35 protein-coding genes (2 of these 35 only partly in view) are annotated in these 57,671 nt (G+C 63.4%); 15 read left to right on the forward strand and 20 right to left on the reverse strand.

Going from position 1 to position 57,671, the window contains the following annotated elements; all coding sequences use genetic code 11:
* The 11 genes from QMK52_RS23565 to QMK52_RS23615 all read right to left on the reverse strand — a co-directional run.
* Positions 1-827: the 5' portion of an alcohol dehydrogenase catalytic domain-containing protein gene (locus tag QMK52_RS23565; RefSeq protein WP_320403505.1), read on the reverse strand. 265 nt of this gene lie to the left of the window's left edge; the window shows 827 of its 1,092 coding nt (coding positions 1-827); the start codon lies at positions 825-827; its stop codon lies beyond the left edge, outside the window.
* 27 nt (positions 828-854) lie between these two features.
* Positions 855-1,847, reverse strand: a complete 993-nt coding sequence (locus QMK52_RS23570) for an ABC transporter permease (RefSeq protein ID WP_078821149.1) — start codon at positions 1,845-1,847, stop codon at positions 855-857.
* On the reverse strand, positions 1,813-3,321 hold the full coding sequence (locus QMK52_RS23575) for a sugar ABC transporter ATP-binding protein (protein ID WP_320403506.1): 1,509 nt from the start codon (positions 3,319-3,321) through the stop codon (positions 1,813-1,815). The genes QMK52_RS23570 and QMK52_RS23575 overlap by 35 nt, the downstream gene beginning before the upstream one ends.
* Before the next feature lie 63 nt (positions 3,322-3,384).
* Entirely contained in the window at positions 3,385-4,305 is a 921-nt protein-coding gene (locus tag QMK52_RS23580; RefSeq protein WP_320403507.1) for a substrate-binding domain-containing protein, read from the reverse strand.
* A gap of 266 nt (positions 4,306-4,571) precedes the next feature.
* The gene (gene araH, locus QMK52_RS23585; protein WP_005787495.1) at positions 4,572-5,540 is read right to left on the reverse strand and encodes an L-arabinose ABC transporter permease AraH; all 969 of its coding nucleotides are present in this window, start codon (positions 5,538-5,540) and stop codon (positions 4,572-4,574) included.
* A gap of 9 nt (positions 5,541-5,549) precedes the next feature.
* Positions 5,550-7,052 (reverse strand): L-arabinose ABC transporter ATP-binding protein AraG, encoded by a 1,503-nt coding sequence (gene araG, locus QMK52_RS23590; RefSeq protein ID WP_320403508.1) that lies wholly within the window; start codon positions 7,050-7,052, stop codon positions 5,550-5,552.
* Positions 7,049-8,035: a substrate-binding domain-containing protein gene (locus QMK52_RS23595; RefSeq protein ID WP_320403509.1), complete on the reverse strand. Its 987-nt coding sequence runs from the start codon at positions 8,033-8,035 to the stop codon at positions 7,049-7,051. The genes araG and QMK52_RS23595 overlap by 4 nt, the downstream gene beginning before the upstream one ends.
* Before the next feature lie 37 nt (positions 8,036-8,072).
* Positions 8,073-8,936, reverse strand: a complete 864-nt coding sequence (locus QMK52_RS23600; RefSeq protein WP_078821053.1) for an SMP-30/gluconolactonase/LRE family protein — start codon at positions 8,934-8,936, stop codon at positions 8,073-8,075.
* Between the two features lie 16 nt (positions 8,937-8,952).
* Positions 8,953-10,533: an aldehyde dehydrogenase (NADP(+)) gene (locus QMK52_RS23605; RefSeq protein ID WP_320403510.1), complete on the reverse strand. Its 1,581-nt coding sequence runs from the start codon at positions 10,531-10,533 to the stop codon at positions 8,953-8,955.
* Positions 10,534-10,543: 10 nt separating this feature from the next.
* Complete coding sequence (araD1, locus tag QMK52_RS23610; RefSeq protein ID WP_320403511.1) at positions 10,544-11,536, reverse strand: AraD1 family protein; 993 nt, start codon at positions 11,534-11,536, stop codon at positions 10,544-10,546.
* A 16-nt stretch (positions 11,537-11,552) separates the two neighbouring features.
* The gene (locus QMK52_RS23615; protein WP_194440496.1) at positions 11,553-12,875 is read right to left on the reverse strand and encodes an MFS transporter; all 1,323 of its coding nucleotides are present in this window, start codon (positions 12,873-12,875) and stop codon (positions 11,553-11,555) included.
* A 191-nt stretch (positions 12,876-13,066) separates the two neighbouring features.
* Here QMK52_RS23615 and QMK52_RS23620 point away from each other — a divergent pair, with 191 nt between their 5' ends.
* Positions 13,067-14,803 carry an IlvD/Edd family dehydratase gene (locus QMK52_RS23620; RefSeq protein WP_005787482.1) on the forward strand — a complete coding sequence of 579 codons (1,737 nt, stop codon included), beginning with the start codon at positions 13,067-13,069 and terminating at the stop codon, positions 14,801-14,803.
* A gap of 48 nt (positions 14,804-14,851) precedes the next feature.
* Positions 14,852-15,574, forward strand: coding sequence for a FadR/GntR family transcriptional regulator (locus tag QMK52_RS23625; protein WP_005787481.1), 723 nt, complete (start codon positions 14,852-14,854; stop codon positions 15,572-15,574).
* A 16-nt stretch (positions 15,575-15,590) separates the two neighbouring features.
* Here QMK52_RS23625 and QMK52_RS23630 read toward each other — a convergent pair whose 3' ends face one another.
* The 3 genes from QMK52_RS23630 to QMK52_RS23640 form a co-directional block, all read right to left on the reverse strand.
* Positions 15,591-16,241, reverse strand: a complete 651-nt coding sequence (locus tag QMK52_RS23630; protein ID WP_194440495.1) for a hypothetical protein — start codon at positions 16,239-16,241, stop codon at positions 15,591-15,593.
* Between the two features lie 189 nt (positions 16,242-16,430).
* Positions 16,431-18,566: a TonB-dependent receptor gene (locus QMK52_RS23635; protein ID WP_320403512.1), complete on the reverse strand. Its 2,136-nt coding sequence runs from the start codon at positions 18,564-18,566 to the stop codon at positions 16,431-16,433.
* A 204-nt stretch (positions 18,567-18,770) separates the two neighbouring features.
* Positions 18,771-19,862: an NADH:flavin oxidoreductase/NADH oxidase gene (locus QMK52_RS23640; protein ID WP_005787474.1), complete on the reverse strand. Its 1,092-nt coding sequence runs from the start codon at positions 19,860-19,862 to the stop codon at positions 18,771-18,773.
* Between the two features lie 91 nt (positions 19,863-19,953).
* Between QMK52_RS23640 and QMK52_RS23645 the strand changes: the two genes are divergently transcribed.
* On the forward strand, positions 19,954-20,253 hold the full coding sequence (locus QMK52_RS23645; protein WP_005787473.1) for an ArsR/SmtB family transcription factor: 300 nt from the start codon (positions 19,954-19,956) through the stop codon (positions 20,251-20,253).
* 15 nt (positions 20,254-20,268) lie between these two features.
* Here the strand turns inward: QMK52_RS23645 and QMK52_RS23650 are convergent, their stop codons facing one another.
* The gene (locus tag QMK52_RS23650; RefSeq protein ID WP_194440491.1) at positions 20,269-21,297 is read right to left on the reverse strand and encodes a GGDEF domain-containing protein; all 1,029 of its coding nucleotides are present in this window, start codon (positions 21,295-21,297) and stop codon (positions 20,269-20,271) included.
* Positions 21,298-21,299: 2 nt separating this feature from the next.
* Entirely contained in the window at positions 21,300-22,151 is an 852-nt protein-coding gene (locus tag QMK52_RS23655) for a hypothetical protein (protein ID WP_228309729.1), read from the reverse strand.
* 331 nt (positions 22,152-22,482) lie between these two features.
* Between QMK52_RS23655 and QMK52_RS23660 the strand changes: the two genes are divergently transcribed.
* The 3 genes from QMK52_RS23660 to QMK52_RS23670 all read left to right on the forward strand — a co-directional run bounded on the left by QMK52_RS23660 (position 22,483) and on the right by QMK52_RS23670 (position 27,179).
* Complete coding sequence (locus QMK52_RS23660; RefSeq protein WP_005787467.1) at positions 22,483-23,358, forward strand: bestrophin family protein; 876 nt, start codon at positions 22,483-22,485, stop codon at positions 23,356-23,358.
* Positions 23,359-23,472: 114 nt separating this feature from the next.
* Entirely contained in the window at positions 23,473-25,881 is a 2,409-nt protein-coding gene (locus tag QMK52_RS23665; RefSeq protein WP_320403513.1) for a glucose/quinate/shikimate family membrane-bound PQQ-dependent dehydrogenase, read from the forward strand.
* Between the two features lie 53 nt (positions 25,882-25,934).
* Entirely contained in the window at positions 25,935-27,179 is a 1,245-nt protein-coding gene (locus tag QMK52_RS23670; RefSeq protein ID WP_005787463.1) for a carbohydrate porin, read from the forward strand.
* Here the strand turns inward: QMK52_RS23670 and QMK52_RS23675 are convergent, their stop codons facing one another.
* A complete protein-coding gene (locus QMK52_RS23675) occupies positions 27,180-28,163 on the reverse strand; it encodes a helix-turn-helix domain-containing protein (protein WP_157264151.1) in 984 nt (327 codons plus the stop codon). It lies immediately after the preceding gene.
* A gap of 229 nt (positions 28,164-28,392) precedes the next feature.
* On the opposite strand from QMK52_RS23675, the gene QMK52_RS23680 reads away from it, so the two are divergent.
* On the forward strand, positions 28,393-30,450 hold the full coding sequence (locus tag QMK52_RS23680) for a TonB-dependent receptor (RefSeq protein ID WP_232289420.1): 2,058 nt from the start codon (positions 28,393-28,395) through the stop codon (positions 30,448-30,450).
* Positions 30,451-30,989: 539 nt separating this feature from the next.
* Here QMK52_RS23680 and QMK52_RS23685 read toward each other — a convergent pair.
* The 3 genes from QMK52_RS23685 to QMK52_RS23695 are packed head-to-tail and all read right to left on the reverse strand — an operon-like array spanning position 30,990 to position 37,114.
* Entirely contained in the window at positions 30,990-33,137 is a 2,148-nt protein-coding gene (locus QMK52_RS23685) for a TonB-dependent receptor (RefSeq protein ID WP_320403514.1), read from the reverse strand.
* 33 nt (positions 33,138-33,170) lie between these two features.
* Entirely contained in the window at positions 33,171-36,233 is a 3,063-nt protein-coding gene (locus QMK52_RS23690; RefSeq protein WP_320403515.1) for a hypothetical protein, read from the reverse strand.
* A complete protein-coding gene (locus tag QMK52_RS23695) occupies positions 36,230-37,114 on the reverse strand; it encodes an ABC transporter ATP-binding protein (protein ID WP_320403516.1) in 885 nt (294 codons plus the stop codon). Before QMK52_RS23695 ends, QMK52_RS23690 begins: the two co-directional genes overlap by 4 nt.
* 300 nt (positions 37,115-37,414) lie before the next feature.
* Between QMK52_RS23695 and QMK52_RS23700 the strand changes: the two genes are divergently transcribed.
* The 8 genes in view from QMK52_RS23700 to QMK52_RS23735 are tightly spaced (at most 38 nt apart) and all read left to right on the forward strand, a layout consistent with a single transcriptional unit that may run on beyond the window.
* Positions 37,415-43,825, forward strand: a complete 6,411-nt coding sequence (locus QMK52_RS23700) for a non-ribosomal peptide synthetase (RefSeq protein WP_320403517.1) — start codon at positions 37,415-37,417, stop codon at positions 43,823-43,825.
* Between the two features lie 38 nt (positions 43,826-43,863).
* Entirely contained in the window at positions 43,864-49,317 is a 5,454-nt protein-coding gene (locus QMK52_RS23705; protein ID WP_320403518.1) for a non-ribosomal peptide synthetase, read from the forward strand.
* Positions 49,314-51,053, forward strand: coding sequence for an ABC transporter ATP-binding protein (locus tag QMK52_RS23710; protein WP_320403519.1), 1,740 nt, complete (start codon positions 49,314-49,316; stop codon positions 51,051-51,053). Before QMK52_RS23705 ends, QMK52_RS23710 begins: the two co-directional genes overlap by 4 nt.
* Positions 51,050-52,795 (forward strand): ABC transporter ATP-binding protein, encoded by a 1,746-nt coding sequence (locus QMK52_RS23715; RefSeq protein ID WP_320403520.1) that lies wholly within the window; start codon positions 51,050-51,052, stop codon positions 52,793-52,795. Before QMK52_RS23710 ends, QMK52_RS23715 begins: the two co-directional genes overlap by 4 nt.
* The gene (locus QMK52_RS23720) at positions 52,789-53,892 is read left to right on the forward strand and encodes a saccharopine dehydrogenase NADP-binding domain-containing protein (protein ID WP_320403521.1); all 1,104 of its coding nucleotides are present in this window, start codon (positions 52,789-52,791) and stop codon (positions 53,890-53,892) included. Before QMK52_RS23715 ends, QMK52_RS23720 begins: the two co-directional genes overlap by 7 nt.
* Positions 53,889-54,917: a class I SAM-dependent methyltransferase gene (locus QMK52_RS23725; protein WP_320403522.1), complete on the forward strand. Its 1,029-nt coding sequence runs from the start codon at positions 53,889-53,891 to the stop codon at positions 54,915-54,917. The genes QMK52_RS23720 and QMK52_RS23725 overlap by 4 nt, the downstream gene beginning before the upstream one ends.
* 2 nt (positions 54,918-54,919) lie before the next feature.
* Positions 54,920-56,596 (forward strand): class I SAM-dependent methyltransferase, encoded by a 1,677-nt coding sequence (locus QMK52_RS23730; RefSeq protein WP_320403523.1) that lies wholly within the window; start codon positions 54,920-54,922, stop codon positions 56,594-56,596.
* Positions 56,593-57,671, forward strand: partial view of a cytochrome P450 gene (locus tag QMK52_RS23735; protein WP_320403524.1) — the 5' portion only. The gene runs 100 nt beyond the window's last position; the window shows 1,079 of its 1,179 coding nt (coding positions 1-1,079); it begins with the start codon at positions 56,593-56,595; its stop codon lies off the right edge, out of view. The genes QMK52_RS23730 and QMK52_RS23735 overlap by 4 nt, the downstream gene beginning before the upstream one ends.

Here is a 57,671-nt window from a genome sequence, read left to right on the forward strand (position 1 = left end):
AACCGCCCAAGCTTGCGGATCAGGTCCAGGCCCTGGGTGACGCCGGCCGGTACCCCCGTGGTCTCGATGTAGACATCGCAACCATAGTTGTCGGTGAGGCCATTGATGATCTCGCGGGCGTTGTCACGGGCGGGATTGATCACCACATCGGCACCGAATTTTTTCGCCAGTTCCAGGCGCGCGTCGACCATGTCGATCACCACCAGCTTTTTCGGGGTTTTCAACGCGGCAACCTGGACCATGCACAGGCCAAGGGTGCCCGCACCGGCAATCACCACCACGTCATCGAGCTGGATATCGCCGCGGTTAACGGTGTGGATCGAGCAGGCCATGGGCTCCACCAGCGCCGAATCCTCCAGGGACACCGCCTCAGGGATCTTGTGCACGATGGCAGTCTTGGGAATACGCATGTACTGGGCCATGCCGCCTTCGGCCACTTCACGCTGGAAGCCGAAAATGTTGTGCACTTCGCACATCCAGTATTTGCCCGACTTGCAGAAACGGCACTTGCCGCACGGCACGATCTGTTCGGCGATGACCTTGTCGCCGACCTTGACCTCGAAGTGTTCCTCGGCGCCCTCGCCCGCCTCCACTACGTAGCCAAAAAATTCATGTCCCGGCACCACCGGCGCCTTGACCCAGGGGTTGTCACCGCCCCAGAACATCGCCGCGCCGGAGTGGCACTTGCAGTCACTGGCGCAGATACCGCAGGCAGCGATGCGGATCACCAGCTCATTGGCGCGGGCCTGGGGTTTGCCGATGCGTTCCAGGCGGTAGTCTTTCGGGCCGTGGCAGACGACGGCTTGCATGTGGGTGTGCTTGTCCATGGTGTTCGATCCTGTGTAGTGAGGTATTTATCGATGGCGCTGACGGCTGATAAAGATCGCCAGCAAAATGATCCCGCCCTTGATCACGCTCTGCACGTAAGGCGATACGCCAAGCATGTTCAAGCCGTTGTTCAACACGCCCAGCAGCATGGCGCCGAGCAAGGTGCCGACGATCACCCCGCGCCCGCCGGCGATCGATGCACCGCCGAGTACCACGGCGGCAATCGCATCGAGCTCGAACGACACACCAGCATTGGGCTGGCCGCTCATTAGCCGCGAGGTGAGCACCAGCCCGGCTATCGCCGCCGTCAGGCCACTGATGCCGTACACCAGCAGCTTGAAGCGCGCCGCACGCACCCCGGACAAACGCACCGCTTCTTCATTGCCGCCGATGGCGTAGATGTAGCGGCCTATACGCGTGTGTTGCAGCAGCACATAGGCGGCCAGGTAAGTGAGCAACATGATCAGGATCGGCACCTGCATACCGAACACGCTGCCGCGCCCGAAAAAGGCGAACCACTCCGGCAGCCCGGAAATCGGGTAGCCGTCGGTGTACATCAGCCCGAACCCACGGGCGATGCCCATGGTCGCCAGCGTGACGATGATCGGTGGCATGTGCAGGTAAGCCACGAACAGCCCGTTGCCTATGCCGAACGCCACGCCTACCAGCAACCCGGCGCCAATCGCCAGGCCGGGCGGCACACCGGCCACCATCAAACCGGCCGTGAGCGTGCCGGATAACGCCATCACCGGCCCCACCGACAAATCGATGCCACCGGTAAGAATCACGCAGGTCATGCCCACCGCGATGATCGCGTTGATCGATACCTGGCGAGCGATATTGGACAGGTTGCTGGCGGTGAGGAAGGTGTCGCTGGCAAGGATCATCACCAGGGTCACCACCACCAGCCCGACGAAGGGATAGAACGCCGGCGAGCGCAGCAGCCGTGCCACATTCAGGCGCAAGCGGCCGGTGTTTGCGGTGTTAATGGACGTATTCACTTGAGCCCCCTGTTGCATGGCGCATGACCTCTTGAGGATTGACGGCGGACGCTTCCAGGACCTTGACGATCGCGCCCTTGTGGAACACGGCGACGCGGTCGCACATGCCGATGACTTCGGGCAATTCGGAGGAAATCATGATGATTGCGTAGCCTTGTTCGGTGAGGCTGCGCATCAGCGCGTAGATCTGCGCCTTGGCGCCGACATCGATGCCGCGGGTGGGCTCGTCGAATACCAGCACCTCGCAGTGGTGGTTGATCCAGCGCGCGATTACGACTTTTTGCTGATTGCCGCCGCTGAGGTTAAGCACGCGACTTTCACCGCTGGGCGCCTTGATCGACAGCTGGCGCATCAGCGCTTCGACGCTGGCGCACTCCTTGGCCTTGTCGATCAAACCCGAGGCGTTCTGATATTTGGGCAGGTTGTTCAGGGAGATGTTTTCGCGAATGCTGAAATCGGTGATCAGCCCCTCGCTCTTGCGACTTTCCGGCAGCAGGCCGATGCCGTGCGCCAAGGCTTGGGCCGGGTCATCGAGGCTGATTTTTTCGCCGCGCAACCACACCTCTTTGCTCACCGACGGCAACGCGCCCATCATGCCCAGGGCCAGTTCGGTACGGCCCGAGCCCACCAGCCCGGCAAAGCCCAGGATTTCGCCCTTGTGCAGTTGGAAGCTGTTGTGTGGGCCATTGCGCACCAGCTGGATGTCTTTGACCTCCAGCAACAGCGGGCCGCGCTCGGCACTGGGCTTGGGCGGGAAACTGCACTCCAGGCGGCGCCCCACCATCATCTCCACCAGGCGGTCGATATCGCTGTCGGCCACGTCGGTGACGCCCACATTGCCGCCGTCGCGCAGCACGCTGATGCGGTCACAGACCTGGAAGATCTCTTCCAGGTGATGCGAGATAAAAATCACCGCCACGCCCTGGCGCTTGAGTTCTCGCATGATCTCGAACAGCAGCTCGGCTTCGCTGGGCGTCAGCGTCGCGGTGGGTTCATCGAGTACCAGCAGGCGTGCGTCCAGGGCCAGGGCCTTGGCGATCTCGACGAACTGCTGCTCGGCCACGCTCAGGTGCTTGACCGCGCAATGCAGGTCGATACTCACCCCCAAACGCTGAAACAACGCCTGCGCCGCCTCGGTCATTTCACGTTTGCGCAACAGGCCGAAGCGGTTGCTCAACTCATGGCCGAGGAAGATGTTTTCCACCGCCGTGAGGTAGGGAATCAGGCTGAACTCCTGGAACACGATGCCGATACCGGCGGCGATGGCATCACGGTAAGTCGCGAACTGCTGCGCCTGGCCGTCGATGAGGATCTGCCCTTCGTCCTGATGCTCGACGCCGCCGAGGATCTTCATCAGGGTGGATTTGCCCGCGCCATTTTCCCCCAGCAAGGCATGGATTTCGCCACGCTCCACTTGCAGGTTGATGGACTTGAGGGCCTGTACCCCCGGGTAACGCTTACAGATGTTTTCCAGCTTCAGAAGACTGCTCATACCGCCGACCTCGTATTCAGAAGGAAGACCTGAGCCCCACGGACCGCGTGGGGCCTGGGGGGTTTACCAACTGAAATCCCTGGCCTTGGCCTGGTCGATCAAGGTGATGTCCACCGGCACGCTGGCCGGGACTTGAGAGCCCCACTTTTTGGCCAGGGCAATGCCCAGGGCGAGGCGGATCTGGTCGCGGGGGTATTGGGCCGAGGTGGCGATGAAATGGCTGCCGGGTTTCTGGATCGCCTTGATCGCTTCCGGCGCGCCGTCGACGCTCACCAGTTTCACGTCCATGCCGCTGGCTTCGATGGCCGAGAGCGCACCGAGGGAGCCGTTGTCATTCACGCTGAAAATACCCTTGAGGGTCGGCTGGGCCTGCAGCATGTTTTCGGTCACGGTCAGCGCCTGGTCACGCTCCTGCTTGCCGTTCTGGATGCTGACGATCTTGATGTCCGGGTGCTTGGCCACCGCCTCTTTGCAACCGCGCACACGTTCGAGAATCGGCACCACGGCGATGCCGTCGAGGATGGCGATATTGCCTTTGCCACCGATGGTCTTCGCCAGGTATTCACACGCCTGGAAGCCCGCGTCGAAGTTCTTCGAGCCCACGAACGAATCCAGCGGGCCGTCCGCCTGGGCATCCACTGCTACCACCACGACACCTGCGGCGTGGGCCGACTTGACGGCGGACTGCACGCCGACCGAATCGGTAGGGTTGATCAGCAGGATATCGATGCCTTTTTGCAGCATGTCTTCAACATCACTGACCTGCTTGGACACGTCGTGGCGGGCGTCGGTGATGATCAGCTTGGCACCGATGGTCGCGCCGGCTTCTTCCAGAGCGTTTTTCATGGTGACGAAATAGGGGTTGTTGATTTCCTGGAAGGAGGCGCCGATACGAATGGGCGCGGGCGGCGTGGCGGCAAAGGCTTGAGCACCGAAATTGATGCCGAAAGCCAGTAAACACAGGGTTTTTGGGAGCATTTTCATGGCGTGAGTCTCTGTTTTGTTTTTATTGTTAGAGCAAATGTTATCGTTAACATTTTGCCAGAAGCTAACAATTAAACAGAGGTGACGCAAGCCCCCGTTGGTCGCTTGAAGCGTTGCAATGGATTTGTTCAGGCAGGGGCAAGCTTGATTTTTGTAACGGCCTTGGCACCCACCCGTCTGGATGGGTCGTGCTCGGTGAACATGTGGGAGGGGCAAGTCGAATCGTTGCACCGCCCCTTCCATATTTGATCTCCCGAAGGCTTGAATCAACGTTGTTTCATACGGTCAATAACAACGGCCAAAAGCAGGATCGAACCGCGAATCACGTACTGGTAAAACGTGTCGATGTTCTTCAGGTTCATCGCATTCTCAATGATCGCCAGGATCAGCACCCCGGCAATTACATGGCGGATCATGCCGATGCCGCCGCTCAGCGATACCCCGCCCAGCACGCAGGCCGAAATCACTGTGAGCTCGAAGCCCTGGCCGATCATCGGCTGGCCCGAGGTCATGCGTGACGCCAGGATCACCCCGGCCAGGGCGCCGATCAGGCCGTGCACGGCGAAGATCAATATCTTGGTGCGATCAACGTTCACCCCCGCCAACAACGCCGCTTCCGGGTTGCCGCCGATGGCCATGGTGTTGCGCCCGTAAGTGGTGTAGTTGAGCAGCCAACCAAAGAACAGAAAGCACACGATGGTGATCAGGATCGGCACCGGCACACCGAACAACTGGCCGTTGCCGAACACAAAGAACTGTTCCTGCGACACACCCACCGCTTTGCCGTCGGCGAAGATGTACGCCAGGCCGCGCACGATCTGCATGGTCGCCAGGGTGGTGATCAAGGCATTGACGCGCAGCTTGGCGATCACGATGCCGTTGATCAGCCCCACCATCAGGCCCATCAACAATGCAGCGCCGATGCCCAGCATCACGCTGTCGGTATCGCGCATCACAATCGCCGCCACCACACCGGCACAGGCGATCACCGACCCCACTGACAAGTCGAAATGCCCCGACGCCAGGCAGAACAGCATGGTGCACGCTGCAATGCCCACAGTGGATATCGCCAGGCCCAGCCCGCGCATATTCAGCGGCGAGAGGAAGTTATCGATCAGCAGCGCGCACAGCACGAAGATGCCCACCGCCGCCAACAGCATCGCCCAGTTGTCGAGCAATGCGCGCATATCGAGGGGTTTGCGTGCCGAGGGCAGCGCGTTGTTTTGAATGGTCATGGTCTTCTCTCAGTTCGCCAGGCCGCGCGGCAAGGCCAGCTGCAGCAGGTTGGATTCAGTCGCGTGCTCGCGCAGTTGTTCGCCGCGCATGGCGCCTTCGCACAGCACCAGGATGCGGTCGGAAATGCCCATCACCTCCATCAGGTCGCTGGACACCACGATTACCGCAATGCCGCTGGCCGCCAGGTTATGGATGATCTGGTAAATCTCCGACTTGGCGCCGATGTCGATACCGCGGGTAGGCTCGTCCAGCAGCAGGACCTTCATCGGCATCGACAGCCAGCGACCGAGAATGGCTTTCTGCTGATTGCCGCCGGAGAGGTACAGGATCTTCTGCGCCGCGTTCGGGGTTTTGACCCGCATCGCCTGGATCTGCCGGTCGGCGTTAGCTTTCTCCCAGCCTTCGCGCAACAGCCAGCCAAAGGTGGAATGCGCATCCCGGGCACTGATGTTGATGTTTTCGGCGACGCTGCCCAGCGGGATGATGCCTTCCTTTTTGCGATCCTCCGGGCACAGCAAGATACCGGCGGCGATGGCGTCGCGGGGTGAGCGCAATTGCAGGGTTTGCCCGCACAGCTGCAGGCTGCCGGCGCTGGTGCGCTCCAGCCCACTGAGCAGGCGAAACAGCTCGGTGCGCCCTGCCCCCACCAGCCCGAACAGCCCAAGGACCTCGCCCTTGCGCACCGCAAAGCTGATCGGCTCGCGCAGGCCCGGGCCGAGCAGGCCGTCTACCTTGAGCGCCACTTCGCCGTGCTCGCGTGGGCGGTAGTCGTAGATGTCCTGGATATCGCGACCGACCATGCAGGTCACCAACTGGTCGTGGGTCAGCGTGCTCATGTCTTCGAACGTGCGCACGTAGCGACCGTCCTTGAACACCGTCACCGCATCGCAGATACGGAACACTTCTTCCATGCGGTGCGACACGTAGAGCACCACTTTGCCCTCGTCGCGCAGGCGCGCAATGATTGCCATCAGCCGGTCGATTTCCCGCGCCGACAAACTGCTGGTCGGCTCATCGAAGGCGATCACGTTGGCACCGCGGGACAACGCCTTGGCGATTTCCACCAGTTGGCGCTGGCCCAGGGACAGGCGCCCGAGCTTCTCGTCGGGGTCGATCTCATCGGCCAGGCCCTTGAGACATGCCAGCGCCTGCTGGCGCAGCAAACCGCGATTGACCACACCGAAACGCGTCGGCAAGTGCCCGAGGAACAGGTTCTCGGCCACACTCATTTCCGGCACCAGATGCAGTTCCTGGTGGATCACCGCGACACCGTTGGCGATGCTGTCGGCAGCGTTCTTGAACGCCATGACCTGCGCGCCGATCTGCACGCTGCCGCTGCTGGGAATGTAGGCGCCGCCGAGGATTTTCAGCAGGGTCGACTTGCCCGCACCGTTCTCGCCCATCAGGGCATGCACCTGCCCGGGGTGGGCGGTGAAGCTGATGCCGTCCAGCGCCTTGACCCCAGGAAAGGTTTTGCCGATCGCGTCAAAACGCAGGGCCGCAGCGGTCATTTCCACAACCCGATTTTGGTCAACTCTTCCTGGAAGTTCTCGCGGGTGATCAGGGTAACTTCATCCATGGCGGTGTACTTCGCAGGTTCCTTGCCGGTGGTGACCCATTCGTACATCGCCAGCGCGGTGTTATAGCCTTCGATATGCGGGCTCGGCAGCATGGAACCGAAGAAGCCGCTGTCGGCTTTCTTCAATTCGCCAATGGCGTCGGTGCCATTGATGCCGATGCCGATCACGTTGGCCGCCTTGAAGCCGGCACTTTCGGTGGCGCGCACGCCGCCCAGTACCGTGTTGTCGTTCATGCCGCCGATGATCAGGTTCTTCGCGCCGCTCGGCAGCTTGACCAAGGCCGAGTTGGTGGCGTCCATGCTGCCGGGTACGTCGAGGGTTTTAAGCGCGGCGGTGAGGATGTGATCCTTGGGAATACCGGCTTCTTCCAGGGATTTGATCGAGCCGTCGGTGCGCTTCTTGCCGGTGTCGAGTTCGTTGAAGGTGTTGATCACCGCATAGGTGTCCTTCCAGTCCCAGCCGCGTTTTTTCGCTTCGGCGGCCATGGCGGCCCCTTGTTTCTGGCCCACTTCAAACGCGGCCATGCCCAGGTACGGTACGTCTTCCATGAAGTTGCCCTTGGCATCGACAAAGCGGTCATCCACGGCCATGACTTTCAGGCCATTGACCTTGGCCTTGGCGACAATGGCCGGGCCCAGGGACACGTCCGGTGGGCAGATCACAAAGCCCTTGGCGCCGTTGGCGGCGAGGCTGTCGATGGCCGAGAGGGTTTTCTCGCCATCGGGCACGGCGATCTTGATCACGGTGAAGCCATGCTCCTTGCCGGCTTTTTCGGCGAAGGCCCATTCAGTCTGGAACCACGGCTCTTCGGCCTGCTTGACCAGGAAGCCGATCTTCACTTCTTCGGCGGATACGATGCTGCTGAGGCTGCTTAACGCAACAGCGGCAGCCAGAACGCGTAGAACCTTTTTCATGAACGACACCTCTTGTTGTTGTTTTTGAGTCTTGGGTTTAACCGGCGAAACGATGGCAAGGCTTGCCAGGGACATCGACTTCAATGGCCAACAGCGCACCGTCCAAAGGGTGATCCAAGGGACTCGCGGCACTGGTGATATACAAGGTGGTGAGGTCGGGCCCACCGAACACGCAACTTGTGGGACGGCTGACCGGCAGCTCGATGATGCGATCGACCTCACCTGCGGGCGTCAGGCGCAGCAGGCAACTGCCGTCCCAACGGGCGTTCCAGATGTAGCCCTCGCTGTCCATGGCCGAGCCGTCCGGCCCACCGCGCTCATGGGGTGCAAACCACACCTGGGCGGGTTCGAGCTGGCCGTCGGACTGGATTGAATGCTGATACAGCGTGCCGTCCATGCTGTCGCCGAAATGCACCTGGCTACCCTCCTCGTTCCAAAGCAACGTGTTGGGAATGCCCAGCCCGGTGAGCAACGGCGTGACACGCGCATCGGCATCGACACGGAACAGGCCACCGGAGCGCCGGGTGATGGGCAGGTCTTCGCCCTGCTCACCGATATTGTTCTGCATGGTACCCAGCCACAGCCGGCCCTGGGCATCGCAGCGCGCTTCGTTGCCACGGTTGCCCGGCTGCGGGTCGGCCACGCACAGCAGGGTCAGCGCCTGGGTAGCCAGGTCGAGGCGATACACACCGCTGCTCAAGGTCACCAGCGCATCGCCGCTTTCACACGGAATAAACGCCGAGACATGCTCGGGCAACTGCCAAACCTGCAACTGCCCGTCCATCCAGCGCAGTGCCTGTTTGGCGGCGATATCCACCCAGTAAAGCGCCTGGGATCGAACATCCCAGAACGGCCCTTCGCCCAACCGGGCACGGTGTGGGGTGACTGCGCTCAACGACATGAAGCCTCCTGATGACTTACAGCGATTCTCGAGACGGCGCGCCATCCACCAAGCGCTGGATACGCAACGGGTTGGCGTTTTTCAACGCGTCGGGCAGCAGGCTATCAGGGTAATTCTGGAAGCACACGGGCCGCAGGAAACGGTCGATGGCCAGGGTGCCGACCGAGGTGCCGCGGGCGTCCGAGGTCGCCGGGTACGGCCCGCCGTGCACCATCGAATCGCAGACTTCCACCCCCGTGGGGTAACCGTTGAGCAGGATGCGCCCGACCTTCTGCTCCAGCAGCGGCGTCAACTCGGCGAACTGTTGCAGGTCAGCCGGTTCGCCGATGATCGTGGCGGTCAACTGGCCGTGCAGCCCATGCAGGGCGGCGCTGAGTTGAGCCTGGTCGACGACCTCGACGAACACCGTGGTGGGACCGAACACTTCTTCCTGCAGCACTTCGTCGCCGTCGATCAGCAAGCGTACATCCGCCTTGAACAGTTGCGGTTGGGCCTGGTTGCCCACTTGCGTGCTGCCTGCCAGATGCTGGATCCCCGAGTGAGACAGGAGTTTTTCCAGGCCCTTGCCGTAGCTGCCCAGGGTGCCGGTGTTGAGCATGGTTTGCGCCGGTTGCTCACCGATCAATTGCGCGACCTGTTGCGTGAACGCGGTGAACGCAGGCGAAGCGATGCCAATCACCAGTCCGGGGTTGGTGCAGAACTGACCGCAGCCTTGTACCACCGAGGCAGTCAGGTCGCGGGCGACACTCTCGGCGCGCGTTTGCAGGGCCTGGGGCAGCACGATGACCGGGTTGATGCTCGACATTTCGGCAAATACCGGGATCGGTTGCGGGCGTGCGGCCGCCATATCGCACAGGGCACGACCCCCCTTGAGCGAACCGGTGAAGCCCACCGCCTGGATTGCCGGGTGCTTGACCAGCGCTTCACCGACACCGCCGCCGAAGATCATGTTGAACACGCCTGCGGGCATCTCGGTGGCCTCGGCGGCGCGGATGATCGCATCGGCCACGCGCTCGGCGGTCGCCATGTGCCCGCTGTGCGCCTTGAACACCACCGGGCAACCGGCGGCCAGCGCAGCGGCGGTGTCGCCACCGGCGGTAGAAAACGCCAGGGGGAAATTACTCGCGCCAAACACGGCGACCGGGCCCAGGCCGATACGGTATTGGCGCAGGTCCGGGCGTGGCAGCGGCTGGCGATCAGGCAAGGCTTTATCGATACGCGCCCCGTAGAAATCACCACGGCGCAGCACGGTGGCGAACAAGCGCATCTGGCCACTGGTACGCCCGCGTTCGCCTTTGATACGGGCAGCAGGCAACGCAGTTTCGCGGCAGACCAACTCGACGAAATCATCGCCCAGCGCGTCCAGCTCATCGGCCACCGCGTCCAGAAACCGCGCACGCCGTGCGGCGCTCAAGGCGCGGTAGGCCGGGTAAGCGGCCGCTGCGGCTTTGGCGGCGGCATCCACCTCTTGCGGGGTGGCCTGGTAGAAATCCTGGGGCAAGGCTTCGCCGGTGGTGGCATCGATACTCTGCAGCTTGACGCTGCCGTTGGCGCTGCGCTGGCCGCCGATGTAGTTGTGGCCGAGGAACTGGGTCATGTAGGTCTCCTTAAAGGGTGATGACGTGGCCGGGTTCGAATACCGCGTCGACCGCGCCGATGCCGTTGATCAATGGCGCGCCGAACTCAGCCTGGCTGATCTGGAACACATCGCCCGGTTGAGTACGTATACCGTCGGCGAATGACAGGGTGGCGGTGCCGAAGAAGTGAATGTGCACATCGCCCGGTTTGAGAAACTGACTGTATTTGAAGTGGTGGTATTCAAGATTTTCCAGGCTGTGGCACATGTTGGCTTCGCCACTGAGGAATTCGTTCTGCCAGATCACCTCGCCGTTACGCAGGATGCGGCTGGTACCGGCCAGATGCGCGGGCAACTCGCCCACGCGCAACTCCGGGCCATAGCTGCAACTGCGCAGTTTGGAATGGGCCAGGTACAGGTAGTTCTTGCGCTCCATCACATGGTCGGAGAACTCGTTGCCCACCGCGAAGCCCAGGCGATAAGGCTTGCGGTCATGACCGATCACATACAGGCCGCCGATTTCCGGCTCTTCGCCGGCGTCTTCGGCAAACGGCGGCACCGGGAAGGCAGCGCCTGGACGCACGACAATGCTGCCGTCGCCCTTGTAGAACCACTCCGGCTGCACACCGGCCTGGCCGGCGGCGGGTTTGCCGCCCTCCACGCCCCATTTGAAGATGCGCATGGTGTCGGTCATCGCGCTGTCATCACCAGCCTGCTGGTGCATCTTGTCGCGGGCCGAGGCGCTGCCCAGGTGGGTCAGGCCGGTGCCGCTGATCAGCATATGGGCCGGGTCCGGGTGGTCCAGCGGTGGCAGGATTTTAAGTTCGGCCAGCAGCGCCGTGTAGTCATGACTGGCGCCCAGGCCCAGGCTCTGTACCTGTTGCTGCAATTTGACCCCGGCTTCGATGGCGGCCAGGGCCAATTCGCGCACGCTGTGTGCGCCCTGCACTTCCCGCAGGGTGTTGCCTTCCACCACGCCGACGCGGCGCTCACCGTTGCTCAACTCGAACTGAACTAAACGCATGCAGGTTCTCCTGGATTTAAGTACGTGTGGCGCCACGGGCGCTGGCAGCAAATTGATCGACCGGCAGTACATGCTTGCGCTCCAGCAAGCGGTAGACCACGAGGGTCAGCAGCAACCCGAACAGCATCACGCCAGATAGGAAATACAGGCCCGAGGCGAGGTTGCCGGTGTACTCCTTGAGCGCCCCGATCACGAACGGGCCGATATAGCCGCCAAGGTTGCCCACCGAGTTGATCAAGGCGATGCCGGCCGCCGCGCTGGCACCGGCAAAAAACCGTCCCGGCAAGGTCCAGAACACCGCCGTGCAGGAAAACATCGCGAAGGCCGCCAGGCACAGCGCGGCCATCTGCAGCACCGGCACACTCAGCCAGGCACTGCAGAACAGGCCAATGGCGCCGAGCACATAGAGCACGGCGAGATGGCCATAGCGGTCGTTCAATCGATCGGAACTGCGCGGGATGATCAGCAGGCCGATGATGCCGAAGATATAGGGCACGGCCGAGATGAAGCCGGTGGTGAGGTCACTGCCACCGAACTGCTTGATCAGGGTCGGCAACCACAGGCCCAGGCCGTAGATGCTCAGGGTCACCGGCAGGTAGAACAGCGCCAGCAACAGCACGCGTTTGTCTTTGAGCGCGTGCAGCGGGTTGCCGTGACGGGTCTGGCCGTAGGCTTGCAGGTCTTTTTCCAGCTCGCCGGTAAGCCAGGTTTTCTCTTGCTCGCTCATCCAGTTGACCTGCCTGGGACCGTCCGGCAGGTAGCGCAGCACCGGCCAGGTCAGCAGGATCGCCGGGGTGCCGATCACGATAAACAGCCACTGCCAACCGTGCAGGCCAAGAATGCCGTCCATGCCGAGCAAACCACCGGACACGGGGCCGGTGATCATCATTGCAATGGGTTGGGAGAGAATGAACAGCCCAAGGATCTTGCCGCGATGGCGCACCGGGAACCACTGGGTGATGTAGTACAGCACCCCGGGGAAGAACCCGGCTTCCGCCGCGCCCAGCAGAAAGCGCATCACGTAGAAACTGTGCGGCCCCTGCACAAAGGCCATGCCGATGGTGATGGCGCCCCAGGTAATCATGATGCGCGCAAACCAGCGCCGCGCGCCGAAGCGGTCGAGCATCAGGTTGCTGGGGATCTCGAACAGAAAGTAGCCGATGAAGAACAACCCTGCGCCCAAACCATAGGCAGCATCACCGATACCAACGTCGGCGCCCATGTGCAGCTTGGCGAACCCTACGGCGGAACGGTCTACGTAAGCGATCAGGTACAGCAGGATCAGGAAGGGAATCAGTTTCAGCGTGATGCGCCGAATAAGCCGCAATTCCTGGCTCATGGGGTCGATCTCCGATTGTTGTTTTTATAGAAGCTCGGGGGACGCCTCTCGCGAAATCCGCCAGGGTCATACCTCAGTTGAGAAAGACTATATAGTAGGACTATTTACAAAACAACACTTCCAAAGCAGCGATTTTGCGCTTATGTTTAAGCACGCATAGAACATATAGTCATACAATAAGAGAATCGATCATGCCTGACAAAAAGCCCGGCCTACGCTCCGCCCAGTGGTTTGGTACCGCCGACAAAAACGGCTTCATGTACCGCAGCTGGATGAAGAACCAGGGCATTGCCGACCACCAGTTCCATGGCAAGCCGATCATCGGCATCTGTAACACCTGGTCGGAGCTGACCCCGTGCAACGCGCATTTCCGCCAGATCGCCGAGCACGTCAAGCGCGGCGTGATCGAGGCCGGTGGCTTCCCGGTGGAGTTCCCGGTGTTCTCCAACGGCGAATCCAACCTGCGCCCTACCGCGATGCTGACCCGCAACCTGGCAAGCATGGATGTGGAAGAAGCGATTCGCGGCAACCCGATTGACGGTGTGGTACTGCTGACCGGCTGCGACAAAACCACCCCGGCGTTGCTGATGGGCGCTGCCAGTTGCGACGTGCCGGCTATCGTGGTCACCGGCGGGCCGATGCTCAATGGCAAACACAAGGGCCAGGACATCGGCTCGGGCACGGTGGTGTGGCAGCTCAGCGAACAGGTCAAGGCCGGCACCATCACCCTGGATGACTTCCTCGCGGCCGAAGGCGGCATGTCGCGCTCGGCAGGCACCTGCAACACCATGGGCACCGCCTCGACCATGGCGTGCATGGCCGAGGCACTGGGCACGTCCCTGCCCCACAACGCGGCGATCCCGGCGGTGGATGCGCGGCGATATGTGCTGGCGCACATGTCCGGTATGCGTGCGGTCGAGATGGTGCGCGAAGACTTGAAGTTGTCGAAGATCCTCACCAAAGAAGCGTTTGAAAACGCGATTCGCGTGAACGCGGCCATCGGCGGTTCGACCAACGCGGTGATTCACCTTAAAGCCATCGCCGGGCGCATCGGCGTGGAGCTGGACCTGGATGACTGGACCCGCATCGGCCGTGGCATGCCGACCATCGTCGACCTGCAACCCTCGGGGCGCTTCCTGATGGAAGAGTTCTACTACGCCGGCGGCCTGCCTGCCGTGCTGCGTCGCCTGGGAGAGGCCAACCTGATCCCCCACCCGAACGCCTTGACCGTCAACGGCAAGTCCCTGGGCGAGAACACCAAGGACTCGCCGATCTACGGCCAGGACGAAGTGATCCGCACCCTCGACAACCCGATTCGCGCCGACGGCGGCATCTGCGTGCTGCGCGGCAATCTGGCGCCGTTGGGTGCGGTGCTCAAGCCGTCTGCCGCCAGCGCCGAACTGATGCAACACCGTGGCCGTGCGGTGGTGTTCGAAAACTTCGACATGTACAAGGCGCGCATCAATGATCCGGAGCTGGACGTGGACGCCAACTCGATCCTGGTCATGAAGAACTGCGGCCCCAAGGGTTACCCAGGCATGGCCGAGGTCGGCAACATGGGACTGCCGGCCAAGCTGCTGGCCCAGGGCGTTACCGACATGGTGCGCATTTCCGATGCGCGCATGAGCGGCACCGCCTACGGCACGGTGGTCTTGCACGTGGCACCGGAAGCCGCTGCCGGCGGGCCGTTGGCGGCCGTGAAGGAAGGTGACTGGATTGAACTCGACTGCGCCAATGGCCGCCTGCACCTGGACATCCCCGACGCCGAGCTGGCAGCGCGCATGGCTGATCTGGCGCCACCGCAAAAGCTGATCGTCGGTGGCTATCGCCAACTGTACATCGACCATGTGCTGCAAGCCGACCAGGGCTGCGACTTTGACTTCCTGGTGGGCTGTCGCGGAGCGGAAGTCCCACGGCATTCCCACTAATTGGGATGCTATGATGCGGCGAATTCAAGCCAGAGCCTGCCCGTCGTTATGGATCACCAGCCGCCCAAGCCGCGCAAGAGCCAGCATGCCCAGATCGTTCAGGACCTGGGCATGCACATCGTTTCCGGTCGCTTCAAGCCCGAAGAACGGCTGCCCATGGAAGCCACGCTGTGCGAGGAATACCAGGTCAGCCGTTCGGTGTTGCGCGAGGCGACGCGGGTGCTCAGCGCCAAGGGCCTGGTGTATTCCAAGCCACGGGTGGGTGCGGTGGTACGGCCACGCTTGAAATGGCACCTGCTCGACCCAGATGTGCTGTCCTGGTTGATGCAGTCCACGCCCCACAGTGAGTTCTTCAATACGCTGGCCGGGGTGCGCCGCATCCTCGAACCGGAAATCGCCGCCATGGCCGCAACCACCGCCACCGATGAAGACATCGCCATCATCGAACAAGCCTACCAGGGCATGGAAACCGCCAAGACCCACGAGGACCTGTTGCAGGCCGACCTGGACTTCCACCGCGCGATTGCCGACGCCACCCGCAACGACCTGCTCGCCTATATGTGCAACATGCTCTCGTTGCCGCTGCGCGAGTCGATCAATATCACCAACCGCCGCCCGGATATCCAGGGCCTGAGCCTGCCCCGGCACAAGGCAATCCTCACCGCGATCCAGAACCGCGATGCGCTGGGCGCAAGGCATGCCTCGCTGGTACAACTGGATGACACGCGGGTGGCGCTGGATACGGTGATGAATGTGTTGACGCCGTTGTAACCCAACCCCGTCGCACTCACTCCTGATTGTTATTGTTGGCTCTGGGGCAGGTGTTATCGCCCTCTTTTTTCAGCGCCAGCACCGCCTGGCGCTCGGACAACAAGTGGGTGATAGCCCCGCCGATAGCGGCGGAAATCAGCGCCAGGGCCTCTTTGGGCAGATTGATCGCCGCCCACGTCAAGCCGCCGATCAGCAGGATGACAAACAGGATATTGAAACGTGACACGCCCAGTTTGATTGAGCGGACAATATCGGAGGTGTCCTGCATTTTTTCGAAGCGTTTAAGGTCTTCGAACTTACGCACCGATTCCAGCGTTTCCAGATAGTGGGTTTCGGCCCGTTTCAATTTCTTGATCACGTCGGCTTCGAGCATGACCTCCTCTATCTCGATCCTGACCAGGCTGATATTGGCACCTGGCCGGCCGAGGATTTCGGAGCTCAACGAACTTTCGGCAAGCTCGGCCAATAGATAAGTGTACGAAGTCTCGCTGATCTCCTTGCCATACTTTTGCAGGGCCGAGGTGTAGCACTTGGTGGCGTATCGGGTGAACAGACGCTCGGCATCGTTGGTTTTTTTAATCAGTTCATCGGTTTCAATGAGGAGTTCCCGTTCCATTTTTAATATCCCTATTAAGCGTGGTTTGGAAAAATAATAAGCGCCGACCACTACGCTGACACGTTAACGGTAAACATCCCTCCATCGCCCTTCACTGTCTACTGTCAAACCTGACAGTAACGCAGCTGCAAATGTGGGAGGGGGCTTGCTCCCGATAGTGGTGTATCAGTCAAAAACATTGAGACTGACTCACCGCTATCGGGAGCAAGCCCCCTCCCACACTTAGTACTGTGTAGAGCCTTATAGCGTGTAGGAGATTCCGACCTGCACGGTGCGTGGTGCGCCTGGGTAAGCGTAGATATTGCCGAACGCGCCTTCCTCATACTCGCGGTTGAACAGGTTCTTGACGTCCAGGTTCAGACGCACCTGCTCGTTGACCTTGTAGTAACCCAGCAGGTCGACCACGGTGTAGGCGTCCATCGAGAAGGCCGTATTGGCGGTCTGGCCGGCGCGCTGGTCGACGTACTTGCCACCGGCACCCAGGCCCAGCCCTTTGAGTGCGCCGTCCTGGAACTCGTAGACGTTGAGCAGGCTGAAGCTGTTGCGCGGGATGTTCATCAAGCGGGTGCCGGAGCGCAGGGTGGTGTCGCGGGTCACTTCGGCGTCCACGTAGGCGTAGCCGCCGATCACACGCCACTCGGGTGTGAGGTTGCCTGCCACGTTGAGGTCAAATCCGCGGCTGCGTACCTGGCCGGTCGCGACACTCAGGGTATTGTCCAAAGGGTCGGTGGCCAGCACGTTTTTCTTTTCGATCTGGTAGACCGCCGCGTCGACGCTCAGTTGACGATCAAGCGCTTCCCACTTGATACCCATCTCGTAGGACTTGCCTTTCTCCGGCGCGAAACCACCGCCTTCGCGGCTGGCGCCGGTGTTGGGCTTGAACGAACGGGCGGCGTCGGCATAGACCGCGACGGTGTCGGTGAGGTCGTAGATCACGCCCACACGCGGGGTGACGGCGTTGTCGGCGGCGGTCCACGGTTTTACTCCCGCCACATAACTTTGGTAGTCATGTTCAAAACGCTCGAAACGCGCACCTGCCAAGACTTTCAGACGCTCGGTCAGTGCCACCTGGTCCTGCACGAAGGCGGCGTAGGTCTTGAGGTTTTCTTTATCGTGGGTGGGCGTGCGAGTCAGCGCCGGGCGCGTTTGGCCGTACACCGGATTGAAGATGTCGATCGGGTAAGTACCCAGGGCCGCACTGGAACGCTGGATGATCGACTTGTAGTCGTAATCCTCGTACTCGATGCCGGTAAGCAAGGTGTGCTCCAACCCGCCCGTGGAGAAGTGGCCCGTCAGGTTGAGCTGATAATCCTTGTCGGTCCACTCCAGCTTGCGGTAGTTGAAGTTGCGTTGCAGGGTACGGCCATCGGCGCCCAGGCTGCCCGGTCCGTTGGCTTCAATGGCGTTACCTTTCAAGCTGCCGTCCAACCATTGGAAACCGCCGCCCAGGGTCCAGTTGTCGTTGAGCGCGTGCTCGAAACGCAACTGGGCCATGTTGTTGTCGTTGTGCAGCTTGCCGGCATCCTTGTCGCCCCAGAACGTATCGCGCGATGGCGTGCCGCGCTGGTTGGGTAAACGCGTCAGGCCACGGTCCAGCGGGTGGTTGTTGCGCATGAAGTCGCCTTCGAAGGTCACCTTGGTGGCATCGGTGGCCTGCCAGGTGATCACCGGCGTCACGCCGTAGCGCTCGGTCTCGACATGATCGCGGAAGGTATCGCCGCCCTCGCCCACCACGTTGAGGCGATACGCCAGACGGCCCTCTTCGTCCAGAGGGCCGGAGGCATCCAGGGTGCCGCGCTTCATGCCCTGGTCATTCAACTGGCTGCCCAGGGTGACGGTGCGTTCGGCCAAGGGTTGCTTGGACACCACGTTGAACGTACCACCGGGGTCGCCACGACCGTAGAGCATGGTTGCGGGGCCGCGCAACACCTCAAGGCGTTCGATGGTGTTGGCATCCGGCATGTTCGGGTAACCCCGGTTGATCGGGAAACCATTGCGGTAGAACTCACTGGTGGTGAAGCCACGCACGGTGAAGGTGGTCAGGCCCTGGCCGCCAAAGTTGTTGGCGCGACCGACGCCGCCAGCGTAGTCGAGAGCATCTTGCAGGCGGGTTGCGCCGATATCCTCGACTACGTCTTTGGAGACAACGCTGATGGACTGCGGGGTTTCATGAATAGAGGTGTCGGTGCGCGTCGCACTGGCTGAACGGGTGGCGTGGTAGCCCTGAACCGGGCCCTGCGCCGATTCGAAATCTGCAGTAGCAGTCACATTGGTGGCTTGCAGCTCGATACTGGCTTTTTCAGCAGGGGCATCCTCTGCCCAGGTCAAAGGGGAAAACGCCTGGAGCACACAGATTGAAATCAGGGTACGACGCATGGATGTAAACCTAGTGAATGAGCCAGATGGGGCGGCAAACCTGCCAATAATTCGCCGCGCATCATATCTCAGCACATTCTCGTTTGATATCGGTTCTCATTTGTTATTTTTCGAGTATCGGCGTTGTATCGAGCGGGTACTGCAAAAACCACGGGCGAAAAAAAGCCACTCAATCGAGTGGCTCATATCACCGGCTGGCTGGCCTCAACGGTAGCGTTCCAACCAATGTGCATAAGGCGCCGGCAAGGTCCAGGAGGACTTGTCCACGCCCAACTCCTTGGCAGCAAAGTACGCCCAATGCGGATCGGCCAAGTGCGCACGCCCTACCGACACCAGGTCCAGATGACCGGCCTGCAGCGCGCCTTCGGCCAGTTGCGGAGTACCAAAGCCCCACGCCGATGTCACCGGGATACCGGCTTCACGGCGTACACGTTCAGCAATTGGCCCCATGAACGCCGGACCCCACGGGATGTTGGTGTCAGGAATCGTGAAACCGACACTGACGCTCAACAGATCCAGGCCACCGGCCTTGAAGCGGCGCGCCAACTCGATGGATTCGGTAAGCGTCTGCTCGTCGCGGCCGTCATATTCGATCACGCCAAAGCGTGCGGTCAGTGGCAGGTTTTCCGGCCAGACTTCACGTACGGCGGCCAGGGTTTCCAGGAGAAAACGGCTGCGGTTATCGAAGCTGCCACCGTAGGCATCGGTGCGCTGGTTGGAGTGCTCGGAGAAAAAGCTTTGGCCCAGGTAACCGTGGGCGAAGTGCAGTTCGATCCATTCAAAACCGGCATCGCGGGCGCGACGGGCGGCATTGACGAAGTCTTGCTGGACGCGGGCGATGTCTTCCAGGGTCATGGCACGCGGCACGTTGGGCAAATTGGCGCCGAATGCGATGGCCGACGGCGCGATAGTTTCCCAGCTGCGGGCATCGGAAGCCGGGATGTGGTCATCGCCCTCCCAGGGGCGGTTGGCGCTGGCTTTGCGGCCCGCGTGGGCGATCTGGATGCCCGGTACCGAACCTGCGGCCTTGATGGCCTTGACCATCGGCACGAACGCCTGGGCATGGGCATCGCTCCAGATACCGGCGCAGCCTGGGGTGATACGCCCCTCCGGTGCGACTGCCGTGGCCTCGACCACCAGCAGGCCGGCACCGCCCCGGGCCATGCCGGCCAGGTGCACATGGTGCCAGTCGTTGACCATGCCGTCGTCGGCCATGTATTGGCACATCGGCGGGATGGCAATGCGATTGCGCAAGGTAACGTCTTTGAGTTTGAACGGTTCGAACAATGCGGACATCAGATACTCCGAGAGAAGCGTGTGTGATTCGATAGTTCGATGGTAATCGAACTATGGTATTGAACGCTACCCCCCTGTTATGATCCGCCCCATGCGAGCCTTTAAACACCCTACCCTGCAAGAATTGACGCTTGAGCGCGTGCTGTACGCCCTCAGCGACCCCGTGCGCCTGGACATCGTGCGCTGCCTGGCCGGCGTGGCTGAAGCCAGCTGTGGTGAACTGGATGGCGGGCGACCCAAGTCCAGCATGTCCCACCACTTCAGGGTGTTACGTGATGCGGGCCTGGTACACACGCGCAATGTGGGCACCACCCATATGAATTCGTTGCGCCGTGAAGAGCTTGAGGGCCGCTTTCCAGGGTTGCTGGCGAGTGTTCTTGCGCAATCCTAGCGGGCGTTTTGCCCCTCAGGACGCAACAGGCTGCAGCAACACGCCATTAAGGTGCACGCAGTCCTTGCCATTGCGTTTGGCGCCATAGAGATTTTTGTCCGCCATCTTGAGCACCGCCGATAACTCGTCACCTGGCGCGAAGCGTGCCATGCCCGCACTGCAGGTGTAGTTGTGAGGCGCGGCAACACTTGAGCGTATGGCCTGCAACAAACCCAGCACGAACTCACGGGCGAAGGCCGGGTCATCGTCCTGCAACAACACGCCGAACTCTTCCCCGCCGATTCTTCCAAAGCTGTGGCTGCCTTTGGCGTTTTTCAGGCACACGGCCATGGCCCGCAGGATCTTGTCACCGACATCGTGACCGTACAGATCATTTTTTGCCTTGAAGCTGTCGATATCCAACATGATGAAGTAGCCAGCCTGGCCGCTGTCGAGCAACTGTTCGAAGCTTTGCATAAAAGCGCGACGGTTAAGGATCGAGGTCAAATAATCGGTTTCGGCCAAGGCGCGAAACTCGCTTTCCACCAACAGCACCGAACGCAGGTTCTTCAAATACGAGTAACTCAGGATAAAACCGATGGAGACCGAAGATGCGCAAAATATCAGCAGATAAGCCTGTGTTCCTGCATATATATCGGCCTGCATCGGCGACCATAATATGGACCAGACCAACAGGGCGCCGACCAGATAGTCCTGAACACTGATAAACAAAATTGCACTACCCACCACCAGAGTCACGGCCAGGGGCAAGCCGTAGATACGCAACTCCTGATTAAGGCCAATGACATAGGCAAACCCCACGGACAACATCACGATATAGGCCACTCCCAGCATCCGCCACAGTAGAAAGTTGGCGGTTTTGGAGTGAACCCGGCATACCAGCAACAGGCCAATGGTGACACCCAACATGGACAGGTCGAACTGCATGGCCGGATGAATCAGCCAGATACCGACCCAGGCAATGATCCCGATCCATTCCGCTTGGGTCACCGCAGGCGACAATAACCTGCGCATCCTGGGCCTTAACTTCAAGTTAGCAGGCATCCTTACGCTCCCATCTCAATAGCATGCAGGCCCAGCGCAAAAGAAAAGGCCATAAAGCGTTTTACCAGGCTGACAAAAGGCGGCAGCACTTCCAGCCGGGTCTTGGAGTGAGCTTTGAAATACCCCTTCTCGACGCCCTCCTGGACCATTCGAATAATGTGGGTCTTGGACACGGAAAGTTGCTTGGCCAAGGCCAGGTAAGACGATGATCGGAACGTGGCCCGATCATTTTCCGGCGCGAAGGCATCGTTATAAATCGCCAGCATCAACAGATGCCCGGCGTCTCTTTTCACCAACCAGTAACACTCGGGAAGCAGTACATCCACCGTGAGATCGGCGTCGAGGATAATGGCAAAGCCCTTGAAATAAAGGGACAGGAAGCCACGGTCATCCAACTCGCGCATTTGCCGGAAAATCGCCCGCTCAGGGTAAAGCCGCGCCAATGACTCGGTGAGCGAGGTCAACATCAAACGCGCTTCGCGACAGGCCTCATCCGACGGCGCGTAGACCCTGAAGCGACTGTCTTCGGGGTGCGGCGCGACGTCCATGAAGCCCAGCGCCCGCAATAACAGGAACATTGATTCCAGGCTGTTTTTTGAACAATACCTGCGCGTCACACACAGGGTCTTAACTTCCGACAATAACGGTAAGGGTGTGGCGAAGTATTCACTCAATAAGGCAAACGACACCATCAAACGGCTGTATTTAAGTGCACTCTTGTAGAAAAACGGTCTTCGGGAATAGGGCACGAGCAGCACGTGGTAATGCGCTCTCAGGCACGATTCAAAATCCTTATGACGTTCGAGCGCTTGCGCGGTATTACACATAGCCGACTTCAACGAACTGACATGCATGAAAGAGCCCTGATCATCCAACTTGATTCCACTGATCTCAGCTACGAAATCCCTGCAGCCCGGCCCCAAAACAAATCACGTGGTAAACCCTACGGTTAATGGCTTTTTGCCTCGAACGCAATGTACAGCGATTGCCGGACAAGACGTCATCAGTACCAAAGTTGTTCCAGATTGAAGTGGACCCTGTGCGCACACCTGCGCGTAACTTCTCGTTACATCCTCCGAAGCTAGTGACTGGTCGACGAATCGATTCAGCAACCGGCGAACCTTTCTCCCTTGCGTGGCGTCGTAACAGAGCATTGTTGCCAATTGCCCGCCGCGAGGTTCTCGTTTGAAAGCTGCCGTCCTGAAGAAATACCGCCTGATCATCAAGACCATGGGCTATGTGGGCTGGGCCCTGTTCTGGCTATTGCTGTGGGATGTGGCAGTAACCGTGGACTTCATGTTGTTTCTCACCACCAAGATCAACCTGCCGCTGATGCCACTGACATTGCTGGGTTCGGCGCTGGTGGTGTTGATCAGTTTTCGCAACAGCAGCGCCTATAACCGCTGGTGGGAAGCGCGCACGTTATGGGGGGCGATGGTCAATAATTCGCGCAGCTTTGCGCGCCAGGTGCTGACGCTGCTGGATGACCCCGACGGCGAAGTGAATCCGATCAAATCCACACTGCTGCGCCGCCATGTGGCGTATGTGAATTGTCTGGCCGCCCACCTCAAGGGCGAACCCTGCCCGGATGAAGTGCGAGCGTTTATCCCGGCCGAGGAATTCGCCCGCAATGGCGCGACCAACAATTTTGCCAATGACATCCTGACCGGGTCAGCGGCGTTGCTGGCCAAGGAATACAAGGCCGGCCACCTGGACAGTATTCGCCTGGCGCGGCTGGAGTCGACCCTGGTCGACCTGTCCAATGCCCAAGGCGGCATGGAGCGCATCGCCAATACGCCACTGCCCTACCCCTACGTGTATTTCCCGCGGCTGTTTATCTCGCTGTTCTGCCTGATCGTACCGGTGGGCCTGGTGGAATCCCTCGGCTGGTTTACCCCGCTGGCTTCCACGGTAGTGGGCTTTATGCTGCTGGCCATCGAGCGTATCGGCACCGACCTGCAAAGCCCGTTTCACTCCAGCGAACATCAGATCCAGATGGAGGCGATTTGCGAAACCATTGAGAAGAACCTGCAATCGATGCAGCGCGATGCGTTGGCCTGAGCCAAGGCATCATCGCCGTAGTTGTAAAAGACTATTACGAGGCACAATGTACTAACCGGTTACTTATCTTGCTAAAATCGCGTCTTTGCCCTCTCTCACTCGAGTCTATTCGACATGAAACGAGCATCGCGCGCCGCTGGCGTCTCTAGATTTCTACTCCTGGGCCTGGGCGTTGTCATCGCCCTGCTCGGCCTTGCGCTTGCCGTGGGCGGCGCCAAACTGGTCAGCCTGGGAGGTTCCTGGTACTTCCTGGCAGGTGGCGTGGCCATGGCTGTCTCCGGCCTGTTGATCGCTCGGCGCAAGCCTGCCGGGGCGTGGTGGTTTGCCGCGTTCCTCGTCGGTACGGCCGTATGGGCGGTGGCCGACGTCGGCCTGGTGTACTGGCCGCTGTTCTCGCGGCTGTTCATGTTCGCGGTGATCGGCGTGGTGGTGGCGCTGGTGTATCCATTGCTGGCCGGCAAACCGGCGCGTGGCGCTTATGCGGTCGCGGCTTTGTTGGCAGTCGGCGTGGCGGTGGCGGCAGGCAATATGTTCGTCGCTCACCCAAGCGTAGCGCCGACCGGTGCTGGCCCTGGCATCACCCCGGTAGCCGAAGCCGATGCACAGAAAGACTGGGCGCACTACGGCAACACCGAGGGCGGCAGCCGCTTCGCCGCGCTGGACCAGATCAATCGCGACAACATCGACAAACTCAAAGTCGCCTGGACCTACCACACCGGTGACGTGGCCATCAGCGACGGCAACGGCGCCGAAGACCAGCTGACGCCCTTGCAGATCGGCAACAAAGTCTTCATCTGCACCCCGCACAACAACCTGATCGCCCTGGACGCCGACACCGGCAAAGAGCTGTGGAAGAACGAGGTCAACGCCCAGTCAGCGGTGTGGCAGCGTTGCCGTGGCATGGCCTACTTCGACGCCACTGCGCCGATTGCCCAGCCGACCCAGCCCAACAGCTCGCCGATCATTGCCGCCAGCGTGCCTGCCGGTGCGCAGTGCCAGCGTCGCCTGCTGACCAACACTATTGATGCGCGCCTGATCGCCGTGGACGCCGACACCGGCAAGTTCTGCGAAGACTTCGGCACCCATGGCCAAGTGGACTTGAAAGCCGGCCTGGGTAATGTGCCGGACAGCTACTACCAACTGTCCTCGGCGCCCTTGATCGCCGGCACCACCGTCGTTGTCGGTGGCCGTGTCGCCGACAACGTGCAGACCGATATGCCAGGCGGCGTGATCCGTGGCTTTGATGTGATCAGCGGCCAGATGCGTTGGGCGTTCGACCCAGGCAACCCTGAAGACAAGCAAGCGCCGGCCGCGGGCAGCACCTATGTGCGCAGCACGCCGAACAGCTGGGCACCGATGTCCTACGACCCGCTGATGAACACCGTTTTCTTGCCGATGGGCAGCTCCTCCACCGACATTTACGGCGTGGAACGCACCCAGCTGAACCACAAATATGGCGCCTCCGTGCTGGCGCTCGACGCGTCCACCGGTGCTGAAAAGTGGGTCTACCAGACCGTCCACAATGACCTCTGGGACTTCGACCTGCCGATGCAGCCGAGCCTCATCGACTTCACTGCGCCGGGCAGCAACAAGGCAGTACCGGCCGTGGTGATCGGCACCAAGGCCGGGCAGATCTACCTGCTCGACCGCGCCACCGGCAAGCCGCTGACCGACGTGCAGGAAGTGCCGGTCAAGGCCGCGAACATTCCCAACGAACCGTACTCCCCGACCCAGCCAAAATCGGTGGGTATGCCGCAGATTGGCGCGCAGACCCTGACCGAATCGGACATGTGGGGTGCTACGCCGTACGACCAGTTGCTGTGCCGTATCGACTTCAAAGGTATGCGTTACGACGGCCTGTACACCGCACCGGGCACCGATAAATCCCTGAGCTTTCCGGGTTCGCTCGGCGGCATGAACTGGGGCAGCATCTCCACCGATCCGGTACACGGCTTTATCTTCGTCAACGACATGCGCCTGGGGCTGTGGATCCAGATGGTGCCGTCGCAAAACAAGGCCCAGGCTTCTTCCGGTGGTGAAGCACTGAACACCGGTATGGGCGCCGTGCCGCTCAAGGGCACGCCTTACGCGGTCAACAAGAACCGCTTCCTGTCGGTGGCCGGCATTCCCTGCCAGGCACCGCCATTCGGCACCTTGACCGCCATCGACATGAAGACGCAAAAAGTTGCTTGGCAAGTGCCGGTGGGCACGGTTGAAGACACCGGCCCCCTGGGCATCCGCATGCACCTGCCAATCAAAGTCGGCCTGCCGACACTGGGCGGCACGTTGTCCACCCAAGGCGGCCTGATCTTTATCGCCGGCACCCAGGACTTCTACCTGCGCGCCTTCAACAGTGGCAACGGTGACGAAATCTGGAAAGCCCGTTTGCCGGTCGGCAGCCAGGGTGGCCCGATGACCTACGTGTCGCCAAAAACCGGCAAGCAGTACATCGTCGTCACCGCCGGCGGCGCGCGCCAGTCCACCGACCGTGGCGACTACGTGATCGCCTACGCCCTGCCGTAACCCCCTCTGTTCGCGCGGTGCTCCCGCACCGCGCTTTGCGTTTGGAACCCCGCATGAACCCTACTTCTCATACCTCCCTTGGGCGCCTGGTGCTCGGCCTGGCGTTGACTGCTGCCCTGCCCGTTCAAGCCGACGACACCACCCTGACCGGCGACTGGGGCGGCCTGCGCCGTGAACTCGACGCACAAGGCATCCGCTTTACCGGCGACTACAGTGGCGAAACCGCTTACAACGCCCACGGCGGCCAGCATCGCTCGGCGCGCTATTCGCAAAACCTCAAGCTCGGCGTGCAGTTCGACCTGGGCAAGCTTTACGGTTTCAACAACGGCGACCGCATCCAGCTGACCATCAACGACCGGCGCGGCAACAGCGCTTCCGAAGACCTGGTGGGCAACCGCCTGCCGATCCAGGAAAACTACGGCGGCCTCTACACGCGCCTCACCGAGTTGAGCTACGAGCGCACGCTGTTCACCCCCGCACTCAACGTCAAGCTCGGCTACATGGCCATGGGCAATGACCTCGGCGGCCTGGACAGCGGCATTCTGTGCAACTTCATGAACGCCGGTTTCTGCGGGCATCCGCTGAACATGTCGGGCGGCAGTGGATGGGCCAACTACCCGAATGCGCACCTGGGCGCGCGGGTGAAATATGACTTTTCGCCAAACTGGCAACTGCGGGTGGCGGCGTTCAACGTCGACCCTTCCAGCAATGGCAACTCCAGCCGCGCCTGGCACCTGGGGCCCAAGCACACCACCGGCACCGTGGTGCCCATCGAGCTGATCTACAAGCACGCGGGCAGCCTGCCGGGTGAATACAAACTCGGTTATTACTACGACAGTTCCGATGTAAAACGCATTGGCAGCAACAAGGACGTCAGCGGCCGCGGCGGTCACTACCTGTTGATCGACCAGGCGGTGTGGGCCTCCCGATCCTCCCAAGGCCGCAGCTTGCACGCCTTCGGCCAATACTCTGCCGCCAGCGAAGCAGCCTCGCCGTTCACCAAGTGGTATGGCGCGGGGCTGGTGCTGTACAAACCGTTCGACAGTCGCCCACGGGATACCGTCGCCCTCGGTTATGGCCGTGCAGTGCCCAACCCGCGCAGCCGGGATAATGCGGATGCGGCCTACGCCAACCTGGACAACGCTGAACAGCTGATCGAACTCAGCTACGGCTACCAGGCCACACCGTGGCTGACCTTGCGCCCGGACGTGCAATACATCATCGAGCCGGGGGCGTTTTCCGCACAGAACATCGACAACGCGCTGGTGCTGGGAATGCAGGTGAAGGCGACCTTCTAGTCAGCCGGCATCCAGGGCTCTGCCGCGCCCGCCATTTTTCAACATCGACGGATTGATCCCGAACTGCTTGCGGAACGCCGTGGCGAAATGGCTGGCGTTGGCATAACCGAGGTCCGAGGCGATGCGCATCACCGATTCATTGCCGCTCATCAAGCGGCTGCGCGCCTGGATCATGCGCGTCTGCTGGAACACGCCATAGACGCTGTTGGAGAACAGTTGGCGAAACCCGCGGGTGAGCTTGGGCTGGCTCAAGCCGGATTCACGGGCCAACTCCGACAGGCTTGGCGCCTTGCCCAGGTCTTCCAGCAAACGATCGCGGGCCCGCACCAGACGCTGGCGGTCGGTGTGGCTGACGCGGCAGGTGCATTCGCCATCCTGGCGCGCTTCGAGGAACAGACTGACCAGTGTGACACTTTGCCCGTACAGCCACAGGCTGCTGCGCGGCGGGGCCGATGGCAGGCTGGCGCCGTGGTCCATGGCCAGGCCGAGCATGTGCGCGGTAGCACTCATTTCACCGCTGCGATGGCCGTCGAGGAAGCAATGTTCGCAGGCCAATGCCTTGTTCAGCAGCGGGTCGAGCTTTAATTCCCACTGGGCCAGCAACTCGGGGCGGATCATGACGGTGATGTTGTCGATCTCGCCGTGCTGGTGATATAGGCCATGGCGGCAACGGCCAAAGCTGATGCTGCCCGCGCCCTCATCAATCACATAGCGACGTTGTCGGCGCCCATCGCGAAAGCTGCACGCGGCCTTGCCCTTTAGCAGGTTGGTGAAGCTGAAGTGAATGCATTCGCTGTCGTCTTGCAAGGGCAACTCTACCGGCTGCTCAAAGGTGCTCTGCCAACGCAGGATGTCCAGGCCCTCCTGCAGGGTCATACGCGTGACCCGGCAATGCGCTCCCGGCCCCAGATCGCTACCAAACCCTCCCGTAATGATTCGCGAGACCGGCATCGGTTCTCCTGCGCCTCCCTGAACGGCTGACATCGTAAATCTCCTGGCTGACCGGATACGGCTCGAATCAGACCACATCGGGGTAGAACTCTGCAATTGATAATTATTAGCATTTGGCGTACCGCACGTGCCAAGCCAGATTGCTGCTGCCCCTGAGCAACGCACGCCGATCAGAACTCTCAGTCAAGGTCCCATCATGTCTGCACGATGCAACACGGCGGCTACCCGTCAATCTTGCTACAAATGTAATAGTATAACAATAGTGATTGCTTTGACACTGACCCCTCCTGCCTTCGCCGCCACCCTCAGCGAACCCCTGCAACTGCCCGCCTCCACGGTAACGGCGCGCATGGCCCAGGAAGATTCCAAGGAAGTGCCGATCAGCGTCAGTGTGGTCGATGGCGAACAACTGCGTACCCAACGCCTCGATACCCTGGAAAGCGCCCTGCGCAATACCTCAGGGGTCAGCGTCAATTCTTCCGGCGGGCCCAACGACTTCAACGTGTTGATCCGCGGTGTCGGTTCGCTTTACCAGATGTCCATGGACGACAGTTCGGTCGCATTCAATATCGACGGCGTACCTGTGTCGTCGCGCAGCCTGGGGTTCGGCACCCTCGATGTCGACCGCATCGAAGTGCTCAAGGGGCCGCAGGGCACACTGTCCGGCGCAATCGGCCAGGCCGGTGCCGTGAATATCACCACCCGTCAACCCAGCCGGGAACTCGAAGGTTATGTGCGTGGTGAAGTCGGCCAGAAAGGCCAGTTCCTCACCGAAGGCGCCATTGGCGGACCGCTCAGTGACAGCCTCAGCGGCCGCCTGGCGGTGCGACGTGCCGGCTACGACAGCTGGATCGACAACGACCAGACCCATAACCCCATTACCAAACCGCGCAACGAAGCCTATCGCGCCAGCTTGTTGTGGGACCTCAACGATGACACCCACGTACTGTTCAGCGCCGAACGCCAGCAGACCGAACGCGCCACCAATTCCCTGGTACTGCGCCCCTACGGCAGCCACCCGAGCCTGGATCTGACGCCCGGCCTGTTCGACGACAACGACAAGACCACCGAGCGCTACACGATCAAGGTCGACCACGACTTCGCCAACAGCCGGCTGACCTCCACCACCGCCACTGGCACGGCCGACTTCACCGGCTTGATCGCCTACGACAGCAAGCTGATGGGTGCCCTCTATGGCACGCCCGGTGAGTTCTGGGTGGTCGATAAATCCTTCGAGCGCAGCTGGAGCCAGGATATACACTTGGGCTCATTGCCCGATTCCGACGTGTTCTGGGTCGCCGGCGTCGCCGCCAGCCGCAATGAACGCAGCTACGACACCCCACGCAACACCTACGGCACCTCCGGCGCCAAGTTCCGCGACTTCACTACCACCACCTACGCAGGCTACGGCGAAGTGACTGTCCCGCTCACCGAGCGCCTGAAACTCACCACCGGCTACCGCCATTCCTGGGACCGCAAGACCTACGACGGCCAATACTTCTCAGGCTCGAGCACCGTGGACGACTCGCGCACACTCACCGACCACTACGGCACCGGCCGCGTCGCCCTGAGTTATGCGATCACCCCACAGACCAACGTCTACGTGCAATTGGCGAGAGGGTATAAATCCGGCGGGTTCAATGATTATGCCTCCCAGGTCAGCGACAGCGAACCCTACAAGGCCGCCGTCAGCAAGGCCGTCGAACTGGGCTTCAAGAGCGAGACCGACGACCGTCGCGGCAGCCTCAACGGCGCGCTGTTCTACACCCGCGTGCACGATGATCACTTGCTTGGCTACGACGCGGCGACCTTCGCCACCAACGCCTTCAACGCCGACACCCGCACCCGCGGCGCCGAACTGGAAGGTAGCTGGCGCTTCGACTACGGCCTGACCCTGGCAGCCAGCGCGACCTACCTCGATGCCAAGATCACCAGCGGTGTGCAAGGCATCCAGGCTGGCGACGTCGCCGCCGGCAACCGTACCCCGGATGTACCACGTTGGAGCGGCAACTTTAACGCAAGCTGGAAACATCCTTTGGGCAGCCTCGCCAGCCTCGGCGAAACCACCCTCAACACCAGCCTCAACTACCACCTGGTGGGCGAACGCGCGGCCGATCCGCAGAATCACTTCAATCTGGATAACTATGAAAAGCTTGACCTGAGGGCGGGGCTGGAGAGCAAGTTTGGCGAGGTGTATGCGTTTGCCGACAACCTGTTGAACCAGACGTATGACACCTATGGTTTCTACAGTGACCCGGTGGCCTATGGTGGGCCGTCGCGGCGGCGGACGGTGGGCGTGGGCTATACCTATCAATTCTGAACCGACGCGATTCGGCCGGCTGTCCTGAGTTCAAATGTGCGAGGGGGCTTGCTCCCGATGGCGGTGGATCAGTCACAGATGTCCTGACTGACACTCCCCCATCGGGGCATGGGTATCTACACAGCTGTGTAGCAGCCGACGGTAACCACGATGCGCAGCGAGCCGCTCTCGTTCTTGATCTGCTTTTGATCTTGATCTCAGGCACCCCGTTAAACCACCCTGGCCGGAATTCGACAGGGATTTGGGGGGTAAACCGGCAGGGATGCCGATTTAGCCGCCCCGCGCCATGGATGGCGCGTGGCGGCGGCCCCCTAAATGCATGTCGGATTACGGGCACACCGAGCCTAAGCGAGGTGCCGAGTGGTGGGGCAAGAGCGTTTGGTTACTTTGCGCTTTTCAAAGTGACCCGCTGTAAAAGCGGAACCAATAGTGGCCGTTACCTAAATAATGGATATGTACTCGGTCTGATCCAACATCCTGGTCAACTGTCAGGTCGCCAGCGGGAGCAAGCCCCTCCCACATTGCACCCAGTGGCTGCCTCAGAACTGATAGCTATACCCCACCCCCGCCGAACGCCCGCGCCCCGGCATCCCGGTCAGCACCGTATCAGTGGAATACGAGCCATACAGGTCATACTGCGCATCCAGCAAGTTATCACCCCACAGATATACTTCCGACCCCCCACTCTCTACTCCAAGGTGCAAGTCCAGCTTGGCATACCCCTTGAGGTCGTAGTGGTTCTGCGGATCCGCCGGGCGGTTTTTCTGGATGCGATAATTGAGCAAGGTATTCAAGCGCGGCGCCGGCAAGCCCAACAGTTCGCCCAGGGGTTTCTTCCAGGCCACGCTGAAGTTGCCACTCCACAACGGCACATCCGGCACGCGGCTGCCCTTGGCCACATCACCACCGGACACACCTGGCGCATCCGAGGTGACCACCGCGTTGGTGTAGCTGATGGCGCTGCCCAGGGTCAGTTCATCGGTGACATGCCAGGTGCTCGACAACTCGGCGCCTTTGCTGCGGGTATCAGCATTCACTGCGCTGACTGCCAGGGACGTGAAGTCATAACCCAGCAAGTGATCATCCTGCACACGCGTAATGAACAACGCGCCCTCCAGGCTCAGTGCACCGCCTTCGCTTTCATGCTTGAAGCCGACCTCGGCGGAGTTCACCTTGGCTGCCTTGTAGGGTTCGCTGTCCCTGATCGAGGTGGCGTAGTCGTTGAACCCGGCTGACTTGTAACCCCGCGACAGCACCGCATACAGGTTGGTCTGCGGTGTCCACGCGTAGCTCAGGGCCACGCGCCCGGTGTTGTAGTCGTCCTGCAAGCGTCGGCTGTCGCTGACCAGCTTGCCGCCACCGCTGTAGTCGGCGCCGTAGGTCTTGCGGTCCCAGGTGTGGCGCAGGCCGGTGGTGAGTTTCCAGTCTTCGGCAATCGGGAAGGTGACTTCGCCGTAGGCGGCATAACTGTTGGTGGTGAAGTCGCGCAACTGCTTCGCGCCGTTGGTGAAGTTGTTGGAGTCAAAGCTGCGCTCGGAGCGCGACAGGTTCACCCCGGTCACCCAGAACACCTCGGCATCCGCCAGCGAACCCAGGCGCAGGTCCTGGCTCCAGACCCGCTCGTGGGCCGAGTCTTCGATCAGGTATTCAAACGGTTGACCATACAGCGCCTGGGTGATGTTGCGGTCATAACCCTTGACCGCATTGAAGTCGGTGCTGGTGTAGGCGCTGATCGAGGTGATCCGGGCCTGGGCCAGGTCATGGTTGAGCTCGAAGGAATAACGCTCGTTGGTCTTCTTGTTGCCGTTGAACGTACCCGGGGTGTAATCGAGGCTAGGGCGATTGCCGAACGGGCGCAGGATCTCCGAGCCGGCATAATGATCGGCGCGCTGGCGCTCGACGGTCAGCAGGCCGGTGGTGCCTTCATCGTTGTCCCACAACAGGCTGCCGCGCAATGCCAGGTCGCGGGGTTTGGTCAGGGGGTCGCCATCCTGCTGGTCATCGACCCAGTTATCAAAGCCGCTGCGCCGCACGGCAAGTCGCCCGGCCAGGGACTCGGTCAGCGGCCCGCCTACCGCGCCCTCGGTCATGAACTGGCCCTGATTGCCCACCTCGCCGCGCACATAGCCTTCCAACTCACGGGTGGGTTTGCGGGTGGTGACGTTAATCGCGCCGGCCTCGCTGTTACGTCCGAACAGCGTGCCTTGCGGCCCCTTGAGCACTTCCACTTGCTGCACGTCGAGGGTGGCCATTGCCGCGTTGCGCACTGACATCGGCACGCCGTCCACGTTCAGCACCACCGAGCCGTCATCCATGCTCATCTGGTTCAGCGAGCCGACCCCGCGGATGCGCACGTTGGCATCGTTGGCGCCGCCCCAGGAGTTCACATCCACCCCCGGCGTGGTACGCAAGGCATCTTCCAGGGTGCGTAACCGCCGGGTCTCAAGCGTTTTCCCATCAAGCACCGAGAGACCGAATGGAATGTCCTTGGCACTTTCCTGGTTCAACCGCGCACTGACTGTCACCGGCGCCAGCTCGATGGTCTCGCTACTGGCGGCGGGTTGATAGTCAGCAGCATAGGCCGTGCACATCTGGCTGGACAAGGTCAGCGCCATGGCTTGGGTCAATACGTTGGCGCGCCAACCGAAAGGACGACGCAGCGGCTGGATAGACAGTTCAGATGACATGGCAAAGCTCCAAAAGACAGGGATGATTCAACTTCATTGCACAGGCCCCCAGCGCTTGAGCGCGGCGGCAATCACAGGATCAGAGGGCGCGCCCAGCAGGCCCTGGATCGCGGTTGGCCATCCCTGGCCGTTACGGACATCGGCGGTCAGCGCCGTGAGCTGTTCCGGAGTTTGCCCGGCGACCCAGTCAAGGCTGACCAGTGCGGCATAACTGGCGGCCCACCCCTGTTCGCGGGCATCGGCCAGGGTGCCGACGGGCTCACCGTCATTGCCCAGGGCACGAGTCAGGTCGTCGGCCATCAGCTTGACCAGCGCTGCACGGGCATCAGCACCGTCGATGTCCTCCACACACAGCAGGCCCAGCGCACCTGCCACACCCTGGCTGAGCCACAGGTAGCCGGGGGTTTGGCGCAGGTTGCTCGCCTCGACCAGCGATTGGCGGGCAAGCAGTTCGGCGATATGGGCACGGCGCGTCCAGCGCCCGACGCCTACCGGCGCCACGTCCCAATTGGGTGACTGGCCAAGCAGTAAATGGCCATGACTCAGACGGCTGGCACCCATGCCGACAGGCCACTGGCTCAGTTGTTCGACGCCGGGACGGCTACCCAGGCGCCGCGCCACACAGGCGCTCATCGCGCCCAGGTCCTCCTGCACTTCACGGGCGGTATGCTCGCGGCTGATATCCTTCTGAGCCGACGTGGCATAGGCAAAGTCCAGCGGCCCCTCACTGCTGCCGCTAAAGGCCTGGCCATCGACCTCAAGCTGCCATTGCCAATGCCCGGCCGGTGCGACGGCATCCACCGCCACCGCAGCGCCCATCGGCAACCGGGGCACCGCTGTCGGCAACCCGGCTTCGCTGCGCTGGGCCGGTGCCCGCAACAATCGCTCGCTGTCCAGGCCCAAGCGTGGCACCACACGGTGCGCTTGCAGCCACACACCCTGAGGCCCAAGCCAGAATGCTTCACCTTCGGCAGGCCAGCCGTCAGCACTCACCGTCCAGTTCAACACCACCTGACAACCGCTTGCTGCGCACCCCTCCAACGGCACCCGCAGGTGCTCGGTGGCGTGTTCAAACACAACGGGGCGCCCCATCACGCTGACCGCGGTCACCTGCATCCCCGGTGGCAACTCGGCATCGAGGCCGGTAGTGAGCACCCCATCCAACGTCCACTGCCCCACCACCTGCCGGGCGGCCGAATCGACCTGCACCTGCAACTGCCCGCCCGCCACCTGCCAGGCACTCGCCCCGGGCAGCCAGCGCCGCTCCCAATCGGCGCGTTCAGCGCGCTGCTCGGCGACAGACTGGTAATCGCCCTGCTCCACCAGATGCCGCTGCAACAACACGCCGCTGCCAAGCAAGCCGACAGCACCCAGAGCCAGCAACACACCGGGCAAGCCGAGCAAACCGCGGCGCACGTCGCTCAATCGACGACGCTCCGGCCCACGGGGCAAGGCCAGTGCCGCGATCGCGAGCATGACCAGGCAACCGGCCAGTTTCCAACCGGCCAAGGTCGTCAGAAACGCCAGCCACGGCGCCCAACCGGTCAGCAGCGACACGCCCACATGCGCAGGAATCGCCATGGCATAGGCCGGATAGGTGACCAGGCCCAACTCATGGTTGAGTACCAGAAAAAACGTCAGCAGCATCGAGGTGGCATACGCCAGCCCGGATCGGCGGATCAGCGCATGCACCAGCACTGTGAGCATCGCCAGCTCCACCAATGGAGGCGCGAACACCAACGCCTGATACACCAGCACAAAGCCCGGCGCCAGGCTATCGGGCGCGGCAATCGCACTGATCAGCAAGCTGGCCAGGCCCGGCACCAGCGCAAGCGTCAGGGTCGCCAGCAGCACACAAGCCACCCGCCCCAGCAATCGCAACCACGCCGGGGCCGCAGTTGCCTGCAACATAGCGCCAAACCCTTCGACGTCATCGCGCCGGCACACCAGCCCAACCAGCGCCGCTACGATAAAGGCGATCACCAGGAACAACGCACTCGACAACAACGGCAGGGTCAGGTCCGCCCGGGGCACCATCGGCCCCCGCGCATGCCACACGCCGTGGACAAAGCCACTGAGCACGCCCATCACCAACAGCAAGCCGAGCGCCACCCACCAGAGGCGCCGGGCAAACAGCTGGCGTACCTGCCAACGTGCCTCATGCCACAGCGCGCGCGACCATTGGCTACGGGTCAGCGGGCCGGGCAAGGTCACTGCGTCTGTCAGTAACATCGGCGGCTCCGCCAGCACTGCCCCGCTGCGTTTGCCCATCAAGCCCTGGCGCGTGGTGCGGGCCAATACCGCGGCCAATAACAGCAGCGGCACAACGCACCACAACAGCCGGTTAAGCCAGAACCCCGGGGTCAAGGCCAACAGCGATTGGGATTTCTGCGCGGCGCTCCAGGTCTCGACCTGGGCCTGGGCAAAGGTGAACAACGACGGGTCCAGGCTGGCAGCCAACAGCGGGTTGATATGTCCACCCTTGAGCACCACCACGGCAAACATCCACAGCAGCATCAACACCGTCGCCAACCCAAACGGTGCCGCCAGGCCACGGCTGCGCAAGGCCAGCAGGTAATACAAGGCCCCAACCCCGGTGCTGACCGGCAACAGCAACGCAACCCAGGCAAACCCCAGCGCCGACCACATCGGTGCACCGATACTCGCGGCCGGCACCCAGCCGAGCCAGCCCAGTACCGGGCTGACCAGAAAGCCCACGATCAGCGAACCGGCGAGCAAGCCACCCACCAGCGCCGCGCCGATAAAGCGCCCCCACAGCAGCGCCGGCAGCGACAGCGGCAAGGCCAGCAGCACCTCTTCCAATTGCGCCTTGCGGTCGCGCAGTGCCGGTTGGGCGAACACCCAGGCCCAGGCGAAAAACAGGAAAAACATGCAACCGCACGACATCAGGTAGATCAGGCTCGGCGCATTGCGTGCGATGTCGCTGGCGCCCATTTTCTGCACATAGTCGGCATTGGTCAGGGACATCAGCAAATAGCCGGTGAGGCCCAGGAACACCAGGAGTGGAATGCCGCTGCGCAGTCCGGCGCGCACTTGCACCCAGGCCTCGCGCATCAAGAGAGCAAAGGTATTCATGCCGCGACTGCCTCGCCAGCCTGGGCCAGCGCCAGGTAATAGATGTCTTCCAGGCGCGGCGCGTGGGGCCTGAAGCGCGGGTCAGCCGGACGTTCGCCGTGCACGATCACGCGGCTGCCGTCGGGGCTCGCCGCCACATGCAAGGCGTCGGGCAGCGGCTCACCACGGCCGAACGACGCCTCCCATAAACGGCCCTGCTCAGCATCGAGCAAATCCGCCGGGCGCCCTTCGACAATAATCTGCCCAGCGGCCAGCACCGCCAGGCGGCTGCACAGGTTCTCGACGTCTTCAACGATATGGGTCGAAAGCAACACGATGGACTCGGCCGCCACATCCGCCAACACCCGGTGAAAACGGTTGCGCTCGGCCGGGTCGAGACCGGCGGTCGGCTCATCGACGATCAGCAAGCGCGGCGAGCCGATCAAGGCCATGGCAATGCCGAAGCGACGCAACATGCCGCCCGAATACGTGGCCAACGCCCGGTGCGCGGCTTCCTGCAGGTTGACCTTGGCCAGCAAGCCCTCGACTTCCTCGCGGCGCTGGCGAGTGTCGGTACGCCCCTTGAGCCAGGCAAACCGATCAAGCAAATCCCGTGCACTCACTCCCGGATACGCCCCCAGCTGCTGTGGCAAGTAACCCAGGCGACGACGCAAATGCCCGGCATCGGCCAACACATCCACACCATCCAGGTGGATGCTGCCGGCGTCCGGCTGCTGCAAGGTCGCCAGGGTGCGCATCAGGCTGCTTTTGCCCGCGCCATTGGGGCCGAGCAAACCGTACATGCCCGGCCCCACATTCAGGTCAACACCGCGCAGCGCCTCAACGCCATTGTTGTAGCGCTTGCACAAACCGCGCACCTGCAAACCCGAATCGACTGACATCCACAACTCCCTCAAGGACAAGCCCTGCAAAAGGGCGGCGAGCGACGGTAGTCAAGGGCGGCGGCGCGGCTCTACCCGATTCAAGTCATTTTCCAACCGTATCCCGCACGCTGATCGGCGTTATGCCCCACCCCTCACACGCCCGAAACCGCGCGAGGGAAACGGATACGGGGCAAAAACGATTCGATCCGGGTAGTCGAGACAATGAGAATGACTAGCATCTCCTTCCACGCAATTACCTGCCCCTCAGCGCCTGGGCCAACGCCGGTCCGGGCCCTAGCGATGAGAAGACGTTGAGCCATGGCCACTCCCAGCACCTCAACCCTAACCCTGCTGCGCCGTTCCCTGTCCGAAGCCCTGGGACAGCCTGCCGAGCAGATCCCTCTGGAGGCCAACCTGATCGAATGGGGCCTGGATTCGGTCACCCTGATCCGCCTGGCCGGCCAATGGCGGCGCCAGGGTCTGGCCGCACGTTTCGCCGAGCTGGTGGCCGACCCGCGCCTGTGCGCCTGGCTGGCCCTGCTCGACACCGCGCCGGCTCCTGCCGCGCCCGTCAGTCACAGCGCCGACGATGGCCAGCCCTTCGAACTGGCCCCCATGCAACATGCTTACTGGATCGGCCGTGCCCCTGGCCAGGCACTGGGCGGTGTGGCTGCACACTTCTATAACGAATTCGACGGTCACGACGTTGACCCGGCCCGCCTGGAAGCCGCCGTGCACGCCTTGTTGGCCCGCCACCCCATGTTGCGGGCGCAATTCCTCGACGATGGCCGCCAGCAGATCCTGCCCCGCAGTCCATGGCCGGGGCTTAAAGTGCATGACCTGCGCCAGGCCGATGCCGAACAGCGGCAACACCATCTGCACGCCTTGCGCGCCGAACTTTCCCATCGCCAGTTGGCCGTGGAACACGGCCAGGTGCTGGACATCCAGTTATCACTGTTGCCCCAGGGCACGCGCCTGCACCTGAACCTCGACATGCTCGCCGCCGACGCCTTGAGCCTGCGTACCCTGCTCGGCGACCTGGTGCAGTTGTACCGCCTACAGCCGCTGCCCGCGCTGGATTACAGCTTCCCCCGTTACCTGGCCGACCTGCGCCTGGAGCACGCCAGCCCCGAGCACCGCGAGCGCCATCGACACGCCCGCGACTACTGGTTGCAGCGCCTGGACGCCTTGCCCGGCGCCCCACGCTTGCCCATCAAGAGCCAGGGCGATGAGCGCCAAGTGCGCCGCCGTCACCACTGGTTGTCGGCGTCCCAACGCCAGGCGTTCGAACGCCACGCCCGCGAGCACGCCCTGACCCCGGCCATGGCACTGGCCGCGGTGTTTTGCGAAGCCCTTGGCGCCTGGTGCGAGACGCCTGAGCTGCTGCTCAACCTGCCGCTGTTCAACCGTGTGCCTTTGCATACCGATGTCGAGCGCCTGGTCGGCGACTTCACTTCCTCGATCCTGCTGGCCTGGGACGGCCGCATGACCGGCACCTTCGCCGCCCGAGCCACAGCGCTGCAACGACGCTTTCATGGCGATGCCGCACACAGTGCGTTTTCCGGCCTGGAGGTGTTGCGTGAACTGTCCCGCCATCGCGGCGAGCAAGTGCTGGCGCCGGTGGTGTACACCAGCGCGCTGGGCCTGGGGGAACTGTTCGCCGAGGGCGTGCAGGAGAGTTTCGGCCAGCCGGCCTGGATCATTTCCCAGGGCCCTCAGGTGTGGCTGGACGCCCAGGTCACCGAGCTGGACGGCGGCATTCTGGTCAACCTCGACGCCCGCGAAGGGTTGTTCGCCGAGGGTGTGCTCGGTGGCCTGTTCGATGCCTATACCGGCCTGTTGCAGCGCCTGTGCCATGATGCTGCGGCCTGGGATCAGACGGTGCCGGCGCTGCTTCCCGCCAGCCAGCTTGACGTACGCTGCGCCACCCAAGGCCAGCGCACAGCATTACCGGTGACACGCCTGCACGAAGGTTTTTTCCCCCAGGCGCAGTTGACGCCCGCCCGGCCCGCACTGCTGCACGGCAACCACATCATCAGCTACGGCGAGCTGGCCGAGCGAGCCCTCGCCGTCGCCGCCTACCTCGAAGGCCAGGGCGTGCAGCGCGGTGACATCGTGGCGTTGCAACTGCCCAAAGGCCCCGAGCAGGTGATCGCCGTGCTGGGCATCCTGGCGTGCAGCGCCACCTACCTGCCCATCGGCGCCGACCAGCCCGAGGCGCGTTGCCGCAAGATCTGCCAGTCGTCCGGCGCACGCTTGCTGCTCACCCGCTTGCCGCACGCCGACACCGCGTTGCAGGCGCCGCGCCCCGGTGCGATCAGCGACCTGGCCTATGTTCTTTACACCTCCGGTTCCACCGGTGAGCCCAAGGGCGTGGAGGTCAGCCACCTGGCCGCAGCCAACACCCTGGAAGACCTGCAACGGCGTTTGCAGCTCAATGGCGAAGACCGAATCCTGGCGCTCTCCGCGCTGGAATTCGACCTGTCGGTGTTTGACCTGTTTGCCGCGCTGGCCAACGGCGCGGCGGTGATCCTGATCGAACCCCAAGCGCAACGCGACGCCCCACGCTGGCGTGAACTGGCCGTGCAGCACCGCGCCACTGTGCTCAATTGCGTGCCGGCGCTGCTCGACATGTTGCTGGGTTGCGCCGACGCCCCGCTGCCCCTGCGCGCTGTATTGCTCGGTGGTGACAAGGTCGCGCCGCAGTTGGCGCCACGTCTGTGGGCCCAGGCGCCCGGTTGCCGCTTCATGGCCCTGGGCGGCGCAACGGAAGCGGCGATTCACTCGACGCTGTTCGAAGCCGCCCCCGGCCAGGCACTGCACTGGCATTGCCTGCCCTACGGCAAGCCGCTGGATAACGTCAGCCTGCGCATCGTCGACCGGCATGGCCATGACTGCCCGGATTGGGTGGCCGGTGAACTGTGGATCGGTGGCGCCGGGGTGGCCGAGGGTTACCGTGGCGACCCGGTACGCAGCGCCGAACGATTTGTGCAGTACCAGGGCCTGCGTTGGTACCGCACCGGCGACAGTGCGCGCTACCACCCCGACGGCACGGTCGAGTTTCTGGGGCGCACTGACTTCCAACTCAAATTGCATGGCTACCGCATCGAAGCCGGTGAAGTAGAACAGGCGCTGCTGGCGTGCCCCGGCGTCGAACAGGCGGTGGCGCTGCTGGTCGGCCAGCACCTGGCAGCGGTGGTGCGCCTTGCAAATGGCCCGGTGCAGCCCACAGTGCTGGAGCTGCCGGACCTGGCCGAGCGCCTGCCGGCCTATATGATTCCCAGCCTGATCCTCGGCTGCGCGCAGTGGCCCCTGACAAGCAATGGCAAGGTGGATCGCAACGCACTCAACGGCTGGCTGGCCGACCACAGCAGCGCCGTCCCTGCCCAGCTGTCGCCACCCTGCGGAGCCATCGAACAACAGGTGGCCCGCGCCTGGCAGCAATTGCTCGGCTGTGGCGAGGTCTGCCGTGAGCACAACTTCTTTGCCCTCGGTGGCGACTCCCTGAGCGCCACGCGCCTGGTGCGCCTGCTGGCCGAACAAGGGCTGGGGGGCGCACGGATCGCCCAGGTGTTTGCCAAGCCGGTGCTGGCGCAGTTCTGCACAGGCCTGCATCAACAGGCCCTGGCCGAAACACAACGCACCGTGGTACCGGACCTCGACCAACGTCACGCGCCCTTCCCCATGACCGAGGTGCAGCAAGCCTACTGGCTGGGCCGCGACCCCAGCCTGGTATTGGGCGGCGTGAGCTGCCACTTCTACCGCGAATACGACGTCGAAGACCTCGACCTGCCACGCCTGCAACACGCATTGGCACGCCTGATCGAACGCCACGAAACGCTGCGCACGGTGTTCGACCACACAGGCCAGGCACGCATCCTCCCCCAGGTGCCCACCTTCGTGATCGGCCAGCGCTACGCCTGCCTTGAAGACCTGCGCGAACACTGTGCCCACCGCGTGTTCGATCCCGCCCAATGGCCGCTGTTCGATGTGCAGGCCGTGACCCAGGGCCGGCACACGCGGCTGGCGATCAGCCTGGACAACCTGATTCTTGATGCCCTGAGCATCCTGCGTTTCTATGCCGAACTCGACGCGCTGTACCGCGAGCCGACGCTGGCCCAGGCACCGCTGCAGCTTTCATTTCGCGACTATCAAGTGCAATCCCGTGTGGAACCTGACGAATTGCACGCCGCGCAACAGTTCTGGCAGGAACGCCTGCCCACGTTGCCGCCGCACCCGCAACTGCCCCTGGCAACCGACCCCGCCAACCTGGGCCAACCGCGCTTCGAGCGCCTGCAAGGGCAGGTCAAGGCCGATGCCTGGCAAGCGATCCTGGCCAAGGCCCAGCACCACGGCCTGACCGCTTCGGCGGTACTGCTCTGCGCGTTTGCCGAAACCCTCGGGCGCTGGAGTGCGCGCCCCGACCTGAGTCTCAACCTGACCCTGTTTGACCGCCGGCCGGTGCATCCGCAGATCGATCAGGTGATGGGCGATTTCACCTCCCTGACCCTGCTCGGCTATGCGCCCAAGGTCGGCGAACGCTGGATCGACCGCGCACGGCGCACCCAGCAGCAGCTCGGCGATGCGCTGGAACACCGCTGCATCGGTTCGGTGAGCTTGCTGCGTCAACTGGCGCGGCAACGCGGCGAACAGCAGGTCAACATGCCGGTGGTCTTCACCAGTGCCCTGGGGGTGCCGGATGGCACCGCCGCACCGGTAGACGGGCCGTTCGCCCGGCAGGTATTCGGCCTGACCCAAACCCCACAGGTATGGCTCGATCATCAGGTGGTGGAAGCCGACGGCGGCATCGCCCTGAACTGGGACCGCGTGGTCGGCCTGTTCCCCGAGGGGCTGGTCGAAGCCATGTTCGACGCCTACCTGCGAAGCCTCCACTGGCTGGCCGAACACGCCTGGGACGACGCGCCGCCAGACTTGCTGCCCCTGGCCCAGGCGCAACTGCGCGCCCGCCTGAATGCTCCCGGCCCCGGCGTGCCGGGTGATCCGACCTTGCACCAGGGATTTTTCCAACACGCCCACCAGGCCCCGCACCGCCCTGCGCTGTTGTGGGGTGAGCATGGCAGCCTGAGCTACGGCGAACTGGCCGAACGGGCGTTGCGCATCGCCCGTAGCCTGATGGACGCAGGGGTGGCAGCCGGTGACCTGGTGGCGGTCTCCCTGGCCAAGGGCCCGCAACAGATTGCGAGTGTATTGGGCGTGCTGGCCGCCGGCGCCGCCTACCTGCCAGTGGGTGTCGACCAACCGTTGCAGCGTTGCCAGCGCATCCTGCAACAGGCCGGCGTCAGCCTGATCCTCGCCGAGCACGACCCACAGCTGCCAGGCGTCAAGCATCTCAAGCCGTCCCAGGCACAAAGCGCCGAACCGCTATTGGCACCGCTGGCCGTGTGCACCAACCAACTGGCCTACGTGATTTACACCTCCGGCTCCACCGGCCAGCCCAAGGGCGTGGAAATCACCCACCGCGCCGCCATGAACACCGTGGCCGAGATCAACCGCTGCTACGGCATCGACGCGTCGGACCGGGGCCTGGCGCTGTCGGCGCTGGACTTCGACCTGTCGGTGTATGACGTGTTCGGCCTGCTCTCGGTGGGCGCCGCCCTGGTGTTGATCGACGAAGACCAGCGCCGCGATGCCCGCGCCTGGCTCAAGGCCCTGCGACACCACCGCGTGAGCCTGTGGAACAGCGTGCCGGCGCTGCTCGACATGCTGCTGGAGGCCAACGCCCTTGAGCGCCAACCCCTGGCGCTGAAGGTGGCCCTGCTATCAGGCGACTGGATCGGCCTCGACCTGCCACAACGCCTGCGCCAACAAGCCCCGGATTGCCGCTTTATCGCCCTGGGTGGCGCCACCGAAGCGGCGATCTGGTCCAACAATTACGAGGTACGGCAACTGTTGCCCGGCTGGCGCTCGATCCCCTACGGCGTGCCGCTGGCGAACCAGGCTTACCGCGTGGTCGACGCCCTTGGCCGCGACTGCCCGGACTGGGTCACGGGCGAGTTGTGGATTGGCGGCAGCGGCGTCGCACGCGGCTATCGCCATGCACCGCAATTGAATGCCGAGCGCTTTGTCGAGGGTTGGTACCGCACCGGCGACCTGGGCCGCTACCACCCGGGTGGGTTGCTGGAGTTTCTCGGGCGTGCCGACACCCAGGTGAAGATTCACGGCCATCGTATCGAGCTGGGGGAAATCGAAGCCGCGCTGGCCCGTCATCCCTGCGTGAACCGTGCCGTGGTGCTGGTCGAGGATCAGCGCCTGCTGGCTGCTGTCACCGCCAGCACCTGCGCCGAGGTGCTGGCCAAGCACCTGGTGCAATGCCTGCCCGCCTATATGCGCCCGGAACAGATCCTGGTGCTGGAACACTTGCCCCTGAGCAGCAATGGCAAGGTGGATCGCCGTGCCTTGCTTGCGCCATTGGCGGCAGCTGCCCGGTCCCACTGCGCCGTGGATGAAGCCCCGCTGAGCGCCGCAGAACAACTGGTCGCCGAGCTGTGGCAGCAGTTGCTCAACGTGCCCAGCGTGTCGCGCCATGACAACTTTTTTCGCCTGGGCGGCGACAGCCTGCTGGCCACGCGGTTTCTCGAAATGCTGCGCAGCCATGCTGGCCTGGAACTGCCCATGGGCCAGTTGTTCAGCGCCGCCAGCCTGATGGAAGTGGCCCACGCCGTCGAGCGCCAACCCACCCCGCACACCGTTGAAGAGGGCGTCATCTGATGCCCGCGCAACCTGCCCTTATCCCAGGAGCTGCCCCCATGCCCGCCGCCAAACTGTTAAGCGAACTCAAGTCCCTGGGCGTCGAACTCTGGCCCCAGGATGGCCAACTCAAATTCCGCGCGCCCCAGGGCCTGCTTGACGCCGAGCGCCTGGCGCAACTGCGCGAGCATAAGCAGCAGATCCTGCACCTGCTGCAAACCCAGGAGCGGCCCCAGGTGATGGCCGACCCGGCACAACGCCACGCGCCGTTCCCGCTCACCGATGTGCAGAACGCCTACCTGCTCGGCCGCCAGTCATCATTCGGCTACGGCAACGTGGCCTGCCACGGTTACCTCGAACTGAGCTGGCCGAGCCTCGACCCGCAGCAGGTCGAACACGCCTGGAACCGCCTGATTGCCCGGCACGACATGCTGCGCGCGGTGATCGCCAGCGAAGGCTCCCAGCGCGTGCTGGCCGAAGTCGCCCATTACCCGGTGGAAGTCGCCGACCTGCGCGGCGCCACTCGTGAACAGCACCAGCACGCCGTGCAGCAGATACGTGAGGCCATGGAACAGAAGCTCTACCCTACCGATATCTGGCCGCTGTTCGAATTGCGCCTGAGCCGCAGCGACAGCGGCGACACCCTGCACTTCTCCATGGACTCATTGATCGCCGACTGGGCCAGCGCGCAACTGCTGTTCAATGAGCTGGAACAGCTACTGCATGACCCCCAGGCCAGCTTGCCCAACCTGGACATCACCTTTCGCGACTACCTGCTGGCCGAACGGGGCCTGCTCGAAGGCAGCCGCCACCAACGCGACGGTGACTACTGGCTGGCGCGTATCGATGAACTGCCCCCCGCCCCGCAACTGCCGACGCCCCTGAGCGGCGAAGACACCAGCGTGCCACGCTTCCAGCGCCACTGGGCCCAACTCAACGCGCAGCCATGGGCAGCCTTGAAAAGAGCCGCCGGCGCCCTCGGCCTCACCCCGTCCATCGTGGTGCTCAGCGCCTACGTCGGCACCTTGCAACGCTGGAGCCAGCAACCCACCTTCAGCCTCAATCTGACACTGCTCAACCGCTTGCCGCTGCATCCGCAAGTGGGTCAACTGGTGGGGGATTTCACCTCGGTCAGCCTGCTGCAGGTCAAGGATCCCCAGGGCCAGGATTTCACCAGCCAGGCACGCCAACTGGGCAATCAACTGTTTGCCGACCTGGAGCACCGGCTGTTTTCCGGCATCCAGGTGATGCGCGAAATCGGTCGCCGGCGCGGGCGTGAAGCGGCGTCCATGCCGGTGGTGTTCACCAGTGCTATCGGCCTGGCGATCGAACCACCGCCCGCCAGCCAGCGACAGGTCGGCCACGGCATCACCCAAACTCCGCAGGTGACCCTCGACTGCCAGGTAATGGACGACGCGCAGGGTTTGCACATCCACTGGGATGTGCGCCAAGGCGTGTTCCCCGACGGCCTGATCGAAGACATGCAGCAGGCATTCGTCGCCGAGTTGCAGTTACTGGCCCTCGACCCGGCCGCCTGGTACCACCCCATGCAAGTGCCGTTGCCGGCCTGGCAACAACGTGAGCGCCTGGCCGCCAATGCCACCGCCGCGCCGCTGCCCACCGGCCGCCTGCATGACGGCCTGCTGAGCATGGCCTGGGAACAGCCGCAGGCCCTGGCAGTGATCGATGCCCACGGCAGCCTGACCTACGCCGCCCTGATGGAGCGTGCCTTGGCAGTCGCTGCTGCCCTCAGCGCCGCCGGTTGCCGCGCCCAGGAACCGGTGGCGATTCTGATGCCCAAGGGCCGTGACCAAGTGGTGGCGGCCTACGGCGTGCTCCTGGCCGGCGCCGCCTACCTGCCTCTGGACAGCCATGCCCCGGCCGCCCGCCGCGACCGCGTGCTGCACAGCGCCAAGGTGCGTCACGTGCTCGGCCATTCCCAGGCCCTGCCCCATACGCCATTGCCCGAGGGCTTGCACTGGCATGAAGTGGATCAACTGGCGCTGACCCCATCGGACTTCCCGGCACCGCACGGCAGCCCCGACGATCTCGCTTATGTGATCTACACCTCCGGCTCCACCGGTGAACCCAAGGGCGTGATGATCAGCCATCGCGCTGCGCTCAATACCGTGCAGGACATCAACCGGCGCTTTGCGGTCAACGCCGCCGACCGCGTGCTGGGCCTGGCGCAACTGAGCTTCGATTTGTCGGTGTATGACCTGTTCGGCCCCCTCGCGGTGGGCGGCACCGTGGTGCTGCCCGACCCGGCACGCGGCGCCGACCCGTCGCACTGGGCCGAGCTGGTGCAGCGCCATCAGGTGACGCTGTGGAACTCGGTACCGGCGCAATTGCAGATGCTGGCCCACTACCTGCAAGCCGAGCCGCGCCCTCTGGACAGCCTGCGCCTGGCGTTGTTGTCGGGTGACTGGATCGCGCTGAACCTGGCGCCGCAACTGCACGCGCTGTTGCCGGGCCTGGCCCTGGTGGCTCTGGGCGGCGCCACCGAGGCCTCGATCTGGTCCAACCTGCACCCCATCGGCGCAATTGACCCCGCGTGGCGCAGCATTCCCTACGGCTTGCCGCTGGCCAACCAGGGCTTTCGCGTGCTGGACAACCAATGGCGCGACGTGCCGACCTGGGTGCCGGGTGACCTGTACATCACCGGCGTCGGCCTGGCCCAGGGTTACCTGGGCGACCCGGCGTTGACTGAGGCACGCTTCTTTGCACACCCGCTCGACGGTCAGCGCCTGTACCGCACCGGTGACCGTGGCCGCTATCTGCCGGGGGGTGAACTGGAGTTCCTCGGCCGTAACGACGGCCAGGTCAAGATCCGTGGACATCGGGTGGAACTGGGCGAAATCGACGCCGCACTGCTCTCCACCCCGGGCGTGGACAGCGCGGTCAGCCTGTTCAGCGACGAACTGCTGGCCTTCGTCACGCCTGCGCGGGCCGAGCCCGAACCGCTACCCGGTGCGCCGTTGCTGACGGCGGTGCAGCGCTACGCCGACAGCCAGGTCGGCAGCTTTGACCCCCAACAGGTACGCGACTATCAGGCGGACCTCAGTGGCGCAGCGTTGAGTTCGATGCTGGACGTGATGCTCAAGGCCAATCTATTCAGCGGCGCGTGGGCCGAACCGGATGCACCCACCATCCTGCAGGCCCTGCAAGCGCAGCCCCGCCATCACTGGCTGGTGCGGCGCTGGCTCGCGGCCTTGTGTGACGCGGGCCTGTTGCACCGTGAACAGTCCCGCTATCGCCTGCTCGACAGCGCGCCAAACCCGGCGCTGGCCTGGGGCCGGGTGGAACAGGCGGTCGCATCCGGGCTGTGCAGCCAGACGCTGCTCGACTACCAGCTCAACCACGTCGGGCAACTGCAGAAACTGCTGCGCGGCGAGGTCAACCCGTTCGACCTGTTGTTCCCTCAGGGCGAGCAAGACCTGGCATTGCAGCTGTATGGCGGGGATGCCGTGTCGCGCTACAACAACCACAGCATCGCTGCGCTGATCAACCGCCTTGCTACCCACCACGAAGGCGACGGCCCGCTGCGCATCCTCGAAATCGGCGCGGGCACCGGCGCTACCAGTGCGCCGGTGATCAGCCTGCTCGATGGGCTCGAAGTGGATTACCTGTTCACCGACATGACCGCGTTTTTCCTGCCGGCGGCCAGGCAACGCTTTGCCGACCACGCCTGGGTGCGTTATGGCGTGCTGGACATCGATCAGCCCATCCGCCCCCAGGGCTTGGCCAGCAACAGCGTGGATATCGTGCTGTGCGCGGGCATGCTCAACAGCGTCAAGGACATCGACAACGCCCTCGGCCAGATCACCGAACTGCTCAGCCCGGGTGGCTGGCTGGTGTTCAGCGAGCCGACCGGCGAATGGCCGCCGATTCTGCTGACCCAGGGCTTCATGATGACGCCGTCAGGCAGCGATCACGACCAAGGCCGCAGCGGCTTGTGCAGCGCCGACACCTGGCGTGAGCGTATCCAGGCATTCGGCGGCGAAAGCCTGCCGGCCCTGCCCCACGCCGACCACCCGCTGGCGGCCCTGGGTATGCAAGTGTTCGCCGCACGCTTCAAGGCCGGGTTCCAGCGCCTGAGCGTCGACAGCCTGCGCCGCGCCCTCGCGCAACGCCTGCCGGACTACATGCTGCCGGCGCATGTGCAAGTACTCGACCGCCTGCCCTTGACCGCCAACGGCAAGGTCGACCGCAAGACTCTGGCCCGTTGGCGCCCCGCCGAGGATACCCAAGCCGCCAGCAGCGAGCAGGTACCCAGTGACCCACTCACCGCGCAGCTGTGCCAAGTGTGGGCCGAGGCCCTGGGCCTGGCGCAGATCGGCGCCGACGACAGCTTCTACGAAAAAGGCGCCGACTCGCTGATCCTCGCCCGGGTCGCCGGCCAGTTGCGCGAACAACTGCCCCAGGCGCAACGCCTGAGCTACGACACCCTGTTGCGGCAGATGCTCAACGAGCCGACTGTCAGCGCACTGGCGCGCCTGCTCAGCCATGGTGAAAGCGCACCGTCTGCGGTCAATCCCGGCCAATCCCAGCGTTCATCCAACAGCAATGCGTTGGTGGTGTCCTTTGGCGGCGGCGACGTCGGCCCGGTGCGGGTGATGTTCCACGCGGCCCTCGGCACCCTCGACTATTTCCAACACCTGGGCCGCTCACTCGCGGCTCAGCAGGCCGGCCCGGTGATCGGTTTTGCGGTGGCCGACACCGCGCAGTACCTGGCCCTGGAACCCAAGCGCCTGATCGAAAGCGTGGCCCAGGACTACACCGAACGCTTGATCGCCGACGGCCATCAGCGCTTCCAGTTGATCGGCTACTGCCTGGGCGGCCTGCTCGCCACCGAAGTCGCCCGGCGCCTGCTGGAACGTGGCATGGAGGTGGTGGACCTGAGCCTGATCGACAGCATCCCGATGTTTATCGACACCGACGAAGAGCTGGCCTATGAGGCGATCTTCGTGCCCAACCTCAACCTGGACCCGGTAAAGACCGTGTTCGGCGCGCATATCGAAGACTACGACGTGTACCGCGCCATCGACCTGCTGATGGCCCGCGACAACCGCCGCGTACCCGCCGGGGCCATGGCTGCCTTGGGCGGCGACCCGGGCCTGGAGGCGCTGGCATTGGCGGTGCAGCAACAGTCGGCGCGCAGCCAGGAAGAACGCCTGGCCGAGTATGCGCGCCTGGCGTCCGGCCAGGCCGGGGTGCCCATCGGCCCGGAGCTGGTGCCCACGCTGTTCCGCGTATGCCGCCACAGTATGCGGGCGGCACGGTTCGATCCGCCGCCGTTCCTCGGCAACATGACCTACCTGCGCTGCCTGGAGCAGCAATCGTTCGGGATCACCGGCGGCGTCGGCCATCTGGCGGCGCCGTTCTGGGAGGACGCGTGCCTGGGCCAATTCAACCTGATCGACGTGCCGGGCAACCACTTCAGCGTGATCGAGCCACCCCACGTGCATACCGTCACCGCGCACCTGCTTGAGGCCCTTCGGAAAAACTCATGAGCACCGCACTCGATACCCTCAAACGCCCGGTCAACCGCCTGATCCGCCTCGGTGTGGTATTCGCCGCCGTCGGCGCACTGGTTAACCTGGTGCCCTTTATCGGCCTGACCGAACTGGGCCGCTTGCTGCTGGCCGGCAATGCCCACAGCCACACGTTGTGGCTGTGGGCGGCGCTGGTAGTGGTCGCCCTGAGCCTTGGCTGGATGGCCAGCGGCGTCGCGCTGTGGCTGACCCACCTGGCCGACCACCGCCTGCAATCGAGCTTGCGCGAAGCCATGGTGCGCAAGCTGGGGCGCGTGCCGCTGGGCTGGTACACCGACACCACCTCCGGCGCGGTGCGCAAAGTGGTGCAGGACGACCTGGAAGACCTGCACCACCTGGTTGCCCATCACGCAGTGGAAGTGACGGCGGCGATAGTCACCCCGCTGGCAGGGCTGATCTGGTTGGCCACATTGAACTGGCGCCTGGCGCTGCTGGCGGTGCTGACCCTGCCGATCTACGCGGTGGCCTACAGCCTGATGATGCGCGGCTTCGGCGCCAAGATGCAGTTGCTCGACAAGAGCATGACCCGGGTCAGCGCGGCGATTGTCGAGTTTGTCCACGGCATTGCCGTGGTCAAGGCGTTCGGCCAGGTGGGCCAGGCCCATCGCAGCTATCAGCAGGCGGTCGACCAGTTCAGCACGCAATACGCTGGCTGGGTGCGGCCGCTGCTGCGCCTGGAAGCGTTTTCATCGATGGCCCTGAGCGTGCCGGTAATTCTGTTGGTGAGCCTGGGGGTGGGCAGCCTGTTGCTGGCCCAGGGTTGGATTACAGCGCTGGAGTTGTTCGCCGAAACCCTGGTAGCCGTGGTGATTCCGCAGTCGTTGCTGGTAATCAACCAGAGCCTCACCGCCCAGCGCACTGCACTCGCGGCCGCCGACCGCATCGAGGCGCTGCTTGAGGTTGAGGAACTGCCCACGCCCAAGGTGTGCAGGATGCCCCAGGGCAGTGATATTCGTTTTGAACAGGTACAGTTCGGCTATGACCCCGAGCACCTGATCCTCAATGGCATCGACCTGCACTGCCCGGCCGGCAGCGTCACTGCGCTGGTGGGTGCCTCCGGCGCGGGCAAATCGACCCTGGCCAAGTTGGTGCCGCGCTTTCACGACGTCAACGCCGGGCGGGTCTGCGTGGGTGGTGTGGATGTGCGCGAGATTGACCCGCGCCAGCTGTATCAACACGTGGGCTTTGTGTTGCAGGACGCGCAACTGGTGCACGGCACCGTCGCCGACAATCTGCGCCTGGGCCGCCCCGAGGCCAGCGATGCCGACGTCGAGGCCGCGGCACGCTCCGCGCAGATTCATCAACGCATCCGCGCGCTGCCCCGCGGCTATCAGTCGGTGATCGGCGAAGACGCGATTTTTTCCGGCGGTGAAGCCCAGCGCTTGTCCATCGCTCGCACGCTGCTGGCCGATACGCCGGTGCTGATCCTCGATGAAGCCACCTCCCACGCCGACCCCGAGTCCGAAGCGCTGATCCAGGATGCCCTCTCTGCCCTGGCCCGCGGCCGCACGGTACTGGTGATTGCCCACCGTCTGGCGAGTATCTGCGGCGTCGACCAGATCGTGGTGCTCGACCAGGGCCGCGTGCTGGAAAACGGTACTCACGAGCAATTGCTGGCGGCGAACGGCACCTATGCCCGCCTGTGGCGCGCCGGCACCGAAACCACCGCCCCCGACCTGGAGATGTCCTTGTGATCCGCAGCCTCGTGACTTTATTGGGCCCGGCCCACGCCGCACGCCTGTACCGCTACCTCGCCTGGCTGGTGACCAGTGCCGTGTTGCAAGGGATGGCCGTGGCGTTGCTGGTGCCGATCCTGCACGCGCTGTTTGCCGGTGACCTGCACCGCGCGTCCCTCTGGCTGGCTGGCCTGGCGGCGATGGTGGTGCTGACCTGCATCGCCCATTACCAGCAGGCCATGAAGGGCTTTGCCCTGGCGCTGCTGGTGTTGACCACCTTGCATGACCGCCTTGGCCAGCATCTGGTCAGCCTGCCGCTGGGCTGGTTCAACTCCGAGAAGGTCGGGCGTCTGTCGCGCAGTGCCACCAGCGGCACGCTGATGGTCACCGGCTTGTTTGCCCATTACCTTGGGCCGGTGGTGTCTGGCGTGGTAGTGCCGGCTACCGTGGCGCTGACCCTGTTCGTGTTCGACTGGCGCCTGGGCCTGACCGCCGCATTGTGCGCGCCGCTGATCTACTTCACCCATCACTGGTCGGCCGCCGCCATCGGCAGCAATGATGCGCGCGTGGAAGCCGCCGCGACTCTGGCCGGTAACCGCGTGGTCGAGTTCGCCCGCTACCAGCCAGTGCTGCGCGCCTTTGGTCGCACCCAGGACGGCTACGCGCCATTGCAGGCCGCCAACCTGGCGCAGAAACACGCGGGCGGCTCGATGCTGTCGCAGACCTTTCCCAAGTTGCTGGCCGGTGGCCTGACCGTGCAACTGGCGTTTGCGTTGCTGGTGGGCGTAGGCATCGCCCTGGCCGCCCATGGCGAAATCGACGCCATCCAGTTGGTCGCCTTGCTCGCGCTGGCGGCACGTTTTGTCGGGCCGCTGGCCGAAGCGGCGGCGCGCAGTGGTCTGTTACGCATGGCCGCGAACGACCTGGAGCAACTGGTGGGTATCCTGCGCGAGCCGCCGCTGCCGGAGCCCGCGGTGAGCCAACCGCTGACGGCACCCGGCACCCTGGCCTTCGACAAGGTCAGCTTCGGCTACCCCAGCGGGCCAAAGGTGCTGCATAACCTGACCTTCAGCGCACCGGCGCATTCGATGACCGCGATTGTCGGCGCCTCGGGCTCGGGCAAAACCACTGTCACCCGCTTGTTGATGCGCTTTTTCGATGCCAGCGAGGGCAGCGTCAGGGTTGGCGGTGTAGACGTACGCGAACTGTCCAACGCAGCGCTGATGGCGCAGTTGTCCCTGGTGATGCAGGACGTCTACCTGTTCGACGACAGCCTGGAGGCCAACATCCGCGTCGGCAACCCGGACGCCAGCGCCGAGCAAGTGGCCGAAGCGGCGCGATTGGCCGGTGTGGATGAAATCGTCGCGCGCCTGCCCCAGGGCTGGAACACCCCGGTAGGCGAAGGCGGCGCAGCGCTGTCCGGCGGCGAACGCCAACGGGTATCCCTGGCCCGGGCCCTGCTCAAACGTGCGCCCATCGTACTGCTGGATGAAGCCACGGCTGCCCTGGACCCGCACAACGAAGCCTTCGTGCAGACGGCGATTCACGCCCTGATGAAAAACGCCACAGTGCTGGTGATCGCCCACCGCCTGCCCACCATCATGGCCGCCGACCAGATACTGGTGCTGGATGAAGGCCGATTGGTGGAATCGGGGACGCACGCACAATTACTTGCCCAAAACGGTCGCTACGCCGGGTTCTGGCATGACCGCCAGCGCGCCGGCGGCTGGCGCTTGAAAGCCGAGGCGCAGCCATGCTGATCGGGGTGTTGGGCGCCAGTGGCGACGTGGGGCTGGCCAGCGCCAAGGCGTTGTTGACGCTGGGAGTGAACGATCTGCGCCTGGGCGGGCGCGATGCCGCCAAGGGCGCGCACTGCGTGCAGGTTCTCCAGCAGCAGTGGCCCCAAGCCCGTTTGCAATGGGCCGCAGTGGACTTCAACGATGCCCAGGCTTTGGCCACCTTCGCCCGTGGTTGCGATGTGCTGCTCAACTGCGCGGGCCCCTCGTGGCGCGTGCAGGACCGGGCCGCGCAGGCAGCATTGCAGGCCGACGCCCATTACGTCGACGCCGCCGGTCATATGCACCTCGACCCCGCCCAATGGCGTGGCCGCTGCGCAGTATTAGGCGCAGGCCTGCAACCGGGCCTCACCGGCCTGCTGCCGCGCTGGCTGGCCGAGCAGGCGTTCACCCAGGTGCGCAGCCTGACCAGCTATTTCGGCTTGCGCGATCACTTCACCGCCGTGGCTGCCGACGACTTTTTGCACGGTGCGGTGGACGGCAGCAGCGAACCGCTGGCGGCCTGGCAACACGGGCGTCGCAGCCGCGCACTGCGACGCCGGCGCGAGGTGTCGGTGCCGTGTTTTCCCGGCCCGGTCCACCTGCTGCCCTACCTGAACCTTGAGGGTGAACGCCTGGCCATGGCCCTGAACCTGGACGTCGGCCAGTGGTTCAACGTGATCACCGACGGCTACGTGCTCAAGGCGTTTGACCGGGCTCACGGCATGCCAAGGGCAGAAGCGGTGCAGCGCTTGTGCGAAGCCAGCCGCCTGGATCTCAGCGGCCAGGCGCCCTTCGTCACCCTGCTGCTGCAACTGGAGGGCCTGCACGATAGCGAGGTCCGGACCCGCAGCCTGGTGCTCAGTGGCGCAGGCAATGCGGCGCTCACCGCAGCCATGGCCGCGATCACGGTGATCAGCGTGGTGGAGGGAGAGATCAGCGCCGGCTGCCATGAAGCGGCCCAGGCCCTGCCGCCCGCCGCCAGCCTGGAGCGCCTGCTGTGCACCTCGGCGATTCGTAGCCTGAACCTGTTGCACGGCCCGCTCGATCAACTGCATGTCGCCCAAGAAGGTTGCCTATGAACACCGCCCTGAACGAGCTGGAAGACTTGAGCCTGGGCGTGATGGCCCAGGTGTTACTGCACAGCCAGGCGTTGCCGTTGCAGGCGTGGCGCACTGCCGAGCACATCAACCAGGCCCTGGGCACGGCGGCCCGCCATGCCTGGGTGGTACGCCGCTGGCTGGCCGCGTTGACCCGTGCAGGCCTGCTGCACGAGGAAGGTAAACGCCTGGGTTGGCCAGTGCCCCCTGATGACCCGCAAGTGGGTGAACTGCCGCGCCTGTATGCCGCATTGGGCTTTCCAGACAGCATGGCGCGCCTGCATACCCAAGTGATCGAATGCCTGCCCGACCTGCTGCGCGATCAATTCACCCTCACCCATTTGCTGATGCTTGGCGGGGACCCGGTGAAGGTGATGGGCGCCTACCAGCACAACCACTTCACTGCGGCGGTCAATCACGCTTTGGGCACCCGGGCGCGGCAAGTCAGCGCCGCTGCCGGGCCGCTGCAGGTGCTGGAACTGGGTGGCGGCGCCGGTTGCACCACCACTACGGTGCTGACGGCGCTGCAAGAACGCGAGAAGGATTATCGCTTTACCGACATCAGCTCGCTGTTCACCAGTGCGGCCCAGCGTCAGTTTCGTCTTGAGCCGGGGATGCAGTTCGGCCTGCTCGATCTCAATCGCCGCTTCAGCGACCAGGGCATAGCGCCCCGCAGCCAAGACCTGGTGATTGCCGGCAACGCGCTGCACAACGCCCGCGACCTGCCCGACTGCCTCGGCCAGATCCGCACCAGCCTGCGCGATGGGGGCGCCTTGCTGTTCAGTGAATCCATCGCCGACAACCCGGCGATGCTGACCTTCATGCACCTGTTGCTGTCGCCGCCGGCCGATGCGCCGCTGCGTGCTGGCGATGAAGCTTTCATGGCCGTCGACGCGTGGCGCCAGGCCTTGCAGGTCGCAGGTTTTGAGTTGCTGGAGGTATGGCCTGACGCGGGCGAACCGCTCGCTGCTGCGGGGCAGCGCTTGTTCCAGGCCAGAGGAGTTTGAGCATGAATATCGACACCTTGCTGATCGACCTGCCCGCCGGCAAGCACCCCTGGCGCTTGCCGGTCTTTACCGACCTGGGCCTGCATCAACAGGCCCCGGCCCGTTTGCTGGCAGTGCTCGAACGCCAGCGTCCGGCGGTGGTAATGATGAGCGCCGAACAACTGGAGCGTCTGCTGGACTTTCCCGCCCTGGCCCTGAGTGATCTGAGCCATCTGCAACAGCTGTTATTCATCAGCTCCCGACCGGGCGACTGGCAGTTGGCGGAACGGGCAGCGGCGCAGCTCGATTGCCACGTAGAGGGTTTTACCGATGACGGGGGCGACCTGGTCAGCGTCAAGCGTGAGCACCAGCGCTGGTGCCGGCGGGCACTGGAACACCCCCAGGTGAATGCGGTGGCGCTGCACGGCACGACACTGTTCGCGGTGCCCCAGCCGTGCGAACCGGCGACAGTGGACGATCAGTTGGACGCGAGCGCAGCCGCCGTCGATCAGCAGTTCAGCGTCACGCAGCTGACCGACGCCGTACAGTTGAACCAGCGCTTGAGCCAAGCCGCCTTGCTGTCGATGCTCAATGGCCTGGAGCAGTGCGGCCTGCTGCCCGCACCGCTCAACGATGTGGCGCACAGCCTCGCCAATGCCGGTATTGCCCCCGGCCACCGCCCACTCATCGCACGCTGGCTCGACGTGCTCCAAGCCGAGGATCTGCTGCGCCGCCAAGGCGACCGCCTGCATCCCAACCTCGACGCCAGCACCTGGAGCGACGCCAGCCTGGAGGGCATCTGGGTACAGTTGAGCCTGGACTGGGCGCGTAACACCGGCGGCAGCGCCACCCTCGATTACGCGCGAGACAACGCTCGCCAGTTGCCGGCGTTGATGCGCGGTGAGTGCGCGGCGGTGCACCTGCTGTTTCCCGAAGGCCGCACCGAACGTGCGGCGGCGTTGTACCGCGAAAGCCTGGCGGCGCAGTACCAGCATCGCGCCGTGGCTCACTGGATTGGCGCCTGGGCTGCGCGCCAGAGCGGCACCGAGCTCTTGCGGGTGCTGGAAGTCGGTGCCGGCACCGGTTCCACCACCCAGGCCGTGGTGCCAGCCCTGGCCAAGGTCACGGTGGACTATCTGTGCACCGACGTGTCGCGCTACTTCAGCGAGCAGGCCGCCGAGCGTCTGCACGCCTGGCCGTGGGTGCGCCACGGGGTGTTTGATATCGACCGCCCCGCCCCTGCCCAAGGCTATCGCACCCAGAGTTGGGACCTGATCGTCGCCGGGGGCGTGCTGAATGCCGCCCGCGACACCGAGCGCTCCCTGGCCACCCTGCTCGCCTTGCTCAAACCCGGCGGCTGGCTGGTGTTCAGCGAGCCGACCCGGGAGGAGTTCTGGGTGATGGCCTCCCAGGCTTTCATGCTCAACCAGGCCAGCGATGAGCGCGCGCTGAGCAGCAGTACCTTCCTGGACCTCAACCAATGGCAAACCGCCCTGGCCCGCGCCGGGTTCCAGGGCAATCGCAGCCTGCCCGCCGCCGACCACCCGCTGGCGCCGCTCGGCCATCGTGTGTTCGTCGCCCAAGTGCCTTGCCAACGCTTGAGTCGCGCCGCGCTGGCCGCGCACCTGGAACACCCAGACCTGCACCTGGAACTGCTCGACCGTTTGCCCGACCTGCCTACCGCCAAGGACTTGCCATGACCCCGCTGGCCTACCCTTTCAATGCCTTCACCGACCTGGAGCTCGCCGAGCCTTACCGCCATGCCCAGCAAGCGCCAGGCCTGCTGCGTATCCAGATGCCCATCGGCGCGCCCGCCTGGCTCGCCACCCGCTATGACGATGTGCGCCTGGTGCTGGGCGACCGGCGTTTCAGCCGCAGCGAAGCCTTTCGCCGCGACGATGCCCCACGAGCATTCCCGCGAATTGCTGGCGGCATCGTGATGATGGACCCGCCGCAACTCACGCGGATCCGCTCCCGCGCCGCCCAGGCGTTTACCCGGCGGCGCGTCGAAGCACTGCGCCCCCATGCCCGGGCCTACGCCCATGAGTTGATCGACCGCATGCTCGCCGCCGGCCCGCCCGCCGACTTGGTGAGCGACTATGCCTTACCGTTGCCCCTGGCGTTGATTTGCGAGCTGCTGGGCGTACCGCTGCAAGACCGTGAACGCTTTAAGGTATGGAACGACTCATTGCTGTCGACCCGCGCCGAAGACGCCGCGTTGACCCAACAGCACTTGGGTGAACTGGCCGAGTACATCAAGGGCCTGGTCGCCGAGCGGCGCCGTCAGCCCCAGGACGATTTCATGACCGCCCTGGCCCAGGCCGATGACCAAGGCGAGCGCCTGAACGAAGACCAACTGCTGCTGTTGTGCATCGCCATCCTCGTCGCCGGCTACGAAGGCAGTGCTTCGCAGATCCCCAATTTCATTCTGGTGTTGCTGGACAATCCCGCACAGTGGCAACAACTCAAGGCCCATCCCGAGCAGATTCCCCAGGCGGTGGAAGAGCTGCTGCGCTATATCCCGCTGGCGTCGGCGGCGATGTTTGTGCATTACGCCCTCGAAGATATCCAGGTGGGTGAAACCCTGGTTCGCCAGGGCGAAGCCGTTTTCGCGTCCATCGGTGCGGCCAACCATGACCCGGCGCGCTTTGCCGACCCGCACACCCTCAACCTGCAACGCGATGCCGGCGGCCATTTCGGCTTCGGCCACGGCCTGCATCACTGCATCGGCTCGGCGCTGGCGCGGGTGGAGTTGCAAGAGGCGTTGCAAGCCTT

Origin of the sequence: Pseudomonas sp. P9_2 (assembly GCF_034008255.1) — a bacterium.
In the GTDB taxonomy this organism is placed as follows: Bacteria; Pseudomonadota; Gammaproteobacteria; order Pseudomonadales; family Pseudomonadaceae; genus Aquipseudomonas; species Aquipseudomonas synxantha_A.

Excerpts from the sequence above, each read along its gene's own strand:
- QMK52_RS23570 (WP_078821149.1), bottom strand. The coding sequence starts at position 1,847 with ATGCAACAGGGGGCTCAAGTGAATACGTCCATTAACACCGCAAACACC.
- QMK52_RS23575 (WP_320403506.1), bottom strand. The coding sequence starts at position 3,321 with ATGAGCAGTCTTCTGAAGCTGGAAAACATCTGTAAGCGTTACCCGGGG.
- QMK52_RS23580 (WP_320403507.1), bottom strand. The coding sequence starts at position 4,305 with ATGAAAATGCTCCCAAAAACCCTGTGTTTACTGGCTTTCGGCATCAAT.
- araH (WP_005787495.1), bottom strand. The coding sequence starts at position 5,540 with ATGACCATTCAAAACAACGCGCTGCCCTCGGCACGCAAACCCCTCGAT.
- araG (WP_320403508.1), bottom strand. The coding sequence starts at position 7,052 with ATGACCGCTGCGGCCCTGCGTTTTGACGCGATCGGCAAAACCTTTCCT.
- QMK52_RS23595 (WP_320403509.1), bottom strand. The coding sequence starts at position 8,035 with ATGAAAAAGGTTCTACGCGTTCTGGCTGCCGCTGTTGCGTTAAGCAGC.
- QMK52_RS23600 (WP_078821053.1), bottom strand. The coding sequence starts at position 8,936 with ATGTCGTTGAGCGCAGTCACCCCACACCGTGCCCGGTTGGGCGAAGGG.
- QMK52_RS23605 (WP_320403510.1), bottom strand. The coding sequence starts at position 10,533 with ATGACCCAGTTCCTCGGCCACAACTACATCGGCGGCCAGCGCAGCGCC.
- araD1 (WP_320403511.1), bottom strand. The coding sequence starts at position 11,536 with ATGCGTTTAGTTCAGTTCGAGTTGAGCAACGGTGAGCGCCGCGTCGGC.
- QMK52_RS23615 (WP_194440496.1), bottom strand. The coding sequence starts at position 12,875 with ATGAGCCAGGAATTGCGGCTTATTCGGCGCATCACGCTGAAACTGATT.
- QMK52_RS23620 (WP_005787482.1), top strand. The coding sequence starts at position 13,067 with ATGCCTGACAAAAAGCCCGGCCTACGCTCCGCCCAGTGGTTTGGTACC.
- QMK52_RS23625 (WP_005787481.1), top strand. The coding sequence starts at position 14,852 with ATGGATCACCAGCCGCCCAAGCCGCGCAAGAGCCAGCATGCCCAGATC.
- QMK52_RS23635 (WP_320403512.1), bottom strand. The coding sequence starts at position 18,566 with ATGCGTCGTACCCTGATTTCAATCTGTGTGCTCCAGGCGTTTTCCCCT.
- QMK52_RS23640 (WP_005787474.1), bottom strand. The coding sequence starts at position 19,862 with ATGTCCGCATTGTTCGAACCGTTCAAACTCAAAGACGTTACCTTGCGC.
- QMK52_RS23645 (WP_005787473.1), top strand. The coding sequence starts at position 19,954 with ATGCGAGCCTTTAAACACCCTACCCTGCAAGAATTGACGCTTGAGCGC.
- QMK52_RS23650 (WP_194440491.1), bottom strand. The coding sequence starts at position 21,297 with ATGCCTGCTAACTTGAAGTTAAGGCCCAGGATGCGCAGGTTATTGTCG.
- QMK52_RS23655 (WP_228309729.1), bottom strand. The coding sequence starts at position 22,151 with ATGCATGTCAGTTCGTTGAAGTCGGCTATGTGTAATACCGCGCAAGCG.
- QMK52_RS23665 (WP_320403513.1), top strand. The coding sequence starts at position 23,473 with ATGAAACGAGCATCGCGCGCCGCTGGCGTCTCTAGATTTCTACTCCTG.
- QMK52_RS23670 (WP_005787463.1), top strand. The coding sequence starts at position 25,935 with ATGAACCCTACTTCTCATACCTCCCTTGGGCGCCTGGTGCTCGGCCTG.
- QMK52_RS23675 (WP_157264151.1), bottom strand. The coding sequence starts at position 28,163 with ATGTCAGCCGTTCAGGGAGGCGCAGGAGAACCGATGCCGGTCTCGCGA.
- QMK52_RS23685 (WP_320403514.1), bottom strand. The coding sequence starts at position 33,137 with ATGTCATCTGAACTGTCTATCCAGCCGCTGCGTCGTCCTTTCGGTTGG.
- QMK52_RS23690 (WP_320403515.1), bottom strand. The coding sequence starts at position 36,233 with ATGAATACCTTTGCTCTCTTGATGCGCGAGGCCTGGGTGCAAGTGCGC.
- QMK52_RS23695 (WP_320403516.1), bottom strand. The coding sequence starts at position 37,114 with ATGTCAGTCGATTCGGGTTTGCAGGTGCGCGGTTTGTGCAAGCGCTAC.
- QMK52_RS23700 (WP_320403517.1), top strand. The coding sequence starts at position 37,415 with ATGGCCACTCCCAGCACCTCAACCCTAACCCTGCTGCGCCGTTCCCTG.
- QMK52_RS23705 (WP_320403518.1), top strand. The coding sequence starts at position 43,864 with ATGCCCGCCGCCAAACTGTTAAGCGAACTCAAGTCCCTGGGCGTCGAA.
- QMK52_RS23710 (WP_320403519.1), top strand. The coding sequence starts at position 49,314 with ATGAGCACCGCACTCGATACCCTCAAACGCCCGGTCAACCGCCTGATC.
- QMK52_RS23720 (WP_320403521.1), top strand. The coding sequence starts at position 52,789 with ATGCTGATCGGGGTGTTGGGCGCCAGTGGCGACGTGGGGCTGGCCAGC.
- QMK52_RS23725 (WP_320403522.1), top strand. The coding sequence starts at position 53,889 with ATGAACACCGCCCTGAACGAGCTGGAAGACTTGAGCCTGGGCGTGATG.
- QMK52_RS23730 (WP_320403523.1), top strand. The coding sequence starts at position 54,920 with ATGAATATCGACACCTTGCTGATCGACCTGCCCGCCGGCAAGCACCCC.